Below are 56,691 nucleotides of genomic sequence, written 5' to 3'. Positions count from 1 at the left end.
GGCGCCTCGGCATGCACCGCAGCAATCGCCGCCTGCAAACAATACGGCCCGAACCGCCGCGTCGTCAGCGCACGCTCGACCAGAGCACAACCTTCAGCGATCAACTCGCTGTCCCACAATGTACGATCCTGATCGTCGAGCAAGACCAATTCGCCGTCCGGCGAAGTGCGCGCCGAGCGTCGCGATTCGTGCAACAGCATCATCGCCAACAGCCCCATCACTTCCGGCTCCGGCAACAACTCCATCAACAACCGTCCCAATCTGATCGCCTCGCGAGTCAAATCCTCACGGGTCACCTCCGCCCCGCCCGACGCCGAATACCCTTCGTTGAACACCAGATAAATCACCCGCAACACACTGTCGAGGCGTTCGGGCAATTCGCTCAGGCTCGGTACTTGATAGGGGATTTTTGCGTCACGGATCTTGGCTTTAGCGCGCACGATGCGTTGGGCAATCGCCGCCGGTGCCGAGAGAAACGCGCGGGCGATTTCCTCGGTGGTCAGGTCGCAGACTTCGCGCAAGGTCAGCGGCACTTGCGCATCGGCCGCCAGTGCCGGGTGGCAGCAGGTGAAGATCAGCCGCAGGCGATCGTCTTCCACGTCTTCGCCACTCCAGTCCGCCTGTTCCAGTTCTTCCAGCTGCGCCAACAACAAGGGCTGTGAAGCTTTGAAGCGTGCACGTCGACGCAACACGTCAATCGCCTTGAACCGCCCGGTGGACACCAGCCAGGTGCGCGGATTGTCCGGCACGCCGTCGCGTTGCCAACGCTCGACCGCGACGAAGAACGCCTCATGCAAGGCCTCTTCGGCGAGGTCGAAATCACCCAGCAAGCGAATCAGCGTCGCCAGAATCCGCCGCGAGTCTTCGCGATAGACCTGCTCGACCCGCGCCCGAACCTCAGACATTCAACTGCCGCACCGGGCGCACTTCAACGCTGCCAACCCGCGCCGCCGGAATGTTGCCGGCGACCTGAATCGCTTCGTTGAGATCCTTGGCGTCGATCAGGTAGAAGCCGGCCAGTTGCTCCTTGGTTTCGGCGAACGGGCCGTCGGTGATCGACAGTTTGCCGTTGCGCATACGCACCGTGGTGGCGGTCTGCACCGACTCCAGCGCCTCGGCGGCAACCATTCGCCCGCTGCCTTGAATCGACTCGGCATAAGCCCAGCACTCGGCGTCTTCCGGGCTGTCGGGCGATAAATGCAGCAGGCGCTCATCGCTGTAGACCAGGCATAAATACTTCATGGCGTTCTCCTGAATCGGACGGATCAACTATGGCTGAAGATCAGGGCGTCACATCGAACAGCGTCGCGCCGCTCATCGGATCGAACGGTGCCGACCAGTGTTCGTGGACGATTTTCCACGTGCCGCCGACCTGCCGATAGCAGGCGGTGACGCGCATCCAGCAGCTCTGGGTTTCGCCCTTGTCATTGGTGCCGCCGCAATTGGCGACCCAGTGGGCGAAAGCGATGTTGTCGGCGCTCTCGATAACGATTTCGTGGAACTCGAAAATGTGCGGGCCGGGGCACATTTCCATGCATTCGACCCAGTGCGCGCGGTAGGCGGGTTTGCCCTTGAATTGCAGGGCTTTGATCGCATCGAAGGAGACGATGTCGTCGGCGTACAACGCCATGACTTTCTCCACGTCCTTGGTCATGACGGCTTCGCGGTAGGTGTTGATCAGGGTCTGGATTTCAGCTTGTTCGCTCATGGTGTTCTCCGTGGTTTTTGTTGTGAAGACACCTTTAGTCGTTCGGCAAACAAGCAGATCGACAGTCGAAACAAAAAATTTCCACTGAGGCCAAAATCGCTAGAATCCGAGACTTATCTTTGTAGGAAAAAGGAAATTCCCGTGTCAGCCCAACTCGTGCCGTACGACAACCTGAACGCCTTGCAGCGTCAGCAAGTCGAGGCGATTGAAATCCATGCCGAGCAGATCAAGTTTTCCGGCGACATTCATGGTGCCTTGCACACGCTGCTGTCGAAACCCGGCCCCGGGGTGAAAGGTTTTGCGCTGTTGGCAGATGACGTGCCGGTGGCGTTTCTGCTGCTCAAACGCCCGCCAGTGTTGCCGGACTGGGCCAATGAACACAGCGCCACGTTGCATGCGTTGCAGGTCGATCGCCGCGCGCAGGGCAAGGGTTACGGCAAGGCCTGTCTGCAAGCGCTGCCCGAGGTTGCGCGTCAGGCGTGGCCGGAGATCAAAGGGCTGGAATTGTCGGTGGACGCTGACAATGATGCGGCGATCGCGCTGTACGCCAAGCACGGCTACGTCGACAGCGGTGAAGCGTACAAGGGCCGGATCGGTTACGAACGGCGCATGGGCCTGGTTTTCTAAGTCATCGAGGGATGCACGATGATCGATTCAATCGAAGCGCTGGAAGCGATTTACGGACTGCCCCACGAGCGGGCGGTGCGCAAGCAGATCGGTTTTCTCAACGAGGATTATCAGGCGATGGTGCGGGTTTCGCCGCTGGTGATTGTCAGCTCGGTGGGCGCCGATGGCCTCGACAATTCACCGCGTGGCGACAAGGCCGGGTTTGTGCGGATTATTGATGAGCGCACCTTGGCCCTGCCGGATCGCCCGGGCAACAACCGCATCGATACCTTGCGCAATGTGCTGCAGGATTCGCGGGTGTCGCTGCTGTTCATCATTCCGGGAATTGGCGAGACGTTGCGGGTCAATGGCACGGCGACGATCAGCGCAGATCCGCAACTGCTGGAAAGCTTTGCGGTGAATGGCAAACCGGCGAAAACGGTGTTGCTGGTGACGGTGGAGGCGGCGTTTTTTCATTGCTCAAAAGCCTTCGTCCGCTCGGATGCATGGAATCCTGAAACGCATCTGCCACGCTCGGCCCTGCCCTCTGCCGGCGCCTTCCACAAGCGCCTGAACGATGGCGAGTTCGATGCCGACACCTATGACCGTGAAGCCCCAAAACGGGTCACCGACACTCTCTACTGACACAACGCGGTCCATTGTAGGAGTGAGCCTGCTCGCGATAGCGGTGTGACAGTTAAATTAATGTTGACTGACACTCCGCTATCGCGAGCAGGCTCACTCCTACAGGTTTTGATCAGTGTTGGGTTATAGGGTCAGGATCATCTCGTGCCACGCCATGCCGCCGTGATCGGACTCCGACGGCTTGATATAGGCAAAGCCAAACCCGGCATACAGCGGGATGTGTATTTCTTTGCACATCAAATGAATCGTCGCTTTATCCATCCCGCGCATACGCTCGATGAACTCGCCCATCAAACGCTTGGCCAAGCCCTGCCCCTGATAATCCGGGTGCACCACCACCGACATGATCACCACGTTCGGCCCTTTCGGGTCATGGCCGATCAGTTCCTTGAACGCCTCGTCCGACATCTGCACGTCGAACGCCGCACCGGAATTGACGAAACCAGCGACCACGCCATCCACCTCCGCGACGATAAAACCTTCCGGCCAAGTAGCAATGCGCGTAGCGATCTTCTCGCGAGTGGCCGCTTCGTCACCTTCATAGGCGACGGTTTCGATGGCGTAGCAGCGGTCCAGATCGGCGGCGGTGACGTTGCGGATGACGGTGTTCATGGCGGCTCGGAAATCAGCAGAAGAAAGTGCCGAAAGCATAAAGGAATAAGGTCTGCATATCGATGCGCACGGGCAGCGTAAAGCCTGCGTATAAGCGCTTTTCTTCGTGCAGGCGGCGGGCTATTTCTGAGGTGTGTCTTTGACTACCTTCGGGGGAAACCGCTTATGAACAGCGTTGAAATCGGCCTGTCGCTGGTGTTGGGCATCAGTACGTTCGGCTTTATCACCTTGGGCATCGACCTGTTGCGGGCGCGACGGTTCGGCAAAGGCAAGCGGGGTTGAAAACCATGAGGCGGATCACTGATCCGCCGCAGGTTTGTCGGCTCAGGCCTTGGTATCGACCGGCACGCAGATTTCCAGCTTGCCGGTGTGCAGCTTCGGATTGAAATCGGCGCTGTAGCGCTCCAGCTCCGGGGCGTTGAGCTCCACGTAATGAGAGGTCGGCAACCAGGTCTTGTAGATGTATTGCAGGGTTTGCGGCAATTGTTCGAGCGGTCCCTTGTGCTCGAACACTGCGTACTGGCGAGGCAGTACTTCGACCCATTGGTAGACCTTCTGGTCGAGGTCATCGAGCTTGCTGATTTCCACTCCGGCGATGTAATCGAAGCCGCCCTTGCCGTCGAAATTGCTGCAGACGCCGTAAGTCACTTCGTTCTTTTGCCCCTGAATCTTTCCCAGGTGCGGCAAGAACTTTTCCCACAGTGCCGGGATGTCTTTTGCTGTGTCTTGGGTAAATCGACCGCGAAAGCCTGCAATCAGCAGAAAGTGTCCATGTTCGAAGCGAGGTTCAGCCACTTCGACGCGTGTTTGCTCATCCATGACTCGACTCCTGGAACAAAAAAGGGATTCGGCTGGGAGTATAGAAAGCCAAACTCAATTCGCACGCTTACAGCGTGTGCAACTGCTCGACGGCGCCCGAACCGACAAACTCGTTATAGCCGGATACGATCACGTAAACTGCGAAATAGCAGAAGATCGCTGCAGATGCCAAGTAGGAATAGCGCAATAGCTTGTCGCCCAGCAGCTTGCCACCGTGGCTCGCGGCGAAGCATAAACCCGCCGACCAAAGCAGCCCGGCGCAGAGGAAACCGCCAAGGAACAGCGCCGAACTCAAAGGGCCGCCGCCACCGGAACGCGCGATCAAGGTGCCGCCGACCGCTGCAAACCAGAGAATCGCGCTTGGCGATGACATCGCGAGAAAAATCCCCCGGAAGAACTCCTTGCGATGGGAGTTCTGCCCTACCTCGGCGGTCGCGGCCAGTTGCGCTTCGTGATGAATCGCCGAGTAGATCATCTTCGCCGCAAAGTAGATCAGCAGCGCCGAACCACCGATCCACAGCACCCAGCGCACGCTTTCGTACTGCAGCAAAACCGTCATCCCGGCCAGCGCCAGCACCGCGTAGATCAGGTCGCCGACGCAAGTGCCGAGGCCCAGCGCAAAGCCCTGAAAGTAACCGCGCTGCATCGCCAACGTGATCATTGCGATGTTGGCCACGCCGATATCCAGGCACAGCGAAAGGCTCAGCAAGAAGCCGCTGGTGAATTCCATCTACCGATTTCCTTGGGACAAAATTGTTTACAAACGGGCTGGACAGTATGCCATCACTGACCTTATCTTCCGCCACAGGTCACCGCAGTGACCAGCGTCGCTCGGACGGTTCCGGGCGCTTACGTTATCCGAGGCAACAATGGCTGAACAAGGTTCGCCGCGCCGCTTTGCGCGCATAGATCGACTCCCCCCTTACGTTTTCAACATCACCGCCGAGCTGAAGATGGCCGCGCGTCGTCGTGGTGAAGACATCATCGACTTGAGCATGGGCAACCCCGACGGGGCTACGCCGCCGCACATTGTCGAAAAACTCGTACAAGTTGCCCAACGCGAAGACACCCACGGCTACTCCACATCCAAGGGCATTCCGCGCCTGCGCCGGGCGATTTCCAACTGGTACAAGCAGCGCTACGAGGTCGATATCGACCCGGAAAGCGAAGCCATTGTCACCATCGGTTCCAAGGAGGGCCTGGCGCACTTGATGCTGGCGACCCTCGATCAGGGCGACACCGTGCTGGTGCCAAACCCGAGCTACCCGATTCACATCTACGGTGCGGTGATTGCCGGCGCCCAGGTGCGTTCGGTGCCGCTGGTGCCGGGCGTGGACTTCTTCGACGAACTGGAACGGGCCATTCGCGGTTCGATTCCGAAGCCGAAAATGATGATCCTCGGTTTCCCGTCGAACCCGACTGCACAGTGTGTGGAACTGGATTTCTTCGAACGGGTGATCGCCCTCGCCAAGCAGTACGACGTGCTGGTGATTCACGATCTGGCATACGCCGACATCGTCTACGACGGCTGGAAAGCGCCATCGATCATGCAGGTGCCGGGCGCCAAGGACATCGCGGTGGAGTTTTTCACCCTGTCGAAGAGCTACAACATGGCCGGCTGGCGCATCGGTTTCATGGTCGGTAATCCGGAACTGGTCAACGCCCTCGCACGGATCAAGAGCTACCACGACTACGGCACCTTCACCCCGCTGCAAGTGGCGGCGATTGCCGCCCTGGAAGGTGATCAGCAGTGTGTGCGCGACATCGCCGAGCAGTATCGTCAGCGTCGTAATGTGCTGGTCAAAGGTCTGCATGAACTGGGCTGGATGGTCGAAAATCCGAAGGCGTCGATGTATGTCTGGGCGAAGATTCCTGAGGCGTATGCGCATCTGGGTTCGCTGGAGTTCGCCAAAAAACTGCTGGCCGAGGCCAAGGTCTGTGTTTCGCCAGGGGTGGGATTTGGCGAGTATGGCGACGATCATGTGCGCTTCGCGCTGATCGAAAACCAGGATCGGATTCGCCAGGCTGTGCGCGGGATTCGCGGGATGTTCCGGGCGGATGGATTAGTCGCAAAAACTGGCGGCTAACGCAAAACCTGTAGGAGTGAGCCTGCTCGCGATAGCGGTGTGTCAGTCACCGTAAATGGCACTGACACACCGCTATCGCGAGCAGGCTCACTCCTACAAGGGAATGTGTCCGGCCTCGAAATTTCACCCACAAAAAAACCGCATCGCTGCGGTTTTTTTGTGTCTGCAAGAAGCGCTTACACGAACAGCGACAACAGCAGGATAAAGCCCAACGCAACCACCGAGAGGATGGTTTCCATCGCCGTCCAGGTCTTGAACGTCTCGGCCACGGTCATGTTGAAGTACTGCTTCACCAGCCAGAAACCGGCGTCATTCACGTGCGACAGAATCAACGAACCGGCACCGGTAGCCAGTACCAGCAGCTCACGGTTAACGCCCGGAATCATCCCCACCACCGGCACCACAATGCCCGCGCCAGTGATGGTCGCCACAGTCGCCGAACCGGTCGCGATACGGATCACCGCTGCCACCAGCCACGCCAGCAGGATCGGCGAGATCTGTGCGCTGACCGCCATGTGGCCGATCACATCGCCCACACCGCTGGTCACCAGCATCTGCTTGAAGCCACCACCAGCACCGATGATCAGAATGATCGCGGCGGTTGGCGCCAGGCTCGCGTCGAGCCACTTGAGCATCTGCTGGGAACCGATGCCCTGCTTGTGGCCGAAGGTGTACAGCGACAGCAGCAATGCCAGCAGCAGTGCCGAGATCGGGTGACCGATCATGTCCATCCAGGTGCGGAAGAAGTGACCGTCCGGCAGCGCGACGTCAGCGAAGGTTTTCAGCAGCATCAGGAACACTGGCAGCAGCACGGTGATCAGGGTGATGCTGAAGCTCGGCAGCGTGGTCGAGTCGTCATTTTCGCGGGCTAGTTGATCGACCAGTTCCTGATTCGGGTGACCCGGAATGTGCTTGGCGATGAACGTACCGAAGATCGGGCCGGCAATGATGGCGGTCGGCAGCGCAACGATCAGACCATAAAGAATGGTCTTGCCGATGTCAGCGCCGAACACACCGATGGCCAGCAGCGGACCCGGGTGCGGTGGCACCAGACCGTGCACAGCGGACAGGCCGGCGAGCAGCGGGATACCGATCTTGATGATCGACACACCGGTGCGACGCGCAACGATGAACACCAGCGGAATCAGCAATACGAAGCCGATTTCGAAGAACAGCGGAATGCCCACCAGGAACGCGGCGAACATCATTGCCCACTGGACTTTGTCTTTACCGAACGCACGGATCAGGGTCTGGGCGATCTGATCCGCCCCGCCCGACTCGGCCATCATTTTGCCGAGCATGGTGCCCAGCGCGAGGATGATGCCGACGAAACCGAGCACGCCACCGAAGCCGTCCTGGAACGCTTTGATGATGGTGCCGATCGGCATGCCCGACGTCAGGCCGAGGAACGCGGCGGCGATGGTCAGGGAAATGAACGGGTGAATCTTGAATTTGGTGATCAGGATAATCAGGCCGATTACCGTGACCACTGCATCGAGCAGCAGGAACGTCTCATGGGACATGCCAAACATTGGGGGTGTCTCCTGGATTGTTGTTGTTATTAAAGCGGGTTAAACAGAAGTCGGGAGGACAGCGCTATCTCTTTCAACACACTCATACCGCCTGCTTCAGACCGTGGGCCTGCCACCAGACATGAGCCTGGGACGCCAGTTCTTCAACGCTGTGGATCGAAGCGTTCAGGGCCAGGGTCAACGGCTCGCCCTTCGGCGATTCGAGGGTGGCGAACTGGCTTTCGATCAACGTGGCCGGCATGAAGTGGCCCGGACGATGGGACACACGCTCAGCGGCAACTTCAGGGGTCAATTCAAGAAACACGAAGCCCAGGCCCGGCAAGGCACTGCGCAACACTTCGCGATAACTGTGTTTAAGGGCCGAGCAGGTCAGCACCGGGCGTTTGCCCGACGCATCGACGCGACGCAGTTCATCGCACAGGCTGTCGAGCCAGCCGGCGCGGTCGTCGTCGTTCAGGGGGATCCCCGCGCTCATCTTGTCGATGTTCGCGGCCGGATGGAAAGTATCGCCTTCAATGGCAGTGGCGCCGCTCAATTGGCACAGGGCCTCGCTGACGCACGTCTTGCCGCAACCGGCAACGCCCATGATGACCAGGGCGGTGATGGGATGACTCATATAACACCTCAGCGCGCAGACAGCGCTACCTTTGCTAGCTATGACTCTAGTGCACAGGCAGAAGTTGCCGACGCCTTCTTGTCGTTTTTTTGGGTTGCAGCAGGTTTGTTCCCAACACCAAAAAGCGAAGATCAGGCAGGACCTCGCTTACGCATTTACAGCTGCATCAGGACAGCGCTACCTTAGTGCCTTGATTTTTGTTTGGCAAGCCGTCGATGACCACCCCTAAAAACGATAAAAATACCCGCACCACCGGCCGTCCCACCCTGAATGAAGTTGCCCGCCTGGCCGGTGTCAGCCCGATTACCGCCTCCCGCGCCTTGCGTGGGGTCAGCACGGTCGCCACCGAACTGGTGGAAAAAGTCCAGAAAGCTGCGCTTGAACTCAACTATGTAGTCAATCCTGCTGCCCGGGCGTTGGCCTCGGCGCAGAGCCATTCGGTCGTCGTGTTAGTGCCTTCGCTGTCCAATCTGTTGTTCATCGACACCCTGGAAGCCATTCATCGGGTACTCACACCCAAGGGTTTTGAAGTGCTGATCGGCAACTTCCACTACTCGCGCGATGAAGAAGAAAACCTGCTGCGCAACTACATGGCTTATCAGCCGCGCGGTTTCTTGTTGACCGGGTTTGATCGCACGGAAAGTTCGCGGCGGATGATCGAGGCGAGCAATATCCCGTGCGTGTACATGATGGAACTGGACAGCGCCGCCGGGGTAAATTGCGTCGGCTTCTCGCAGCTCAGTGCCGGTGAAACGGCGGCCGAGCATTTGCTCTCTCGTGGGCGCAAGCGTCTGGCTTACATTGGCGCGCAGCTTGATCAGCGCACGTTGTTGCGCGGTGAAGGTTTCCGCAAAGCACTGCAGAAGGCCGGCCGTTATGACCCGGATCTGGAAGTGCTGACGCCTCGCTCTTCATCGGTGGGCTTGGGCGGCGAGTTGTTTTTGCAGTTGCTGGCGGCGCATCCGGATGTTGATGCGATCTTCTTTGGTAACGACGACCTGGCGCAGGGAGCGTTGCTGGAAGCATTGCGCAGCGGCATCAAGATTCCCGAACAAGTGGCGATTCTCGGTTTCAACGACTTGCCGATGTCCGAGCACATGGTGCCGCGCCTGAGCAGCATCAACACCCCGCGAGAAGCGATTGGTCGGCGAGCGGCAGAGCAGATGCTGACGTTGATGGCCGGTAACAGCGTGGCGCGCCCGGTTGAAGACATGGGCTTCGAACTGAAGATTCGCGAAAGTACCTGAAACTGTCGCAATCCCCTGTAGGAGCTGTCGAAGGCTGCGATCTTTTGATTTTGCTCTTGAAAACAAGATCAAAAGATCGCTGCCTTCGGCAGCTCACAGTTTTATGTGGTGCTCACAAATGCTGAGTTGAAACACAACCCTTGTAGGAGTGAGCCTGCTCGCGATAGCGGTGTGTCAGGCGATGCATGTGTTGAATGACACTCCGCTATCGCGAGCAGGCTCACTCCTACAGGGGATCTGCGCAATGTTCAGTGGCTGAGCAGGTCGACGAGGGCCAGTGCGCCTTTCTGTAGTGGCTGGCTTTTGAGCCACACCGCATGCACCGGCATCACCAGACCGTTTTCGATGTTGCGGAAATTCAGCCGTTTCAGCCGTCCGTTGTCCAACCGTGCCTGCACCACCGACAACGGAAAATTACCCCAACCCAATCCCGCCTCAACCATCTCCATCGCCGTCTCAAGACTGTCGGTGCGCCAATACGACTCCGCCACCAACGGCCGCGTTTCACTGATCGGCAAGTCGCGACTGGCAACGATGATCTGCCGCACATGCACCAGGTCTTCGAGAAACACATCCTGCCCCTGCAACAGCGGACTGTCCGCCGCCAGCGTCGCGATCATCCGTTCGCTGCCGACAAACTGAAAGCGCTCCAGCACATTCATGCTCAACCCGGCGAACGCCAGACACACGCTGACGCGGCCGCTGTGCAGCATTGCCAGCACGTCATCCTGCGGCGCGGTCAGCACTTCGATATCGAGCAATGGATGGCGCTCGGCGATCACTTTGATCGCCGCCAGCAAACGACCTCGGTCGATGTCCGCAACCACGCCAATCGACAATTTGCTCTCCAGCCCAAGCGACAGCTCCACGGCATGCACTTGCAACTGTTTAAGCTGCTCGGCAATCAGCCGCGCGTGCGGCACCAGTGACAGCGCCATCGCCGTGGGCTGCGGTTCGCGATGGCTGCGGTCGAACAGCAGATAACCGAGTTCGGCCTCGAGGTTGCCAATACCCATACTGACGGCGGAGGGCACCCGACCTAATGCACGCGCCGCCGCCGAAAACGAGCCACGCTCGATCACGGCAAGAAACAGCTCGATGCTGTCGCTGTTGAAATTCACATCAAACACCTATCAATAGAACTGAAAGTAGCTGACTTTTTCTGTCAGCCCTATTGAAGCTATCTTTCGCCGCCTTCGCCAGTCCCACTGGCCAACAAACGGCAAGAAAGAGGCAAATCCCCCATGCAAGGCGTTAAACGCAAACTGGTCTATGTGTCGCTCTACGAAGTGATCGGCATGACCTTCTCCGCCCTCGGTCTGGCGTTGTTGTCCGGCACGTCGCCGGGCAGCACCGGGCCGCTGGCGGTGATCATCACCACCATCGCCGTCACCTGGAACTTCATTTACACCTCGCTGTTCGAGCACTGGGAAAGTCGCCAGCAATCGCGCACCCGCACAGTCAAACGACGCATTGCGCACGCCGTCGGTTTTCAACTGACGTTGATCGTGTTCCTGATTCCGTTGATTGCCTGGTGGATGAACATCAGCCTGGTGCAGGCGTTTCTGCTGGATCTGGCGTTGATCATTTTCATTCCGTGCTACACGTTTGCCTTCAACTGGCTATTCGACAGGATCTTCGGGCTGCCAGCCTCGGCGCTACCGGATTCGGCGGCTGCGGCATAAATCGTTAATTTGTAAGCAGGTATTGCTAGAAATCAGCGGATTAGCTGATTAAATCAACGATATTCACAATACGTTAACTCCGATAGCAGGCTAAGCTTTTCCATTAATAAAAAAAAAGGATCAGCCTATGACTGCTCACGCCCCTGCTCCCGCCGCCGCGCAACGCGACGGCATCGACCCGATCCGCGCCGCTCAGGTGTCCGCCCGCATCGATCGCCTTCCGGCGGTCGCGACGATTTGGCGCTTGGTGGCGCTGCTGTCGATCGGTGGTTTTTTCGAACTCTACGACCTGTTCCAGACCGCCTACATCAGCCCCGGGCTGATTCGCGATGGCATCTTTGCCACCGGTAATCAGGGTGTGTTCGGTTTCTCCGATCAAGCGGCGTTTGCCTCGGCAACATTCCTCGGCCTGTTCCTCGGCGCCAGCCTGCTGAGCCCGTTGGCGGACCGCTTCGGTCGTCGCGCGATCTTCACCTTCGCCCTGGTCTGGTACACGGTGGCGACGGTGTTAATGGGGATTCAGAGTTCGGCACCGGGCATCATCTGCATGCGCTTTCTGGTCGGCATCGGCCTGGGCATCGAGCTAGTGACCATCGACGCCTACCTCTCGGAGCTGGTACCCAAACGCATGCGCAGTTCGGCGTTTGCCTTCGCGTTTTTCGTGCAGTTCCTCTCGGTGCCGGCGGTGGCACTGATGTCGTGGTGGCTAGTGCCGCAAGCGCCGTTCGGGGTATCCGGCTGGCGTTGGGTGGTGTTGGCCAGCGCGGTGTTTGCGCTGTTTATCTGGTGGCTGCGCAAACGTCTGCCGGAATCGCCGCGCTGGCTCGCGCAGCAAGGCCGCTTTGAGGAAGCCAACCGGATTCTCGATGGCATTGAAGCACGATGCGAGAAGGATCACGGCAAGCCACTGGACGTGCCCGAAACGGTCCCGGTCGATGTCGAAGGCAAGGGTCGCTTCGCGGATATCTGGCAGCCACCGTATCGCCGTCGCGCGTTGATGCTGATCGTATTCCACATCTTTCAGGCGATCGGCTTCTTCGGTTTCGGCAATTGGTTGCCGGCGCTGCTGTCCGGCCAAGGTGTCAGCGTCACCCATAGTTTGATGTATGCGTTCATCATCACACTCGCCTACCCGCTTGGGCCGCTGCTGTTCGTGAAGTTCGCCAACCGTTTCGAGAACAAATGGCAGATCGTCGGCTCGGCCCTCGGCGCAATGACCTTCGGCACCTTGTTCGCTCTGCAGACCAGTGCCTTCGGGCTGATCTTCTGCGGGGTGATGATCACGTTCTGCAACGCCTGGCTGAGCTTCAGCTATCACTCGTACCAGAGCGAACTGTTTCCGACCAACATTCGCGCCCGCGCCGTCGGCTTCTGTTATTCCTTCAGTCGTTTGTCGACGGTGTTCAGCAGTTTGCTGATCGGGATGTTCCTGGATAATTTCGGCACGCCGGGAGTGTTGGCATTCATCGTCAGCAGCATGCTGATCGTGATGCTGACCATCGGCTGGTTCGGCCCGCGCACACGCAATCTGGCACTGGAGAATATTGCGCATCGCTGACGGCGCAGCGGTCATCCTCTGCCGCTTATCGGCAAGGGATGACCGCTACGAAGACCTGATCAATGATCAATCCGTTGAAATAAAAGGATTTATTCAGAAGGCACAGTAATTGCTCTGCTAAGCCAGTCAGCAATTACCTACAGGTCTGCACATCATGTTGATCAGTGCCAAACAACAGCAAATCATTCACCTGCCCAAAGCGCTGAATGAAGATGCCACCACCACGGCAGCCGCCGGTCTGCAAGGTGGCCTGCACGGCGCCATGCTGCAAACCCTGCAAAACCAGACCCAGGCGCAAACCGCTGAAGCCACTGCCAAGGTGCAGGACTCGGCCACGCAGATCGCCACCCAGCAAGTCAGCGAAGCCTCGCGCATCAGCGACAACGTCGACGAAGCTTTCGCCAAAACGCGCGTGGGCCTGCAATCGACCGATGCCACCAGCGCCTCGGCAAAATCCGCCACCGACGAATTCAAGGACTACATGAGCAAGACGCCGGAACAGCGTCTGCGCGACAGTATCCTGCAGTCGATGGGGCTGACCGAAGATGACATCAAAGCCATGCCGCCGGAGAAACAACTGGCCGTCGGCAAGGAGATCGCCGAGCGTTTGCAGGACAAGATGAAGTTGGCGCAGGCTGAGAAAGACAACGATGTGAAGGACAGCGACAAGCAGGCGGACAAGTTTCTTGCTGCGCTCTGATTTCCAGGTCGCCTGAAATCAAATGTGGGAGCGAGCCCGCTCGCGAAGGCGGTGAACCAATCAACGTGGATGTTGAATGTTCCATCGCCTTCGCGAGCAGGCTCGCTCCCACAATGTTTTGGTTGATCGGCGTCAGTTCAGTTGCAGGGTTTCATTGAACTGGCTGATCGCATCCACCACATGCCGCGATCCTTGCTGGATCTCCAGAATCACCTCCCCCGCCTCATTCGCCAACTCAACCCCGATCCCGGTACGGCTCAAACTCGACTGCATGCTCGACACCGCACTCAACGACAGGTCATGGTTCTTGCGCACCACCTCGACAATTTCCAGCGTCGCCTGACTGGTCCGCGCCGCGAGGCTACGCACCTCATCCGCGACCACCGCAAAGCCACGCCCATGTTCACCGGCCCGCGCCGCTTCAATTGCAGCGTTAAGTGCCAACAAGTTGGTCTGATCGGCAATCCCGCGAATGGTCTGCACGATGGTGCCGATGATGTCCGATTGTTTGCTGACCGCATCAATACTGGACGCAGCTTCGTTGAGGTCGCGGGAAATGTCCTGAATGATCTGCACCGTTTGCTGCACGACCTGTGAGCCTTTTTGCGCGCAGGCGTCATTTTGTACCGAAGTGCTGTGGGCCGATTCGGCAGCGTTCTGCAACGTAGTCATCTGATGGGTGATGTCGCTGGCGAATTTCACCACTTTGTACAGGCGGCCCTTAGCGTCGAACAGTGGGTTGTACGACGCTTCCAGATAGACCATGTGCCCGGACTTGTTCTTGCGCTCGAAACGATGCGAGTGATATTCGCCGCGATTGAGCGAGGCCCAGAATGCCTTGTATTGCGAGGACTCGGCTTCGGCGCGATGGCAGAACAGGCTGTGATGATGGCCGACGATTTCGTTGAGCGAGTACTGCATGGTCTTGAGGAAGTTGTCGTTGGCGGTAATGACATTGCCTTCCGGGGTGAACTCGATCACCGCCATCGAGCGACCAATCGCGGCCAGCATGCTTTCTTCTTCGTGTTCCTTGTTGATCCGCGCGGTGATGTCCGCCGCCACTTTGATCACACTTCTGACTTGCTTGTCCGGGCCATATACCGGCATGTAACTGGCTTCGAGCCAGACTTCCCTGCCGGCCTTGTTCAAACGCAGGAAAGTCCCGCTGATCGGTTCACCACGGGCCAGGTCACGCCACAGCTTTGCGTATTCCTCACTGCGGTAGAACACCTCTTCACAAAACACCCGATGATGTTTACCACGCACTTCATCGGCGCTGTAGCCCATGGTCTTGCAGAAGTTTTCGTTGGCATCCAGAACAATGCCGTCAGGGGTGAACTCGATCATTGCCATCGAACGGCTGATCGCTTCCAGCTTGGCGTTGGCCTCGGTCAAGGCGCAGCTGAATCGCTCGATCTGCTGCAGGTCAGCCTTGTGATGTAGGTTGAACATGGTTGTATCACCTTCCGCGCGGACTTTTGATTTGATGAAAGTTCAGTTCTTTCAAGATCCACCACTACGTTCCACAGAACAGGCACACGCATTCCTCCACGGGAGGAAGTTGTCAGGTGATAAATGATGATCAATCGGAGAGTCCATGCAGCGACGCTCTAATCAAGACATCCTTCTCTTGATAGCCCGCACGCGGGCCAGCCCTAACGCGTTGAAGAACTTCCATGTAAGCGACGCTCCTTGTTGGTTCAGTGTCGGTGCCTTGGGTTGCGCACTCTGGCAGCATGAATTCACGGACCAACGATGTGTTTCAGCCATGTTTTGACATGACGGTCGACATAGTTAGTTACGAGAAGCATAGCCAGTGCAAAGACCTGCGCAAGGCCATTAGTCGGCCAGTATCTGGCACTTTTTGCACAAGAAACGGTTCAGCGCGGGGAGAATCGTCGGCGAGGCGGACGCTTTCGCGAGCAGGCTCGCTCCCACCTTTGGAACGCATTCCCCCTGTGGGAGCGAGCCTGCTCGCGAAGGCAAAAGTTATAGCGCTACAAAAACGACAGAAACGACTTACAAACTTCCAGTCACCTTGGTCGCCACCTCCGCAGGCACCCAAGGCTTCCAGACCTGCGGCTGATCACGCAAAAACGCTTCCGCCACCAACCTCGGCTGCAAACGTTTTTCACTCATCCCCGCCAAAGTCTGGTTCAACAGATCAATCGGCAAATCGACTTTCTCGAAGAACGCCACCAACTCCGGATACTGCGCCTTGAACGGCGCCGATACGCCAATCGCCAGGCTCGCCGGCATCGAGCGGGTGCCTTTGGGGTTTGGGTTATTGGCATCGGCCAACGTCTTCCAGGCCTCGGCATCGAACGGCGGTTCTTCCAGTTTCACCAGTTTGAATCGCCCCAGCAGCGGCGTCGGTGACCAGTAGTAGAACAACACCGGTTTACCGCGTTTGATCGACGATGCCACCTCGGCATCCAGTGCCGCGCCGGAACCGGTGCGGAAATTCACGAAGCTGTCGTTCAGCGCATAGGCCTTGAGCTTCTGGCTGTTGACGATCTCCGAGGTCCAACCGGTCGGGCTGTTAAGGAAGCGTCCGCGAGTTGGATCTTCCGGGTCGCGGAATACGTCTTTGTAGCGCGGCAGGTCCGCCACCGATTTCAACTCCGGCGCCAACGCTTTGATGCCCCGCTCGGGGTCGCCCTTGATCACATACTCCGGCACCCACCAGCCTTCGGTTGCGCCTTTGACCGTGTCGCCCAAACCGAACACCTTGCCTTCGGCGGCCGCTTTGACCCACGCTGGACTGCGCCCGGCCCATTCTTCTCCGATCACCTGAATATCGTTTTTCGCCAGCGCGGCCTCAAGGCTGACCGTGCTGCCGGGCAAAGTGTCGGTCGAGTAGCCGTAGCCTTTTTCTACGATCAGACGCAGCACTTCGGTGATGAAACTGCCGCTTTCCCAAGTGATATCGCCGAAGTGGATCGGCGCGTTTTTTTCCGTCGCCGAAACAGCGCCGACACTCAGGCTCAACGCCAGCAACGAAGTGCCGAGCAGGGTTTTGATCGATCTCATGCGGACCTCTTGTCTTGCAGGGATTGGTTGGCGCTGTGGCGATCGCACAGCGCTTGGGAACGGTTCATGTACTCGCTGACCGACCGCTGGGAGATGCCCAGTTCGGCGGCGATTTGCGGGTAGGTCAGGCCGTCGATGCGCGCGAGTAGAAACGTCGTGCGGACTTTGTCGGGCAGGCGCTGCAAGCTGTGATCGAGGCAGTTGAGGGTTTGCGATAGCGTGACCAGGTCTTCAGGCGAGACGGCGTAATCGACATCGAGTTGCTGGCGATGACGACGCTCCAGATCACCGCGCCGCCAGCGTTGATAGAGCAGACGCTGGGCGATAGTCGTCAGCAAGGCGCGAGGTTCGCGGATGGCCCTCAGTGCCGGGGCTTCAAGCAATTGGGCGAAGGTTTCGGCGGCGATGTCTTCGCTGCCGGCCGCGTCGTGCAGATGACCGCGCAGATAAGCACAGAGCCAGCGATAGTGGGCGCGAAACAGACTCGATGGGAAAGCTCGGCGCCGGACATAGGGGCTCCTTGATGAGGGGTCGCTGAATGTCCGGTGTTCCGGTGGCGCGATCGTAGCAAGGCGCCTTATTCTTTAAAAATACTTATATTTCATTTTTATATTCTATTCTGAAATATAAAAACAAAAGATCGCAGCCTTCGGCAGCTCCTACACTGATCCCCTGTAGGAGCTGCCGGAGGCTGCGATCTTTAGCGCAAGCGGCCATAGCCAAGTTCTTCAGCCTCGCGCTGATAATCGAGCAGGATTTGATAATCGCGCTCACTGGCCGCAATCACCTCAGGCAATCCCAAGGTCTGTGCGACATCAGGGAGTTCGCGCAAGGTTTCATTCATTACCTGTCGGAGCTGCTCGACCTGCTCATCCGTAGCGCTACCTACCGTAATGAACGGCAAGGTCGGACTCCACGCACTGCGCGCTATCACCCGCAAGGCACTGACTTCTTCCGGCGCATGTTGCGCCAGATAGGCGCAGGTGACGCTGTCGATGGCAGCAAGATCGGCGCGGTTTTCGCGCAACCAGCGCAGGCTCTCGCGATGGCCACCGCTGATGCCGACCGAGGCAAAGAATTGTCCGTCCTGATTCAGTGGCGCCAAGCGCTGACGCAGCAGGTTCATGCCACTGTTGGAGTCCTCACTGTTGATCACCCCGCGCCTGTCGCGGAACTCCGCCAAGGTTTTGCGTGGGTCATGAACCCGGTTAAGGATCAGGCTGCAATGATTGCCAGCGCTGGCGTCGGGCAGTTCGTAGCGTGGGCGGCCGACGATGCGCACTTGTCCGCGCAATGCAGTCATCAGCGGGTAACCGCAGGTCTGCGTGAGCAGCAGATCGGGGGATAACCAGAGTTCTCGCAGTGACAGGCCTTCAGCACTCAGGCGAGTGTGGCCAAGTTGCTCGAGAATGCGCGCAATCCAGCGCTCATTCGCCGCGCGGATTGGCTCGGGGGCGATGTACATCAGGAGTTCGGCGTGGTGTTGGGTCATACATTTTTCCCGGTAAACACAAATCCAATGTAGGAGTGAGCCTGCTCGCGATAGCGGTGCATCAGTGACATCTTCAGTGCCTGACACACCGCTATCGCGAGCAGGCTCACTCCTACAGGGGTTGCGGTGTTCTTGGGTCAGTGGTAAGGATGCTCTGGACTGTCGATCGGCTTGAAGCCATTGCGTCGCCAGAACTCGCCATACCCTTGGACCAGAAACCCGCCACTGCGCGCAATCCATTGCTCGCGATGCATCCGGTAAACCGTGGGCAAGTCGTACCACGCAAGCTTGGGCAAGTCGTGATGCACCAGATGAAAATTCAGATTCAGGAACAACCAGCGCCACGGCCAACCCGCTTCGTTCAACACCGTGCGCTGCTCAGGCTGCGCGTGTGGGCGATGTTCATAATAGGAGCGGATCATCGCGATCGACAGCGCCGGCACGCTGATCAGCAGCAGGTAATGCCAGACCGGCAGCGCGCTGAAACGGGCGATGAACCACAGCATCAGTAACGTGAACAGGCCGTGGGTCAGCCACATCAACCAGGCTTGGCGTTCGCCATTCTTCAGCCGGAGCAACTCTTCTTTGGCCAGCGCCATCAGCGCCAGCGGTGCGCCGATCACGAAGCGTCCGAGCACGGTTTTGTTCAACCAGTGCAGGCAGCGTTCGAACAGCGAACTGCCCTGCCAGCCGGCGCGGGTGAGGTAACGGCTTTCCGGATCGACGCCGGGCACGGTCAGATCCTCATCGCGGTGATGCAGCAAATGGCTGTCGCGATACAGCGTGTACGGATACCACACGGCAAAAGGCGCATAGCCAAGGATCTTGTTGAAGCGCACCCAGCGTGTCGGATGGCCGTGCAGCAACTCGTGCTGCACCGACAGCCACAACACCACCAGCGGGATCAGCAACAGCGTGCTCAAGGCACGGCCCAGCCAGTGACTGTTGAGCACAATGGCGAACCAGCCAGCATAGACGCCGATCAGCAACAGCCAGGTCGGCCACTCGGTACGGGCGGTGACGCGTTGGCGCAGGGTTTCGATCTGCTTACGATGGGCGGCGTCGAAGTAATGGGACATGGCATTGCTCGGAACGGGATTCATCCCCTTCTGTGCAACGACGCGGTGCAATCTTGCAGATTATTTTTGGATGCAGGCGGGAGCCCGAGAACCGGGCTCCGGAAAGGCGTTATCAGTGACCGAAGATGTCGACCTTTTTGGCTTTCTTCTCTGCGCGTTTTTCAATCGCGGTCTTGGCCGGTTTCTTCTTCGCGGCTTTCTTTGAATCCATACCTTTGGACATGATGCCTACTCCACTCACAGGGGATGTGAGGTCAGGTATACACCTATCCAGAGCCGTGCGTTCTTTTATAATCGGCGCTTTGCCCACCGACAGTCCGATCCCATGCCCGACACCCGATACAGCCTGCTCGACGAGTCGCTTTGGCCGTTGATGAACAAGTTTTACCGCAGCCACCAGTCCTCTATGAAAGCCGTTCGCGATGCGCAATTGTGGGTCGCGCGGCGCGGAGAGATTGTGGGCGCGTTGTGCTTGCGGCCGGTGTCCGGCGGGCAATGGTTGACCGGGCTGTTTGTGGATCCGGGGTGTCGTGAACAGGGCGTTGCCGCACAGCTGATCGCAGCGGCAGTGCAGGATGTGAGCGAGCCGGTGTGGCTGTTCTGTCATCCGGATTTGCGTGAGTTTTACGAGAGACGCGGGTTCACGTTCGACCCGGCGCTGCCCCAGGCGATGGCGGAGCGCTTGAGCCGGTATGCGCGGAGCAAGCCGATGATTGCGATGGAACTGAGACCGTCAATCTGATGCAAAACCCTGTAGGAGTGAGCCTGCTCGCGATAGCGGTATGTCAGTGACATTTTCGGTGACTGACATACCGCTATCGCGAGCAGGCTCACTCCTACAAGGGGATTGTGGTGTTCTCGGGGATTAGTCGTCTGCTGCGGGATCGAGGTCGGGGAACATCACTTCGGTAAAACCGAACTTGCTGAAATCGGTGATGCGCGACGGGTACAGCCGGCCGATCAGGTGATCACATTCGTGCTGCACAACGCGTGCGTGAAAACCTGAAGCGATGCGCACAACCGGTTCGCCCTTCGGATCAAACCCTTCGTAGCGAATCTGCTGATAACGATCCACGGCACCGCGCAAACCCGGGACCGACAGACAGCCTTCAAAGCCCTCTTCCGTCAGCGGACTCAGCGGGGTGATCAACGGATTGATCAGGATCGTCTGCGGCACCGCTTCAGCGTCCGGATAACGCTCGCTGTGCTCGAAACCAAAGATCACCAATTGCAGATCGACACCGATCTGCGGCGCAGCCAGGCCAACGCCACCGACGCTTTCCATGGTCTGGAACATATCGTCGATCAGTTGCCACAGCTCAGGGCTGTCGAACATTTCCGCCGGCACGGGCGGAGCGATGCGCAGCAGGCGCTCGTCGCCCATTTTCAGAATTTCACGAATCATGATCAGACTTCGTCAGTGTCCGGCTTGAGCGAATGATCGCGGCCCAGGCCCGAGACGTGTTGTTTGGGATGTTCATCGAGTTCGCCGGGGACTTTCTCACCCGCATCCTTGCCCTCGCTGGACATGTGCTCGATCACCGCGTTCATTTCCGCTCCCAGCAGCAACACCGCGGCGGAGATGTAGAAATACAGCAAGAGCACGATGATTGCGCCGATGCTGCCATACATCGCGTTGTAGTTGGCGAAGGTTTTTACGTAGAACGCGAAACCCAACGAAGCGATGATCCACACCACCACCGCCAATACCGAACCTGGGGTGATAAAGCGGAATTCCTGTTTGACGTCGGGCATCACGTAGTAGATCAGTGCCACGGCGACCATCATCAGAATCACGATCACCGGCCAGCGTGCGATGGTCCACACGGTGACGATGAAGTCTTCCAGTCCCACTTGCGCGGCGATCCAGCCCATCACCTGCGGCCCGAGCACCATCAGCGCGGCGGCCACCAGCAGCATGCCGGCGATGCCGACGGTGTAGACAATCGACAATGGGAAGCGCTTCCAGACCGGTCGGCCTTCGACCACGTCGTACGCCGCGTTCATCGCACTCATCATCAAGCGCACGCCTGCGGAGGCGGTGTACAGGGCGATAACGATACCGACGGAAAGCAGGCCGCCCTTGGACTGCTGCAACTGGTCAATCACCGGATTGACCTGCTCCAGCGCCTGCGGTGGCAGGACCAGTTCCGATTGCAGACGCAGCCAGGAAAAGAAGTCCGGCAAGTGCAGGAAACCGATCAGGGCGATCAGAAACAGAATGAACGGGAACAGCGAGAACAGCATCTGGTAGGCCAGTGCCGAAGCGTAGGTCGACATCTCGTCGTCGACGAATTCAGTGACTGTGCGCACCATCACCCGGTGCAGGGGCAGACCTTTCATGTCCGGAAAAATCATTCGCGTCTCCTTTCGCCGCAATACAGGTTGAAGTCGTGGCGACTCAGGGGCCGTTTTTTACATCACGTTAGCCTGTTTGGCGAACCTCGTCGGGTCGCAGCAGGCTTTTGACACAAAAACGGCCATCCTTGGATGGCCGCTCGTGTATTTCGTTCAAGGCTGAGTTACGCCTTGTCGACACCTTTTTTGACGGCGTCCTTGGCTGTGCCGACCGCTTGCTGGGCCTCACCTTTTTTCTCTTGAATCTTGCCTTCGGCCTGCAGCTTGGTGTTGTCAGTGGCTTTACCGACGCCTTGCTTGACGATGCCGACGGCTTCGTTGGCCATGCCTTTTACTTTATCGCCTGTGCTACTCATGGTGTTTCTCCTTGGTGCATTTAGGGGGAAAAGTCAGTACGTAATGATTGACTGGCCGGGTTTGCGCCAAGTTTCATTTATTTTCGGGGGTTCATTTCGTCGCGGCGTGCAGGTTGGGCTTTATGTTTGCTGCCCAACCCACGAGAATGCCCACCATATGGGCGCCACGCGCCAGGAACCGATCCCGCAGGAATGTTATGAAACTCGATAAAACGCAGGCCATCGCCCGACGCAACAAGGAACTGGGCGGCGCCGTGCTCGGCACCAACAACTGCCACTTCGCCGAACTGAACCGTAACCGCAACATCTGGTGGTTCGACCTGCCGGTGTCGCGTCTGGCCATCGGTCAGTACGAGTGGATTCACCTGCTGATGCACACCCCGGCCACCGATGAACTGCTGCACCTGAAAGTGCCGACGGTGTTTCTGCGTGAAAAGCTTGAAGGGCTGGTGATTCGCAATGAAGGCAAGCGTAAAGCGGCATTGAGCCTGGAATTGAGTGCGGACAAGGATTCGTATCTGCAGGACATGCGTCCGGCGGGGACTAACGTGAATTTTGCGCCGTTTCGTCAGTAGGATTTGTGCTGTCCCCTTTTCCCCTCACCCTAGCCCTCTCCCAAAGGGAGAGGGGACCGACTGAGTTGTTTGGGCGAGCTACGCCGACCTGAGATTCCGAGTTGAACTCAGATTCTAAACAGCCCCCCGATCGGCTCCCTTCCCCCTCGCCCCCCTGGGGGAGAGGGCTGGGGTGAGGGGGTAGGATTTACCGGACACTGCAAACTCCCTCGCATACACCAACAAAAAGCCCCGCATCTGCGGGGCTTGGTGTTTTTAAGCGGCGGACTTGGCCTTGATCTTCTTCAGCTCTTCATCACGCAACTCACGACGCAAAATCTTGCCGACGTTAGTGGTCGGCAGCGCATCGCGGAACTCCACCGTGCGCGGCACCTTGTAGCCAGTGACGTTGGCACGCATGTGATCCATCACTTGCTCTTTGGTCAGGGTGACGCCCGGCTTGGCGACGATGAAAATCTTGATCGCCTCGCCCGACTTCTCGTCCGGCACGCCGATGGCCGCGCACTGCAACACGCCCGGCAGAGTTGCCAGTACGTCTTCCAGTTCGTTCGGATAAACGTTGAAACCGGAGACCAGGATCATGTCTTTCTTGCGATCGACAATGCGCATGTAGCCGTCCGGCTGGATCAGCGCGATGTCACCGGTTTTCAACCAGCCTTCGCTGTCGAGCATTTCATCAGTAGCTTCCTGACGCTGCCAGTAGCCCTTCATCACTTGCGGGCCCTTGACGCACAGCTCGCCGATTTCACCCAGCGGCTGCTCGACACCGGCATCGTCGATGACTTTGCACAGGGTCGATGGCACCGGAATACCGATGGTGCCGATCTGGATGTGCTGGATCGGGTTGACCGTGGCCACCGGGCTGGTTTCGGTCATGCCGTAACCTTCGCAGATGGCGCAACCGGTAACCGCTTTCCAGCGCTCGGCAGCGGCCAGTTGCAGGGCCATGCCGCCGGACAAGGTGACTTTCAGCGCCGAGAAATCCAGCTTGCGGAACCCTTCGTTGTTGCACAGCGCCACGAACAGCGTGTTGAGGCCAACGAAACCGCTGAACTTCCACTTCGACAGTTCCTTGACCATCGCCGGCAGGTCGCGCGGGTTGCTGATCAGGATGTTGTGGTTGCCGATCAGCATCATCGCCATGCAATGAAAGGTGAACGCATAGATGTGGTACAGCGGTAGCGGCGTGATCAGGATCTCGCAACCTTCGTTGAGGTTGGAACCCATCAGCGCTTTGCACTGGAGCATGTTGGCGACGAGGTTGCGATGAGTCAGCATCGCGCCCTTGGCCACACCAGTGGTGCCGCCGGTGTATTGCAGCACCGCCACATCGCCGCTGTCGGGATTGGCTTCGGCCACCGGTTGGCCCTGGCCCTTGCTCAGCACGTCGTTGAACTTGACGGCTTTCGGCAGGTGATAGGCCGGGACCATTTTCTTCACGTACTTGATGACGCTATTGATCAGCAGGCGCTTGATCGGCGGTAGCAGGTCGGCAACTTCAGTGACGATGACGTGTTTGACGCCGGTTTTCGGCACCACGGCTTCGGCCAGGTGCGCCATGTTTGCCAGGCACACCAGCGCCTTGGCACCGGAGTCGTTGAATTGATGTTCCATTTCCCGCGCGGTGTACAGCGGGTTGGTGTTGACCACGATCAGCCCGGCGCGAATCGCACCGAAGACGGCCACCGGGTACTGCAGAACGTTGGGCAGTTGCACGGCGATTCGATCGCCGGGCTGCAAATCGGTATGCTGTTGCAGATACGCGGCAAACGCACCGGACAATTCATACAATTCACCGTAAGTGATTGTCTTGCCCAGGTTGCTGAAAGCCGGTTTGTTGGCGAAGCGTTGGCAGGATTGCTTCAACACTGCCTGAATGTTCGGATACTCGTCCGGATTGATGTCGGCAGCAATTCCAGCCGGGTATTTATCCTTCCAAAAGTCTTCGATCATGGAAGCCCACTCCTCAGCAACGCGAATTCTTCACCGCATTTGATGCGATTATTATTGGTGTGTGTTTGGTATTGGTGAATCTGGCTTTTATATAGGCCGAGAAGTCACAAAGCGCGCCGAGAGTAGCAGCTTTGCCAAGGGTCGACTAGAGCCAAAAGCAGCCCCTACAGTCACTATGATGACTCAAGACCATCTAGCAGTCATTTTAGAGCAAAAATCCTAGAACACCTTGAAAGCCCCGGTTTTCGGGGACTCAAAGCAAAAGATCGCAGCCTTCGGCAGCGCCTACAGGAAATGCATTCCAAGGTAGGAGCTGCCGATGGCTGCGATCTTTTTGCTTTTAACCGTCAGGCGATATCGCGCAACTCACGCCGCAGAATTTTCCCGACAGGCGTCATCGGTAATGACTCACGCAACACGATGTGTTTCGGCACCTTGTACGCGGTGAAATTCTCTTTGCAGTAGGCCTTGAGCTCTTCGAGACTGACCCCGGTTTCCCGCGCCACCACAAACAGCTTCACCGCCTCGCCCGAACGCTCGTCCGGCACCCCGATCACCGCGCAGTTGGCGACTTTCGGGTGCGCCATCACCACATCTTCGATCTCGTTCGGGTACACGTTGAAACCGGAGACGATGATCATGTCTTTCTTGCGATCGACGATGCGCACGAAACCGTCCGGATCGATCACCGCAATATCGCCGGATTTGAACCAGCCCTCGGCATCCAACACTTCAGCCGTGGCCTCAGGCTTGTGCCAATAGCCCTTCATGATCTGCGGGCCCTTGATGCACAACTCGCCGCGCTCGCCCATCGGCTGCTCGACGCCGTCATCGTTGATGACTTTGAGCAGCGTGCCCGGTACCGGCAAACCGACGGTGCCTAGACGCGACTGATCGCCGTACGGGTTGGTGCAGGCCACCGGCGAGGTTTCTGTGAGGCCGTAACCTTCAGTGATGCGGCACCCGGTCATCTGCTCCCAACGCTCGGCGGTGGCCTTGACCAGCGCGGTGCCGCCAGAGTTGGTGAGCTTCAGGCTGGAGAAATCGAGGGTCTTGAAATCCGCGTGTTCCATCAGCGCCACGAACAAAGTGTTCAGCCCCAGCAGCGCCGAGAACCGCCAGTTCTTCAGCTCTTTGATGAAGCCGGCAATGTCGCGCGGGTTGGTGATCAGCACGTTGTGGTTGCCGGAAACCATCATGCACATGCAGTTCGCCGTGAACGCATAGATGTGATACAGCGGCAGCGGCGCGATCATCACTTCCTGGCCTTCGCGCAGCAGCGGCTGGCCGTCCGGGCCGAGTTGGGCGAGACAGGCGCGCACTTGCTGCATGTTCGCCACCAGATTGCCATGAGTGAGCATCGCGCCTTTCGCCAGCCCGGTTGTGCCGCCGGTGTATTGCAGCACGGCGATGTCGTCGAGGCTGACCTTCAGCGGCTTGATGCCCAGACCTCGGCCCATGCGCAGCGCGCTCTTGAAGGAAATCGCCTGCGGCAGCGAATACGCCGGGACCATTTTCTTCACTTTGCTGACCACGGTGTTGACCAGCCAGCCCTTGGCGGCGGGCATCAGGTCGCCCATCTTCGCTTCGATCAGGTATTGAATGTCGGTGTCGGGCAGCACTTCTTGGACTTTCTGGCCGAACATGTTCAGGTACACCAGTGCCCGTGCGCCGGAGTCCTTGAACTGATGGCGCATCTCCCGCGCGGTATACAACGGGTTGGTGTTGACCACGATCAGCCCGGCGCGCAACGCACCGAACACGGCAATCGGGTAATGCAGGACGTTGGGCATCTGTACCGCAATGCGATCCCCCGGTACCAGATCGGTATGTGCTTGCAGGTAACCGGCGAAGGCAGCGCTCTGACGCTCAAGTTCGGCGTAGGTCAGGGTGATGCCCATATTGCTGAACGCCGGGCGATCAGCGAACTTCTTGCAGGAACGCTCGAACACCTCGATCACCGACTTGAACTCACCCATGTCGATGTCCAGCGGTACGCCGGCCGGGCGCTTGTCGTTCCAGAAATCAGGTTGCATTGTTCTTGTCCTCTTTACCTGAGCCGATGCGGGCCGCTTTCTGTCATTTCTGAAAAAGCGGAGCTTCACGGACACTAGCAGTTATGGCCATTGAGGCAAATATGGGCAAAGCCGTCATTGATCGTGTGAATCTTCCTGCCGTGGCGTGGGCTGATCAGACGCGCTATACAATGTTCCGACTCTGAGCAAAGGAATCGCCATGATCCACGACACCCTATGGCTGGACGCGAGTGACCGCAGCCGCCTGTTCGTCAATCAATGGCTGCCTACGGCGCCGTTGAAAGCGGTGATCCTGCTAGCCCACGGCATGGCTGAACACAGTGGTCGCTACGCGCGACTGGCCGACACGTTTTGCGACAAAGGATATGGCGTGTACGCCGCGGATTTACGCGGACATGGCAAAACCGCCAATCACGGAACCCTCGGCCACTTCGCCGATGACGACGGCTGGTGCAAAGTGCTCGGCGATCTGGCCAGTCTCAATCAGCACCTCGGCCAGCAGCACCCCGGCGTGCCGATCATCCTGCTGGGGCACAGCATGGGCAGCTATCTTGCCCAAGGCTATTTACTGCACCACAGCGCCAGTCTGCACGGGGCGATTCTCAGTGGTTCCAACTTTCAGCCTGTTGCGCTGTATCGCGCTGCGCGGCAAATCGCCCGTCTGGAAAAACTGCGTCAGGGTGGCAAGGGCCGCAGTGCGCTGATCGAATGGCTGTCGTTCGGCTCGTTCAATAACAAATTCAAACCGGCGCGCACACGCTTCGACTGGCTGAGTCGTGATCCCGCCGAAGTCGACCTGTACGCCAACGACCCGCTGTGTGGCTTTCGCTGCACCAATCAACTGTGGATCGACCTGCTCGGCGGCTTGCAGCAAATCAGCAAAGCGTCCAATCTCGCGCAGATCGATCCGGGCCTGCCGCTGCTGGTAATCGGCGGCGAATGTGATCCGGTGAGTGAAGGCAAGCGTCTGACAGATCTGGCCAATGCGTTGCGCACGGCCGGCAGCCAGCACCTGCAACTGAAGATCTACCCGCAGGCGCGGCACGAATTGTTCAACGAAACCAACCGCGACGAAGTGATCGCTGATGTGCTGGCCTGGATCGATCAGGCCCTGAGCCATCCACGCCCTCATCGCAGCGAATAATTTTTTGTGGATTCACTGAATCCGTCACAGGAATCGAGACCGATGACCCAGGTTACCAACATCCCTTACGAAGCCCTCGAAGTCGGCCAGACCGCCAGCTACAGCAAGACCGTCGAAGAGCGCGACATTCAACTGTTTGCCGCGATGTCGGGCGACCACAATCCGGTGCACCTGGACGCCGAGTTTGCCGCCGCGAGCATGTTCAAGGAGCGTATCGCTCACGGCATGTTCAGCGGTGCGCTGATCAGTGCTGCAGTAGCGTGCGAGTTGCCTGGGCCGGGCACTATTTATATCGGCCAGCAGATGAGTTTTCAGAAGCCGGTGAAGATCGGTGACACGCTGACAGTGCGTCTGGAAATTCTCGAGAAGTTGCCGAAATTTCGTGTGCGCATTGCCACTCGGGTGTTCAACCAGAAGGATGAGCTGGTGGTGGATGGCGAGGCTGAGATTCTGGCGCCGCGCAAGCAGCAGACGGTGACGTTGCCGACTTTGCCGGCGATCAGCATTGGGTGATTGATTGGCGGGGTGTCAGGTAAAGCTTTTCCCCCTCACCCCAGCCCTCTCCCCCATGGGGGCGAGGGGGAAAGGGAGCCGATCTCCGTGGTTTTCAGATCTTGAGTTCGACTGGATATTTCAGGTCGGCGTACCTCGACAGAACACCTGGATCAGTCCCCTCTCCCTCCGGGAGAGGGCTAGGGTGAGGGGCTCTTGCTTTGGCTTTCCCCCAGACATAAAAAAACGCCAGACTAGCTGGCGTTTTTTGTAACCGGCAAACGCTTACGAACGAGCACGAGCCTGGTTACGCAGGGCTTTCACCTGATCGTGGTTACGTTGCACACCGTGGTACTGGCGTTCAACCAGGTCACGAATACCTACCAGGTTATGCTTGTTGATCTTCTCGATGGCTTCACGATAGGCCTTCAGCGCATGGTCTTCACCACGCTCGGCTTCGTTCAGCACAGCCTCTTCGTCTTTGCCGGTGAACATGGCTTTGACGTCGACCCAACGACGGTGCAGGTCACCGCTGACGCTGGTAGAGGTTTCCGGATCGCCGCCCAACTTGCGAACTTCAGCCTGCAGTTCTGCTGCAGCGGTTGCGCAATCGGCGGATCGCGTTACAAACAGGGTTTTCAGTTCTGGATGTTTGATGTCTTCAGCACAAGTCTTGAACCCTTCCTGACCGTCTTTGCTGGTTTCAATCAGGTCATTGAGTACAGAGATGGCTTCTTTATTCATGTCGGTCATTTTTCAATTCCTCGCGATCGGTTGAAGATGCAAGGGATATTGCAGCGTGCGTGCCAGCTTTTTTATTTCTAATAAAATGTTTTAAATCAACAACTTAAATATAAGTGAACTATCTGTATCACGGTTATTTGCATGATCTGTCATTTGGCCTGCATGCAGAATGCCTGTATTTTCCTGATTGTTTTGAAGCCAGACGAAAACCCTGATGAATCCCGAAAAACTCGAACTTCTGATCACCCGCGAAATGCCCTTCGGCAAGTACAAGGGCCGGATCATTGCCGACCTGCCAGGGCCGTACCTGAACTGGTTTGCCCGAGAAGGTTTCCCGCACGGCGAACTCGGTGGCTTGCTCGCGCTGATGCAGGAGATCGACCATAACGGCCTCTCGGACTTGCTCGAACCGCTGCGCGCCAAACATGGCAAACCTGCCCCGCGCCACTGAAGCGCCCTCCTCTCTCAGAGTCAGCCGACCATGCCCGATAACACCCGACGCGCCCGTGACGAAGCCTTTTGGCAAACGTTCGCCGATCGTTACGACGTTCAACCCGGCCCCGTGAATCTGGAAAACGGTTACTTCGGGCGCATGTCGCGCACGGTGATCGAGGAGTACCAGCGCAATATCGAGCTGATCAATACGAGCAATTCGGTGTACGTGCGCCAGCGTTTCGAGCAGCACGACAACCTCGATATCCGCGCGCAACTGGCCGAGCTGATCGGCGTACATGCACAAAGCGTCGCGTTCACCCGCAACGCCACCGAAGGCTTGCAATCGCTGATCCGCAATTACAACCGCTTGCAGCCGGGCGATCAGGTGCTGATCAGTGATCTGGAATACGACACGGTCAAAGGCGCCATGCGCTGGCTGGCCAGACATCGCGGTGCAGAAGTGATCGAGATTGCCCACGCGCACCCGGCGAGCTACGACAGCCTGCTGGAGACTTACCGCGAAGCCTTCGTCGGTCATCCGAAGATCAAGCTGATGGCCCTGACTCACGTCACTCACCGCACCGGCCTGGTGATGCCCGTGCAAGCCATCGCTGCGCTCGCCAAAGAGCACGGCGTCGATGTCATCCTCGACGGCGCCCATGCGCTCGGTCAGATCGAGTTCGATCTTGAAGCACTGGGCATCTCTTTCGCCGGATTCAACTTGCACAAATGGATCGGCGCGCCACTCACCCTCGGCTTCCTCTATATCGCGCCGCAACGCTTGGCCGATATCGATCCGGATATGGGCGAAATGCATTACCCGGTGAATGACATCCGTGCGCGCACCTCGTACAGCACGCCCAACATTCCGGCGCTGATGACCTTGCCGCTGGTATTCGAGGAGCATCGTTCCCTCGGCGGTGCGCCGGCCAAAGGCGCTCGCGTCAATTATCTGCGCAATCTTTGGGTCAGCGCGGTGCGGCACTTGCCGGGCATCGAGGTAATGACGCCAGATGATCCACGGCTGTATTGCGGCATCACCTCGCTGCGTTTCACCCGCCACGATGATCAACAGGCGATGGCCGAGCGTCTGCTCAACGACTACAACCTGTTCACCGTGGTGCGCAACGGCGCAGCCAGCGGGCCGAGCATCCGCATTACACCGGGACTGACCACCACCGCTGCCGACATGCAGTTATTGGTGCGGGCGCTGAACGAACTGCGCTAAAACACCGCGCCTGTGGACTTCTCGTAGCCAGCAAGGCCGATCTGCGACGACACCGCAAAGGTGTCGACGCCGATCGTCAGGCTGCCGAAGTAGCCGTCCTCAAGACCTTCCCCGCCAATCGGTCGCAACACCAGTCGCGAAGCATCATCCCCCGCCGTTTCACAGCTACAGACATCCGGAAGATGCAGCCGTCCTGCCCAGGCCTCCTGATGTGACTGCGGGTGTTGATCATCACTAGCGATGCAAACGGTCATGGCGATGCACGAGGCCCCGCCAGAGTGCTGATCCGGGTAAATACTGGTAAACCGCACGATGCCTTGGCTGTCGGTCGACTGGGCGCCGCACAGACTGTCGGCGCCAATGTTCTGTTCGATCCGGACCTGGGCGCCAACCACTGGCTCACCGGTCATGGCGTCGACCAGGGCCAGACGCAAAACCAGGGGCAGGCCTTCGTTGCCGCCACTGATGTTGCGCACCTTGCCTTCGGTTTTGCGCCAATCGAAGCTGCCAGGGATATGAGTTTTCCGTTGCCGAAGAGGCTGATGGGGCAAGTCTGCTGATTGATGGTCGTCCATGAGGCGTTCTCTCTTCCGTAAGATGAACGCAGATTAGCGCCACGCAAACGCAGTTGTGCGGTAGCTATGTATCGCGTCGTAACGGTGTCGATGTAGGAGCTGCCGAAGGCTGCGATCTTTTGATGTTGGCGCTCAAGAGCAAGGTCAAAAGATCGCAGCCTCGTTTCACTCGACAGCTCCTACATAGCTTCTACATAGCAATTTTCAGGCAAAAAAAAACGGTGCACCGACCAAGCGCACCGTAAAGCCGTAGAACACACAACGAAGTGTCTGGTAACAATCAGTCCAGCAGCGCCAGCGCCTCGGCGGTACATTCCTGAATACGCGCCCAATCGCCGTTCTTGATCCACTCCGGATCAAGCATCCAGCTACCGCCCACGCACATGACATTTTTCAGCGCCATGTAGCTCTTGATGTTGGCCGGGCCGACGCCGCCAGTCGGGCAGAATTTCACTTCGCCGAACGGGCCGCCAAGGGCCTTGATTGCCGCCACGCCACCGCTGACTTCAGCCGGGAACAGCTTGAAGCGGCGATAACCCAGACCGTAGCCTTCCATGATGCCGGAGGCGTTGCTGATGCCCGGCAACAGCGGAATCGGGCTGTCGACGCTGGCTTCCAGCAGGTCACGGGTGATGCCCGGGGTGACGATGAATTGCGAGCCAGCGGCTTCGGCCGCCGCGAGCATGTTGCGATCGAGCACGGTGCCGGCACCGGTCATCAGTTCCGGACGCTGGTCGCGCAGGATCTGAATGGCCTTGAGGCCGAACTGCGAACGCAGGGTCACTTCCAGCGCGGTCAGACCACCGGCAGCCAGGGCGTCGGCCAATGGCAGCACGTCCTGTTCGCGAGCGATGGTGATCACCGGCAGGATCCGCGCCTTGGCGCAGAGGCTGTCGATCAGGGCAACTTTGTCCGCCATGGAAACGGTCGGGGATGGGGTTGTCATAGCGGCTGTTCCTTGGCTCATGGGCACCAGTAAATCTCTAACGTAGGTTGCAGAAACGCGCGCACCGGCATGGCGGCGACGTCGTCGGATGCCAGTGCGGCATTCAGGGTGGTCAGTTTCGACTGACCGGAAATCGACAGAATCTTGTGACGGGCCGAGGCCAGCAGCGCACGGCTCATGGTCAGACGCTGACGCGGCACGCTTGGCGCCAGCATCGGCCAGCAACGGCGTGTGCCATCAGCTTGCAGAGCTTCGGCAAGGTTCGGGCTGTCGGGGAACAGCGACGCGGTGTGGCCGTCATCTCCCATGCCCAGCACCAGCACGTCAATCGGCGGCAATTCGGCGAGCAAGCGGTCAGCCTGTTCAGCAGCCTGCTCGACGTTGGCCGCCGCGCTATACAGGCTGAGGAACTGCGCCTTGGCCGCCGGGCCTTTGAGCAAGTATTGCTTGAGCAAACCGGCATTGCTGTCAGCGTGTTCAACCGGTACCCAGCGCTCGTCGGCGAGGGTCACAACGACCTTCGACCAGTCCAGATCCTGCTTGGCCAGGTGCTGGAAAAACGCCACCGGGCTACGACCGCCCGACACCACCAGCACCGCGTTGCCGCGCGCTGCAATGGCTTCGCTCAGTTGCTTGGCAACGTTCAGCGCCTGACCTTCGGCCAACAGCACCGGGCTCTTGAATTCGTGAGCGTTCACGCCCGCAGGCAGTTGCACATCAGATATCGCCATACCACGACCTCCCGTCCCGCGTGATCAATGCAATGGAGCTCATCGGCCCCCACGACCCGGCCGCATACGGCTTGGGCGCGTCACCGGATTTTTTCCACCCGGCGATCAGCTGGTCACACCACTTCCACGCGGCTTCGATTTCATCTTTACGGACAAACAGGTTCTGATTGCCGTTCATCACTTCCAGCAACAACCGCTCGTAGGCATCGGGGATCCGCGCGCTACGCCAGGTGTCGGAGAAATTCAGTTGCAGCGGGCCGCTGCGCAGTTGCATGCCTTTGTCCAGGCCTTGCTCTTTGGTCATCACGCGCAAGGAAATACCTTCGTCCGGTTGCAGGCGGATGATCAGTTTGTTGCTGATCTGCAGGCGCTGCTCAGGGGCGAAGATGTAGTGCGACGGTTCCTTGAAATGGATGACGATTTGCGACAGTTTTTGCGGCATACGCTTGCCGGTACGCAGGTAGAACGGCACGCCGGCCCAGCGCCAGTTACGGATATCGGCACGCAAAGCGACGAAGGTTTCGGTATCGCTCTGGGTGTTGGAATTCGGTTCTTCGAGGTAGCCCGGTACGGATTTGCCTTCGCTGTGGCCGGCGATGTACTGGCCGCGCACCACCTGAGTGGTGAGGCCTTCCGGGCTGATCGGTGCCAGCGCCTTGAGCACTTTTACTTTCTCGTCACGGATGCTGTCGGCGGACAAATCGGCCGGCGGGTCCATGGCGATAAGGCAGAGCAACTGCAACAGGTGATTCTGGATCATGTCGCGCAGCTGGCCGGCCTTGTCGAAGTAGCCCCAGCGGCCTTCGATGCCAACCTTCTCGGCCACGGTGATTTCCACGTGGGAGATGTAATTCTGGTTCCACTGGGTTTCGAACAGGCTGTTGGCGAAACGCAGGGCGATCAGGTTCTGAACGGTTTCTTTGCCCAGATAGTGGTCGATGCGGTAGGTACGGTTCTCCGGGAAGAACTGCGCGACGGCGTCGTTGACCTTGCGCGAGGATTCGAGGTCGGAGCCGATCGGCTTTTCCAGCACCACGCGGGTATTTTCTGCCAGACCGACTTTCGCCAGGTTCTCGCAGATCGCGCCGTACACCGCGGCCGGCGTGGCGAAGTAGGCAATCATGCGTTGCGTGCTGCCGGCCAGTTCGGCCAGCGCCACATAATCTTCAGATCTGAGGAAGTCGACGTGCAGGTAGGTCAGGCGTGCGAGAAAACGCTCGGCGACGGCCTCGTCCAGCTCTTTGCCCACATAACGACGCAGTTCGGCGGCGATGAACGCCATGTGCTGCTGCTCGGAACCTTCTTCACGGGCCAACGCGATGATGCGCGTGTCCTCGTGCAGCAAGTCGGCGCCATCGAGATGATAAAGGGCAGGAAACAGCTTGCGCAGGGCCAGATCGCCAAGCGCGCCGAACAAGGCAAAGGTGCACGGTTCAACCGTAATCGAAGGCATGATGTTTGTTCTTTTATCAAGTTAAGCTACAAATACCTTTTTTCAAGGCATCACTCAAGGGAAAATGTAGTAATAACCACAACATTTTCGCAAAATACAGATTCCGAGTGGTGGTCGGTCGGAGCCATCAGTAGGATAGGCCACCGTTACGGGCCATATCAAAGGCCCAATTTGCATAGCCCGGCGCACCTTTGCGCAGGTGAATTAGGAATTCCATATGGACCGCGTGCGAAATTTACTGGAACAGATCCAGAGTCGCCTTGAAGACCTGAACAAGGCCGAACGCAAAGTCGCCGAGGTGATCCTGCTCAACCCGCAGCAGGCCACCCGCTTCAGCATCGCCGCCCTCGCCCAGGCCGCCTCGGTGAGCGAACCGACGGTCAACCGTTTCTGCCGTTCGTTCGGTGTCAGCGGCTACCCCGAGCTCAAGCTGCAACTGGCGCAGAGCCTGGCCAGTGGCGCGGCGTATGTCAGCCGCGCGGTCGAGGCCGACGACAATCCCGAGGCCTACACGCAGAAGATTTTCGGCAGTGCGATCGCCTCGCTGGACAGTGCTTGCCAGGCGCTCGATCCGAACCTGATCAGCCGCGCCGTCGACCTGTTGATTCAGGCGCGGCAGATCCACTTCTTCGGGCTTGGCGCTTCGGCACCGGTGGCGCTCGATGCGCAGCACAAGTTCTTCCGCTTCAACCTCGCCGTTACCGCGCACGCCGATGTGCTGATGCAGCGGATGATTGCCTCGGTGGCGCACACCGGTGAGTTGTTCGTGATCATTTCCTACACCGGCCGTACCCGTGAGCTGGTGGAAGTGGCGCGCATTGCTCGCGAGAACGGCGCTTCGGTGTTGGGTTTGACGGCGGAGAATTCGCCGCTGGCCAAGGCCAGTACCTTGAGCCTGAATATTCCGTTGCCGGAAGACACCGACATTTATATGCCGATGACTTCGCGGATCATTCAGTTGACCGTGCTGGATGTGTTGGCGACGGGGATGACGCTGCGTCGTGGCGTGGATTTCCAGCCGCATTTGCGCAAGATCAAAGAGAGCTTGAATGCGAGCCGGTATCCGGTTGGAGATGAATTCAACTAAAGATCAAAAGCCCTCACCCCAGCCCTCTCCCGGAGGGAGAGGGGGCCGACCGAGGTGTCTTGCGCTATACATCGACCTGAAATATCCAGTCGATTATGGATTCAGAACTGCACTTTCACGTCGGCGTAACTCTTCAGCATCCCGCAATCAGTCCCCTCTCCCTCCGGGAGAGGGTAGCGGTGTACTTGACACACTCAAGCCGCCGCCCACGCCTGCAAACTCAAATGCGCCTTCTCCCCCGGCGCCAGATGCAGACTGTCCGTCCCGCCCGCCGCCGCTTCAACACAGACAAACTCGGAAATCTCATCCCACGTCACGCCCAACAATGGCCGCGCACCCGGATGCCACACAACCGTGTCGGCACTGTCCCCGGTATCAATGCACAACTCACGCTGCCAGGCATGATCCTTGAGCTGCAATTCACCATCATGCTGGAACACTCGCTGACAGCCGCCATCCACCCGCAACTCGCCTTCCTGCTGGCAAACCTGGCGATTCAACTGGTCATAACCCTGCGCCCCTTCGAGCCCAGACAGCGCTATCTCGCCGACATCGCCAATACGCCAGTACGCGTGCAAAGCCTGGCTCAACTGGCACGGCATGTCGTCCTGATGCTCGGTGCTCAGGCGCAGTTCCATGCGTTCACCCAGATGCGCGTGCAGGTCAACCTGCCAGTCGCACAGCTGCAATTGCCAGTGCAGGCGCACGCCATCTTCGGCGCTGCTGCTGTCGAGCAACTTCCAGTCGAGCAAGCGCGCCCAACCATGCGATGGCCAGGCGTTTTCACTCGGATGACGACCATACCAAGGCCAGCACACCGGCACGCCACCGCGAATGGCACCCACGTGCGGCCACTTCGCCGCACACCACAACCACGGCTTTTGCCCGCGCGGCTGAAAGTGCAGCAACTGCGCGCCCTGACGACTGAACACCGCCTGACACAGCGGGTGATCGATCACCAACACGTCGCGCATCTGATAGCGCTCCCAGGCGAACACCGGTTGTTCACGCAGGGATTTGAAGAAGCGTTGTAGCGGATGCTCATGCATTTGCCACGGTTCCGAATTCATCTGTTACGGGGATTACTGCCCCTCAAAAAAAAGCGGACAGCCTTGGCTGTCCGCAAATATGCGCACATAGAGAGGAGCTTATCGCAGACGCGTTAGAACGTAGACTGAATTTTCAGGCCAGCGACCAATGCGTTGTCCACTTCATCCACACCACCCGGGTGAGTGATGTACTGCAGGTTCGGACGTACGGTCAGCCAGTTGGTGACGTGGAAGCCGTAGTTGATCTCGTAGTTGTATTCGGTTTCACGAATCGGCGAAAACACCGGATTGTCGTAGTCCGAAACACCGTTGGAAGCGTTCAGCAGCTCGGCGTTTTTCTTCACGTCATCGTTGACGTGGATACGCGCCGCGCCGATACCGACGTCATCCTTCGGACGCGCGTCGAACGGGCCTTTGTAGACAAACATCACCGACTGATAGTTGTCGATGAAGTTGGTGTCCTTGTCGTGGAACGTGGCGTTGGCCGCGATGTTCAGACCGCGAGAAGCATCACCGTTGTGGCTGGTGAGTTGCTGTTGCGCCACGAACCAGTAGCCGCTTTTGCTGCTGTGGGTTTTGTAGGCGTCGCCAGTGGTGGCGGCGTCGAAACCGTTGACGTCTTCACGAACGTCGTCGGCATCGGCCGTGCTCTTGTAGTAACCGACGCGGTATTCGCCCGGCAGGCTGTTGACCTTCGGCGACCAGACCAACTCAACCGGCAACACAGTACCTTTGGTGCCGCTGCCGCTGAGCTTGAAGCCGTTGCCGTGTTCCAGCTGCGACGGGTTCTGGTTGTACGCACCGATTTGCGCGTAGAGCTCGTCGTTGATGTTGTACTTCACACGGATCGCGGCCTGGCTGACGGGCCAGTTGTACCAGATGTTGGTCGCCCAGTTACCCACTTGGGAGCCGCAGAACGCGAGGTTCTGGAAGTCGCACGGGAAGGTGTTGAAGTCTTCGCCTTCACCGAAGTAACCGGCCTTGACGTCGAGTTTGTTGTCGAAGAACTGGTGCTGAATCCACAACTGGGTCAGACGCACCATGTGGCCACGACCGTAAACTTCTTGCGAGGAACTGAGGGTGCCGGCACGCGGATCGCCAACGCGGTCGTTGGAGATGTTGTAGCCGTTACGGTTGGTCAGCTGGATCTTCGCCTGGGTGTTATCCCAGCCCCATAGCTTTTGCAGATCGAGTGCCACGCCCAGACCGAACTGGTCAGCGTAACGCGCGGTCTTGTCGTCGTTGTAGCCACCGTTCAGGTTGCCACCGACTTCCCCAACGTAGTCGGCCTTGATGTCGATACCCTGCTCGATCAGCTTGGTACGCTCGCCCCCCCAGTCGCCGGTCATCCATTTCGAATCGGAACTGAAGGCATCCGCCGCCATGGCGTTACCGGCCAGCACCAAGGCCGCCGCAGCCGACACTTGGCAGATCAACCGGGCATTGACGTGTTTCTTTTTCATCCCTACATCCTCGTCTTTATTGTTATTAACTGTTTTTATCTAACGCGGTTTACATAAATTGCGATGCTCGACAGGCCGGGCACCGCGTGCTCCTTTGTAGGCCTTCGCCTGCTCGCGATAGCGGTGTGTCAGGTAACAACTACATCAACTGACAGGACGCAATCGCGAGCAGGCTCACTCCTACATTGATCTTCAGCGGCCTTTGAATTGCGCCACGTTCGCAGACCGCGCATCGGTCTGTGGTTGACCGGCAGTGCCGAGGCGCTCGCCGGTGTTGGCATCAAACAACAACACTTTCGACGGATCGAATTGCAGCGTCAGGCTTTCGCCCACCTGCGGTGCCACGTCCGGCGCCAGACGGCAGCAGACTTTGGTTTCATTGAGATTGACGAATACAAGGGTGTCCGGACCGGTTGGCTCGGTGACCTGCACTTCGGCACGAATGCTCGGCAGACCATTGCCCTCGCCGTTCGCCAAAACGATCTGTTCAGGGCGCAGACCAAGGATCACTTCGCGATCTTCCAGACCAGCATCCTGCATGCTCATCGGCAGCTCGCAACGCGCCTGGCCGCTGTCGAGCAGCGCCAGCAGACGGCCGTCCTTGCGTTGCAGACGCAGCGGGATGAAGTTCATCGGCGGCGAACCGATGAAGCTCGCCACAAAGAGGTTGGCCGGGTCGTTATAGATCTCTTTTGGCGTGCCGAACTGCTGAATGATGCCGTCCTTCATCACCGCCACCTTGTCGCCCAGGGTCATCGCTTCGATCTGGTCGTGGGTCACGTAGACCGTGGTGGTTTTCAGGCGCTGGTGCATCAGTTTCATTTCGGTGCGCATCTCGACGCGCAGTTTGGCGTCGAGGTTGGACAGCGGTTCGTCGAACAGATAGATCTTCGGCCGACGCGCCAGTGCACGGCCCATCGCCACACGCTGTTGCTGACCACCGGAAAGCTGACCCGGTTTGCGATTGAGCAAATGTTCGATCTGCAGCAGCTTGGCGACGCGCGCGACTTCTTCATCGATCGCAGCTTGAGGCATCTTGCGAATTTTCAGGCCGAATTCGATGTTCTCGCGCACGCTCATGGTCGGGTACAGCGCGTAGGACTGGAACACCATGGCGATGTCGCGATCTTTCGGGCTCATGCCGCTGACGTCTTGATCACCGATCATGATCGCGCCGCCGGTGATGGTTTCCAGACCGGCGATGCAGTTCATCAACGTCGATTTGCCGCAGCCCGACGGGCCAACGAGGATCAGGAATTCGCCTTCCTTGATCGACAGTTCGATGTTCTTCAGGGTGTCCGGCAGGCCGGCACCGTAGGTCTTGTTTACGTTGCGAAGTTCGAGCGTTGCCATGATTACCCCTTGACTGCGCCGGCCGTCAGCCCGCGCACGAAATACTTGCCTGCGACCACATAGACCAGCAGGGTCGGCAGGCCGGCGATCATCGCCGCTGCCATATCAACGTTGTATTCCTTGGCGCCAGTGCTGGTGTTGACCAGGTTGTTCAGCGCAACCGTGATAGGTTGCGAATCACCGCTGGAGAACACCACACCGAACAGGAAGTCGTTCCAGATCTGGGTGAACTGCCAGATCAGGCAGACCATGATGATCGGCGTCGACATCGGCAGAATGATCCGCCGGAAAATCGTGAAGAAACCTGCGCCATCCAGGCGTGCGGCTTTGACCAGCGCATCCGGAATGCTCACGTAGTAGTTCCGGAAGAACAGCGTGGTGAACGCCAGACCGTAAACCACGTGGATGAAGACCAGACCGGTGGTGGTGCTCGCCAGGCCCATTTTGCCGAGGGTGAACGAGGCAGGCAGCAGTACGGTCTGGAACGGCAGGAAGCAGCCGAACAACAGCAGGCCGAAGAACAACTGCGAACCACGGAAGCGCCAGAACGACAGCACATAACCGTTCAACGCACCGATGGCGGTGGAGATGATCACGGCCGGAACGGTGATCTTGATCGAGTTCCAGAAGTAACCGTCAACCGTGGCCCAGGCTTTGACCCAGCCGATGCCGCTGACCACGGTCGGCCAGCTCAGCAGGTTGCCGGTGCTGATGTCTTCCGGGGTCTTGAAGCTGGTCAGCAACATCACCACCAGCGGCACCAGATAAAGCAGTACGGCGAGGATCAGCACTGCGTAGATCGCGATGCGACTCAGGCTGATAGCAGGTTTGGCAGCGAGACTAGTCATTGCGCTTGGTCCTCAGCTCGGAATACAGGTAAGGCACGATGATCGCGAGGATCGCACCGAGCATCAGAATCGCACTGGCCGAGCCCATGCCCATCTGGCCGCGACTGAAGGTGAAGGAATACATGAACATCGCCGGCAGATCGGAGGAATAACCCGGACCACCGGCAGTCATCGCCGCGACCAGGTCGAAGCTCTTGATCGCGATGTGCGCCAGAATCATCACGGCACTGAAGAACACCGGACGCAGGCTTGGCAGCACCACTTTCCAGTAGATCGTCGGCATGCTCGCGCCATCGATCTGCGCGGCACGGATGATCGATTGATCAACGCCACGCAGGCCGGCGAGGAACATCGCCATGATGAAGCCCGAGGCTTGCCACACAGCAGCGATCACCAGGCAGTAGACCACGCGATCCGGGTCGATCAGCCAGTCGAGACGGAAGCCTTCCCAACCCCAGTCACGCAACAATTTGTCCAGGCCCATGCCCGGGTTGAGCAGCCACTTCCACGCAGTACCGGTGACGATCATCGAGAGCGCCATCGGGTACAGGTAAATGGTGCGGATAAAGCCTTCGCGACGGATGCGCTGGTCAAGGAACACCGCCAGCAACACGCCGATCACCAGAGTGATACCGATGAACATGCCGCCGAACACCGCGAGGTTTTTGCTCGCGACCCACCAGCGATCGTTGTCGAACAACCGCGCGTATTGCGCCAGACCGGCCCACTTGTAGTTGGGCAGGAACGTCGAGGTGGTGAACGACAGAATGAACGTCCACAGGATGTAGCCATAGAAGCCCACCAGCACGATGAACATGCTCGGCGCCAGCACCAGTTTGGGCAGCCAGCGTTGCAATGCATCGAACGGCGAGGCCTTGCTGAACACAGCAACAGAACTCATGGGGAAATCCATCATAAAAAGAGAAGAGCAGCTACAAGCTGCAAGCTGCAAGACCGCTAGAGCTCAAGCTTGTAGCTTGCGGCTCGCAGCTCGCAGCTTGCCGTTACGGCTTATTTGGACGACTTGATCGCTGCGCCAAGTTTCTTGGCGGTGTCGGCCGGGTCGGCTTTCGGGTCGTTGATGTAGTTGGTCACGACATCAAAGAACGCGCCTTGCACGGCCAGCGTGGTCGCCATGTTGTGCGCCATGCTCGGTTGCAGGCCGCCGGACTTGGCGTCAGCCAGGAAGTCCTTGGCAGCGGTCTGTGCGCAGGAATCGAAGCCCAGCGCTTCCATGTTGTTCAACATGTCGTTGCGCACCGGGATCGAGCCTTTGTTGATGCTGAAGACTTTCTGGAAGTTTTCACCCAGCACGACTTTGGCGATGTCCTGCTGACCGGCCGCAGTGCCTGCGTCCTTCTGCTTGAACACGGCCAGCGAGTCGATGTTGTAGGTGAACGCTTTGTCGGTGCCCGGGAAGGCTACGCACTCGTAGTCCTTGCCAGCGACTTTCTTGGCCGCGGTCCATTCGGACTTGGCCCAATCACCCATGATCTGCATGCCGGCCTTGCCGTTGATGACCTTGGCCGCTTCGAGGTTCCAGTCCTGACCTTTGCCGTCGGCGTCCATGTAGGTCGCGACTTTCTTCAGCTCGGTCAACGCCTTGACCATTTCCGGGCCGGTCAGCGCGGCGTTGTCCAGGTCAACCAGGGCTTTCTTGTAACCATCGACACCCATGACCGAAAGCACCACGGCTTCGAACACGGTGCTGTCCTGCCAAGGCTGACCGCCGTGAGCCAGCGGAATGAAGCCCGCAGCCTTGAGCTTGTCGCCAGCGGCGTAGAATTCTTCGAGGGTGGTCGGGTTCTTGGTGATACCGGCTTTCTTGAACACTTGCGGGTTGATCCACAGCCAGTTCACGCGGTGAATGTTCACCGGCACGGCCACGTAATCACCGTCGTATTTCACGGTATCGGAGACTTTCTTGTCGAGCAGGCTGTCCCACTTTTCCGACTTGGCGACGTCTTTCAAAACGTCAGTGTCGAGCAGACCGGTCGACGCCCATTCCTGGATGTCCGGGCCTTTGATCTGAGCGACGCCAGGCGGGTTGCCGGCGACTGCACGGCTTTTCAGCACGGTCATGGCAGTCGCACCGCCACCACCGGCGACAGCGCCGTCTTTCCAGGTGAAACCGTCTTTTTCAACTTGGGCCTTGAGCACATCAACAGCGGCTTTTTCGCCACCGGACGTCCACCAGTGCACGACTTCGACCGAACCTTTGGATTCGGCAGCGGAAACACTGAGAGGCAGAATTGCGAGCGGGAACAGGGAGGCGACAGAAATGACAGTAGCGAGGCGAGAAATCGCATTCATCTGAGATGTACCTTTCTTGTTGTTATGCATGCAAGTCTGGTGCTTGCGCTGCACAGGAGTTTAAACAGGACGTTTCCCTTCGCAGGTAACGAAGGGACGCGCGAATGTCACCACATGGTTACACAGGACTGCTCTGGGATAACTGTGCCAGCGCAGTCGCCATACTGGGTGACAAGGGTAGACGAGGGATCAGCACGGCCTGCCAGGCGTGATACAGATCGGGTTTGCCCGGCCAGATATCGGCACTTGGCAGGTTTTGCGGATTGAGTTCGTGGTGCCAGCTGCCGTCGCAGCGGTCGATGAAATTCATCTCGCAGAATTCCCAGAACAGCCGGTACCAGGTTTCGTATTGCGGATCGCCGGTGCGCTTTAGCAACGCGCTCGCAGCAGCGCTGGCTTCAGCGTGCGTCCAGTGCAGGCGATGGCGGACGACGGCCTTGTTGCTCCAGTCGAGGGTGTAGACGATGCCCGGCAGACCATCGACGTCCCAACCGTTGCGGCAGTTGTTCTCGAACAGTTTTTGCGCATCGGTGGCGAGCCAACCGGGCGTGAGCATGCCGGCCTGAACCCGCGCCGCTTCGAGGTGCAGCAACAGCCGCGCCCACTCGAAACCATGGCCCGGTGTGGTGCCGTAGGGGCGGAAACCGTCGGCAGGATTGTCGTGGTTGTATTCACGCAGCGGCTGCCAGTCGCGGTCGAAATGTTCGATGACCATGTAACCGTTGCCGGCAGCATGACCGTGGATCACCCGCTCGACGATGCGTTGCGCACGCACCAGCCAGCGCGGATCTTCAGTGACATCGGCCAGCGCGAGGAACGCCTCGGTCGCGTGCATGTTGCTGTTGGCGCCGCGATAGGCTTCTTCTTCGCTCCAATCGCGGTTGAAGAATTCGCGCATGGCGCCCTCTTCTTCGCTCCAGAAATACGTGTCGATGATGTCGATGGCGTCATCCAGCAACGCTTGGGCGCCGGGACGCTGTGCAACCACGGCGGAGCTGGCTGCCAGTGCGACAAAGGCATGCAGATAGGCGTTCTTGCCGGTGTTGTCATCGCGGTGTTCGGCAACGGCGAACCAGCCGCCGTGCAGTGCATCACGCAACGGCCCGCGCAGGGCGGCGATGCCGTGATCGACCAGATCGGCAAAACCCGGCAGGCCCTGAATATGGGCCATGGCGAAGCTGTGGGTCATGCGCGCGGTGTTCATGGTTTCGGCTTGCGCGTTCGCTGGCAGACGGCCGCGTTCATCGAGGTTGCCGAAGCCTTGTGGGAGTTTTGCTGCCTTGGCGAAATCCAGCAGACGCAGGCCTTCGGCGGCGAGCCATTGCTGGTGGGCAGGGGCGTTCAGCCAACTGCTGAAGCCGGGTTGGAAGAGATCCATGGGTGGCCTTTTTTGTTGTTATGACTGCGGGCAGTCTAAACAACGGGTCGGGGTGGGCTTGTAACGAAGGGGGCGGGGTTTGTCACCAGATCGTGACAAAGAGCGGCCCTCACCCCAGCCCTCTCCCGGAGGGAGAGGGGGCCGACCGAGTGGTGCTGGGTTATCCGCCGACCTGACACATCGAGTCGATTATGGATTCGCTACCGGACTTCCAGGTCGGCGTATCTCTGCAGCATCCCCCGGTCAGTCCCCTCTCCCTCTGGGAGAGGGCTAGGGTGAGGGAAAGCTTTTGACTCAATCCGCCGAACGCGGCAATTGCAGGGTCACCCGCAACCCACCCTCACGCAAATTCTGCAACGTCACCTCACCACCATGGCTGTGGGCAATATTGCGCGCGATGCCTAACCCAAGCCCATACCCCTGCTGCTGCCCCGCCAATCTGAAGTGCGGCTCAAACACCTGCTCCAGGCGCTGCTCCGGCACACCCGGCCCTTCATCATCAACGTGCAAGACAAACGCGCTGTCATCGTCATCGATATGCAAGTGCGCGTTCTGCCCATACTTCAAGGCGTTGTCGATCAGGTTGCCAATACAGCGCTTCAACGCCAAAGGCTTGCCCGGATACGCCGCCAGCGCGCGACCATGCTGCGTCACGCGACCGTTGCCGTTCGGCGCCAGGTACGGCTCGACCAGACAATCAAGCACATGGTTGAGATCCACCGGTTCAATGTTCTCGTGGATGTCAGTGTCTTTCACACACTGCAGCGCACCTTTGACCAACAGCTCCAACTCATCCAGATCGCGACCGAATTTGGCCTGCAGCTTCTCGTCTTCAAGCAATTCGACGCGCAAACGCAAACGCGTGATTGGCGTACGCAGGTCATGGGAGATCGCGCTGAACAACTGGCTGCGCTCGGTCAGGTAGCGGCTGATGCGCTCGCGCATGGTGTTGAAGGCGCGGCCCACTTCGACCACCTCACTGCCGCCGCCCTCGGCCACTGGCTCGACGTCAGCGCCCAGCGACAAATCCCGAGCAGAACGCGCCAGACGCTTGAGCGGGCGGCTCTGCCAGTGCACCAGCACGCCGATGAACAGCAGCAGGAATCCGCTGGTGAGAACGATGAACCACACCTGCTGCGAGGGCAGGCCTTGCTCTTCAAGACTGGTGTAAGGCTCCGGCAACAGCGAGGCGATGTACAGCCATTCGCCCGGGGCCATTTGAATCTGCGTGACCAAAACGGGTGGGTTCACCGGTTCCAGAGTCAGCGCGTAATGCGCCCACGAGCGCGGCAGCTCATCGAGTTTCAGTCCGGCATTGAAAATCCGCAAATCCTCGGGGCTGACAAAGGTCACCGAGATATCGGTGTCATGACCCAAGGTCTGGCGCAGCACTTCGTCGACCGCTTTCATCACCGCCGCTTTACGCGGCGTGACCGGCAGTACGTCCATGCCCAGCGGCTTGTCGTTGAGCGTCACGACGAAGCGGGTACCGCCCATGCTGCGCAATTGATCGAGCACCAAAGGGCGATAAGCCACCGGCAACGAGCGGAAGTAACTGACGCTGGCGGTCATCGAATGGGCGAGGCTGCGGGCGCTGGTGACCAGGCCTTCGAGCTGGGTGGCGCGCAATTGCGAGACCCAGATCACGCTCGACAATGTCTGCGCAAACAACACCGCCAGCAAAGTCAGCAGCAGCATCCGCCCGAGCAACGAACGCGGCACCGGCACCCGGGCGGCGAGCTTGCGCAGCGACTCAGTGACCATTGCCGGCAACCACATTGGCTGCCAATTGGTAACCGCTGCCGCGCACGGTGCGAATCAGCCGTGGCGGTTTCTCGGTGTCGCGCAGACGCTGGCGCAAACGGCTGACGGCCATGTCGACGATGCGATCGAGCGGCATCAGGTCGCGGCCCCGGGTGGCGTTGCCGATGGTGTCGCGGTCGAGGATTTCCTGCGGGTGATCGAGGAAGAGTTTCAGCAGGGCAAAGTCGGCGCCAGAAAGAATCACTTCCTCGCCATCGGTGTGAAACAGTCGATGACTGACCATGTCCAGCCGCCACTCGTCGAAGGCCAGTACGTCACTGCCGCTGCGCTCCTGACCGAATTGCGCACGACGCAGCAATGCCTTGATGCGTGCTTGCAGCTCGCGGGGGCTGAAGGGTTTACCGAGGTAATCGTCGGCGCCGAGTTCCAGACCGATCACGCGGTCGGCTTCGTCGGAACTGGCGGTAAGCATGATGATCGGCACCTGCGCCTGACGCGGATGCTGACGCACCCAACGGCAAAGGCTGAAGCCGTCTTCGTCGGGCAGCATGACATCGAGGATCACCAGATCGCTCGGCGCCTCGTTGAGGGCCTGACGGAAACTGGCACCGTCGGCGGTGGCCCGTACCTGAAACCCGGCGCGGGTCAGGTAGGTTTCCAGCAACTCGCGTATTTCCTGGTCGTCATCGACCAACAATATCGACTTGTTGACTGAGCTCACTTCGAAGGCATCCTTGTTGTTGGAATTGGGGCGGATTATGCCTTAAGCACTGATTTTACAAACACCACAAAACAACTGTAGGAGTGAGCCTGCTCGCGATAGCGGTTTGTCAGTCAACGAATGTGTTGAATCCAAGACAGCTATCGCGAGCAGGCTCACTCCTACAGTTTGATTGCATTTCAGGTCAGGATTGATTGGTCCAGGGCTACGCCAGCGCCGACAAGGCCGGAATACGGCGCTGTCACCAGCCACACCGGAATGCCTTTGAAGTAATCGCTCATGCACCCTTTGTCAGCAAAGCTGCGGGCAAAACCGCTTTCGAGGAAGAAATCGGCAAAGCGTGGAATTACACCACCAACGATATACACCCCGCCACGTCCGCCCGTGGTCAGCACGTTGTTGCCGGCGACACGGCCGAGCCAGCAGCAGAACTGCTCGAGCACTTCCAGTGCAATTGGATCACCCGCCAGCCCGGCCGCCGTAATCGCTTCCGGCGTATCAAGCGTTGGCTCATGCCCGTCCACTGCGCAGATCGCGCGATAGACTCGCGGCAAACCGCCGCCGCTCAACGCGGTTTCCGCGCTGACATGGCCGATCTCGTTGTGGATGTGCTGCCACAACTGGGTTTCACGCGGACTGCTCAGCGGCAGATCGACGTGACCGCCCTCGCCCGGCAATGCCGCAAAACGACCTTCACCGAGATCAAGCAAAGTACCGACGCCAAGACCTGTGCCCGGGCCGATCACCACCGCCGGACGCAATGGCTCCGGCGCACCCTCGCAGACCACGCGGAATTCGCCCGGCTGCAAACGGGTCATGCCCAACGCCATCGCCGAAAAGTCGTTGACCAGCAACAACTGCTCGACCTGCAAGGTTTTGCAGAACGCGGTGCGGCTCAGGCGCCAGTGGTTGTTGGTGAATTTGAATTCATCACCACTGACCGGGCCGGCCACCGACAGGCACACCGAACCGATCGAACCCGGCGCCAGACCGAGCCCGCTCAGGTAGAGGCTGATCGCCTCTTCCGGGCTGGCGTGGTCGGCCGTGGCCAGCACCTGAACCGCTTGCAGTTGCTGGTTTTTCCACAACGCAAACCGCGCGTTGGTGCCTCCGATGTCACCGACCAAAGCCAGTTTCAATTAAGCGTCTCCAGGGCAGAAGTGAAGGCGCTGGCGCCCTGCTCCGCCGAGCTGAAGGCCAAACGCATAAAGCCAAACAGTTCGCGACCGCTGCCGATGTTGTTGCCCAACAGGCCTTTGGCGGGTTCGCGCGCTGCAAATTCTGCGGCGTCGACCTTGAGTTCCAAGGTGCCTTTGACGCCATCGACGCGGATGATATCGCCCTCTTGCACCCGCGCCAAAGCGCCACCGACATAAGCCTCGGGGCTGACGTGAATCGCTGCGGGGATTTTCCCCGAAGCGCCGGACATCCGCCCGTCAGTCACCAGGGCGACTTTGAAGCCGCGATCCTGCAGCACGCCGAGGAACGGCGTCATCTTGTGCAGCTCCGGCATGCCGTTGGAACGCGGGCCCTGGAAGCGCATCACCGCGACAAAATCCTTTTCCAGCAGACCGGCCTTGAACGCGTCGGCCAGATCCTGCTGATCCTGGAACACCATGGCAGGGGCTTCGACGATCTGGTTTTCCAATGCGACGGCGGACACCTTCATCACACCGCGACCGAGGTTACCTTCCATCACGCGCAAACCACCCTCTGCCGAGAATGCGCGGGCGACCGGGCGCAGGATGTTTTCGTCGAGGCTGTCGACCGGGCCTTCGCGCCAGACCAGTTCGCCGTTATCAAGGAACGGTTCTTTGGTGTACTTGCTCAAGCCGTGGCCGAGCACAGTGTTGACGTCTTCGTGCAGCAGACCGGCGCCAAGCAGTTCGCGGATCAGGAACGACATACCGCCGGCGGCCTGGAAGTGGTTGATGTCGGCTTTGCCGTTCGGGTAGACGTGGCTCAGGGTTGGCACGACTTCGGAGAGGTCGGCCATGTCCTGCCAGGTCAATTGGATGCCCGCGGCCATGGCGATGGCCGGCATGTGCAGAGTGTGGTTGGTCGAACCGCCGGTGGCGTGCAGCGCCACAATCGAGTTGACCAGCGATTTCTCGTCGACGATTTCACCGATCGGCATGAAGTTGCCATTCTGTTTGGTCAGGCGCGTCACTTGATGCGCGGCTTCGCGGGTCAGCGCGTCACGCAGCGGCGTGTTCGGGTTAACGAAAGAGGCGCCCGGCAAGTGCAGGCCCATGACTTCCATCAGCAACTGGTTGGTGTTGGCGGTGCCGTAGAAGGTGCAGGTGCCCGGGCTGTGGTAGGACTTCATCTCCGATTCCAGCAGCTCTTCACGGGTGGCTTTGCCTTCGGCGTACTTCTGGCGCACGTCGGCTTTTTCCTTGTTGGAAATCCCCGAGACCATCGGCCCGCCCGGGACGAAAATCGTCGGCAGGTGACCGAAGCGCAGCGAGCCCATCATCAGGCCTGGGACGATCTTGTCGCAGATGCCGAGCATCAGCGCGCCGTCGAACATGTTGTGCGACAGCGCCACAGCGGTCGACATGGCGATCACTTCGCGGCTCGGCAGGCTCAGTTCCATGCCCGGCTCACCTTGGGTGACACCGTCGCACATCGCCGGAGTGCCGCCGGCAAACTGGCCGACCGAGCCGATTTCGCGCAGGGCGTTCTTGATCTGTTCCGGGAACACTTCATACGGCTGATGCGCCGAGAGCATGTCGTTATACGAAGAAACAATGGCGATGTTCGCCGAGTTCATCATCCGCAGGCTGTGCTTGTCTTCGCTGCCGCAACCGGCCACGCCGTGGGCGAAGTTGGCGCATTGCAGCTTGCCGCGCATCGGCCCGTCAGTGGCGGCGCCGCGAATCAGTGCAAGGTAAGCCTGACGCGTGGCGCGGCTGCGGGCGATAAGCCGTTCGGTGACCTCAAGGACGCGGGGATGCATGTGTAGAACTCCAGGCTAACGGATGTGGCGACCTGATTGTCTATGCTGATCAAACGCCGTTGTTATTGGAATGACAGACGGCTTTTTTGACCATTCGGACCAGTTGATTCAGGTCACTCGTTGTAGATAAAACAAAATATTGCCACTAAAAAGGCTTGTTTTCTATTTTTATGCGAATAATCTTGTAATTCCAACAACAAAACGACGGCGGCGCTGTTCCATGACTCTTCGAATCGCAATCAATGGTTTTGGCCGCATCGGCCGTAATGTCCTGCGCGCACTGTATACCCAAGGCTATCGACAGGATTTGCAGATCGTCGCCATCAACGATCTCGGCGACAGCTCGATCAATGCTCATCTGCTCAAATACGACACCGTTCACGGCACGTTCGACGCTCAGGTCGAGCATGACAATGAAAGTCTGACCGTCAACGGCGACCGCATTGCGGTCAGCGCCATTCGCAACCCGGCCGAGCTGCCATGGGCGGCGGAAAAGATTGATGTGGTGTTCGAATGCACCGGTCTCTTTACCGACCGCGCCAAAGCGGCCGCGCATATTACTGCCGGCGCACGCAAAGTGATCATCTCGGCCCCGGCAAAAGGCGCCGACGCCACCGTGGTTTATGGTGTGAACCACGACATTCTGCGCCAGTCGCACCAGATCATCTCCAACGCTTCGTGCACCACCAACTGCCTGGCACCGGTGGCACAAGTGCTGCACCGTGAGCTGGGGATCGAAAGTGGTCTGATGACTACAATTCATGCCTACACCAACGATCAGAACCTGACTGACGTCTATCACACCGACCCGTACCGCGCGCGTTCGGCCACGCAGAACATGATCCCAAGCAAGACCGGCGCCGCTGAAGCGGTAGGCCTGGTGCTCCCGGAACTGGCCGGCAAACTGACCGGCATGGCCGTGCGGGTGCCGGTGATCAATGTGTCGCTGGTGGACCTGACCGTGCAACTGAAAAAAGAAGCCAGCGCCGAGGAAGTCAACGCGCTGCTCAAGGCTGCGAGCCAGCATTCGAAGATATTGGGTTACAACACGTTGCCGCTGGTTTCCAGCGACTTCAACCACAATCCGTTGTCGTCGATCTTCGACGCCAACCACACCAAATCCAGCGGCAAACTGCTGAAGGTGCTGGCCTGGTATGACAACGAGTGGGGCTTCTCGAACCGCATGCTGGATAACTGCCTGGCGTTGTGTAACGCCGAATAACTCCCTGCTTTTTGTAGGAGTGAGCCTGCTCGCGATTGCTATCTGTCAGTCACAGATGTTGTGGCTGATCGACCGCTATCGCGAGCAGGCTCACTCCTACAGGGGTTTTGTGCTGTATTTGAAATCAGGGCTTGACCATTCAAACAGATGATAAGCATTATCATTCGCTTGAAATGGATCAGGTCCTCCCGTGAGTCAATCGCGCTTCAACCACGTCTTCCTCACCCAGCGCACGTCCTTGCTGCGCACGCTGGAACGGATGGTCAACAATCACAGCACCGCTGAAGACCTGTTGCAGGAGACCTACCTGCGCGTGACGCGGGCGTTGAGCGAGCGGGCCATCGATCACCTCGAACCTTTTGTCTTCCAGACCGCGCGCAATCTGGCGCTGGATCATCTGCGCGCGCGCAAGATCCACTCGCGAACCATGGTCGATGATGTGCCGCAAGATATCGTGCACAGCGTCGCCGCCCCCGCCAGCAGCGCCGAAGATGCCGCACACGCCGAACAGATGCTGGAGCGCCTGAATGTGAGCCTCAGTCAACTCAGCCCCCGCCAGCAGCAGATTTTCATCCTCAGCCGTTTGCACGGGAACAGTTATCAGGAAATCGCTGATGAGCTGAATGTTTCCCTCAGCACCGTGCAAAAAGAACTGAAGCTGATCATGACCATCTGCATCGGCGTCGCCGAACGTCTGAATGGCGACTGAGGCTGTAGGGCTTTTCTGTAAGTGCTCGGATCGCCTGCACGGATCATCGGGCTTTGTTACCCTTGCCCGACTTTTACGCTTCACTTGAAAAAACAGCCGTGCGCAGACACTGCCGAGGAAACACCGTGACGGACACCCACCGCTCGCCTTCGCCGGATTCGGTGCAGGACGCTGCAAACGCAATGGACCAGGCACTGGACTGGCTCATCGTGCTCGGCAGCCCGGACGAGGAACAGACCCGGCAATTTCACGCCTGGCTGGCGGCCGATCCGTTGAATGCCGAAGCGTTCGCCAAGGCCCAGGCGATCTGGGACGGCCCGCAAGTCGCCCAGTGCGCGCAAAGCCTGGCGGCCAAACCTGCGAAAGTCACCTTCCTCAAGCGTCTGCGCCCACACTGGAAACCGCTGGCGACTGCTGCGGTGCTGATCCTCGGATTGTTCAGTTTCAGTAATCTGCCGATGCGCATTCAGGCCGATCATCTGACCGTGGTGGGCGAGCGCCAGCGTCTGCAATTGGAGGACGGCTCGAAAGTCCTGCTCAATACCAACTCGGCATTCTCCAGCACCATCAACGATCAGCAGCGCGTTGCCCGGTTGTTTCAGGGCGAGGCGTTTTTCGAGATCGCCAGCGGCCGCAGTCAACCGCTGGAAATCGATGCCGGCCCGGTCACCGCCAGCGTGCGCGATACCGCTTTCGCCGTGCGTTATCTCGATGGCGTCGCGCAGGTCAATGTGCAACGTGGCGATGTCGATCTGCGCGCCACGCATAACGATGCTCGTGTGCGCCTGACTGCCGGTGAGAGCATCCGTATCGGTCCCAACGGCTTCGACCGCCCGGCCAAACTCGACGCCAACACGGATCTGGCGTGGGTGCAGGGCCGACTGGTGTTCGAGAACTGCCCGCTGAATCAGGTGCTGGCCGAATTGCGCCGCTACTACCCGGGCTGGATCATCAACAATAACGAACAGTTGGCGGACGTCGCCGTGACCGGCAATTACCGTCTCGACCAGCCGCTCGACGTGGTTCGCTCCCTCGCACACATCACCTCGGCGCGCCTGCAGGAATTCCCCGCGCTGGTGATCTTGAACTAAATGAGAATTATTTTTACTCGATAGCCAACGTCAGTACGTCTCGTTATAGCCAATGCAATTGATTCGCAACACGCGAAGCCAATCAGCCCCTATAAAGATTCGTGCGACACGGAGCGCTATCGATGTCCTCACGCCTTACCCGCCAGACTTCCTCCCCTTCTCGCGTATTGTCGCTGCTGACCGCTGCCATCCTGATGGCCGGTGCTGCACCGCTGATGGCTGCCACCGAGCAACCTTCGCGCAACATGGGCGATTACTCGTTCGCCATCGGTCAGCAGCCGCTGGTGTCGGCACTCAATGCCTTCACCGCCGTGACCGGTTGGCAGGTCGGTTTGCCGGCAGAACTGGGTCAGGGCGTGGCTTCGCCGGGCGTGCGTGGCTCGCTACCCCCGGAAAAAGCCCTGGAGCGCCTGTTGGTGGGGACCAACCTGAGCTTCCGCAAAATCAGCAACAACAACGTTGTGCTGGAAAAGCGCAACGCCAGCGGCACGCTCAATCTCGATCAGGTGACCATCAGCGCCACCCGTCAGGAGCAGTCGGTCAACAGCGTGCCGGCCACCGTCACCGTGCAGACCCGCCAGGACCTGGACCGCAACAACGTCAACACCATCAAGGATCTGGTGCGTTATGAGCCGGGCGTATCCGTCGGCGGCGCCGGCACCCGTGGCGGCATCAGCGGCTACAACATCCGCGGTATCGACGGCGACCGCATCCTGACGCAAGTCGACGGTGTGGAAGTCCCGGACGGTTTCTTCAACGGCCCGTACGCCAAGACTCAGCGCAATTACGTCGATCCGGAAATCGTCAAACGCGTGGAAATCCTCCGTGGTCCGGCCTCGGTGCTGTACGGCAGCAACGCCATTGGCGGCGCGGTCAGCTACTACACCCTCGATGCCGACGACATCATCAAGCCGGGCAAAGACGTCGGTGCGCGTCTGAAAACCGGTTACAGCTCGGCCGATGACAGCTGGTTGAAGTCCGCCACCGTGGCCGGCCGCGCCGAGCAGTTCGACGGTTTGCTGCATTACAGCCAGCGTGACGGTCACGAAACCGATTCCTATGGCAGCAACAATGGCACTGGCCTTGAGCGCACCGCCGCCAACCCGGAAGACGTCAGCGCCTACAACGTGCTGGCCAAGATCGGCTGGAACTACAACGAAGATTCGCGCCTGGGCCTGACCTACGAAAAGTACAAGGATGATCGCGACACCGATCAGAAAAGTGCTTACGGCGGCCCGTACTTCAACGGCGCCCCGACCATTCCGAACAGCGTGCTGCCCGGCGGCATGTACCAGTGGCGCACCGGCAACGACACCATCACCCGTGAACGTATCGGCATCGAGCACTCGTTCGCCCTCGACAGCCTGCTGGTCGACAACGTGAAGTGGAGCCTCAACCACCAGATCGCCAAGACCGACCAGAGCACCACCGAGTTCTACTACCCGATCACCCGTAAAGTGCTGCGCACCCGTGACACCATTTACGAAGAAAAGCAGTGGGTCTTCGATGCGCAACTGGACAAAGCCTTCGCCATCGGCGACACCGATCACGTGCTGACTTACGGCACCACCCTCAAGCAACAGAAAGTCACCGGCTCGCGCAGCGGCGACGGCACCTGCCTGGCCGTCGGTCGAGGCTGCACCGCCATCGGCGCAACCAGTACCGCTGACGTATTGGCCAAAGCCACCGACTTCCCGGACCCGACCATCAACACCTACAGCGTGTTCGCTCAGGATCAGATCAGCTGGAACAACTGGACCTTCCTGCCGGGCGTGCGCTACGACTACACCCAGCTCAAGCCGCACATCACTCAGGAATTCCTCAACACCGTGGCCGCCGACGGCCAAGGCACGGTCAGCGACAAGAACAAGACCTGGCACAAAGTTTCGCCCAAGTTCGGCCTGACCTACGCCCTGACCGAGAATTACACCTGGTACGGTCAGTACGCCGAAGGTTTCCGCACCCCGACCGCGAAAGCCCTGTACGGCCGCTTCGAAAACACCACCACCGGTTACAGCGTGGCGCCGAACCCGGACCTCGAACCGGAGAAAAGCAAAAGCTATGAAACCGGTCTGCGCGGCAATTTCGAACAAGGTTCGTTCGACGTCGCGGTGTTCTACAACAAGTACCGCGATTTCATTAACGAAGATGCTGTGACCCCGGGCCGCAACGAGCTGACCTTCCAGTCGGCCAACATCAAGCACGCCACCATCAAGGGTGCGGAAGTCAAAGGTCGCCTGAACCTGGATGCGTTTGGCGCGCCGCAAGGCCTCTATACCCAGGGCTCGATCGCCTACGCCTACGGTCGCAACAACGACAACGGCGAACCGATCAACAGCGTCAACCCGCTGACCGGCGTGTTCGGACTGGGTTACGACCAGGACAACTACGGCGGCCTGCTGAGCTGGACCGTGGTGAAGAAAAAGGATCGCGTCGACGACAGCAACTTCAAGTCGCCGGATGGCGTCAGCAGTCAGTTCAAGACGCCGGGCTTCGGCATTCTGGATCTGGCCGGTTATTACAAAGTCACCGACGACGTCACCGTCAGCGGCGGCATCTACAACCTGACCGACAAGAAATACTGGCTGTGGGATGACGTGCGCGGTTACGACAGCGTCGGCGAAGCTTCGGTGACGCAACCGGCCAACCTCGATCGCCTGACCCAACCGGGCCGCAACTTTGCGATCAATCTGATCTGGGACATTTGATCCAACCAACCTCACGGCGCTTGTTCACACACCGCGCCGTGAGGTTTTTTTACGCTTGCACGTCTTCTTGTTCGTCTCGTTATCAAGCGCCTCTTTTATCAAGGACATGTCATGACCACTTCGGAAAAAGCCCTGCGTTCACAACGCCTGAACCAGATCACCCACGAGCCGCACAGCAAGCTCGACGCCCTGGTCAAAGCCCACGCGCCGTTCGAGACCCGCGCCAATTTCGCCCGTTTTGTCGTCGCGCAGTACCTGTTCCAGTCGGAACTGGTCGATCTGTATAACGACGCCGAACTGACCGCCATGGTCCCGGATCTGCCGGCCCGTTGCCGCGCCGAAGCGGCCAAGGCTGACCTCGCCGACCTCGACACCGAAGTGCCGGCACCCGTAGCCGGCGCGGTGAAGAATCCGAGCAAGGCTCGCGCGCTGGGCTGGATCTTTGTCTCCGAAGGTTCGAAGCTCGGTGCTGCGTTCCTGATCAAACGCGCGGTGGCGCTGGAGCTGAGCGAAACCTTTGGTGCCCGTCACCTCGGTGAGCCTGAAGGTGGCCGTGCCGAAGGCTGGAAAAGCTTCGTGCGTACCCTCGATTCGCTGCAGTTCAGTGCTGAAGAAGAAGCTGAAGTCGAGCAAGGCGCGATCGATGCGTTCAACCGCTTTACCGTGCTGCTGGAACAGGCTTACGCCACCGAAGCCGAACCTGCCTGACACAACACACATCCCCTGTAGGAGTGAGCCTGCTCGCGATGGCGTCCTGTCATTCAATATGAATGTCGACTGATACACCGCTATCGCGAGCAGGCTCACTCCTACAGGGGAACTGCGTAAGCCTGTAAGATCTCCACTCCGCTTCAGAAGCCACCGCGTAGCCCATGCCGCAACCCGCCTCCTCGAAACTCGCCCGTGTGCTGTTCGGCCTGCTGGCCTACGTCAGCCTTGGCATCGGCCTGATCGCCATTGTCGTGCCCGGCCTGCCGACTACCGAGTTCATCCTTCTTGCCGCCTGGGCCGCGACCCGCAGCTCGCCGCGCCTGAGTGCCTGGCTGGAAAACCATCGGCTGTTCGGGCCGATCCTCAGTAACTGGCGCAACGGCAAGATCATCGCGCGCAAGGCCAAGGTCAGCGCCACGGTAAGCATGTTGCTGTGCGCCACGTTGATGCTGGTGATGCTCGATCACGGCTGGCCGGTTTATCTGGCGATTGCCGGGATGAGCGTGGGCAATCTGTGGATCTGGTCGCGCCCGGAATCCATCCGGGTCTGCACTGACCCGTCTTCGCACTGAAACATCCCTGTAATTAATCGCTTTTTCAGCACTTTCCCCTGCGCAAACGTTTAGCGCTGACCGTCCGTCGGCACACGCCTCATGACCTCTGCTTCCACGCCGATGAGCATTGAATGGCGCTGAATGGATTTGGCGAACCGGATAGTTCATATCCGCCTGCCACCCGTATATTCATTCGCGAGATCGCCCCATGTTCGACGCTCTGTCCATTCGCCTGAAAATCGTTCTGCTCTCCGGTCTGTGCCTGCTCGGTGTGGTTGCGCTGATCGTCGGCATGAACATCTACCAGACCAAC

The 56,691-nt window shown here is 58.9% G+C and carries 53 protein-coding genes and 4 pseudogenes (2 of these 57 running past the window's edge); 21 read left to right on the top strand and 36 right to left on the bottom strand.

The features are described 5' to 3' along the window. The 3 genes in view from ACOYXE_RS00555 to ACOYXE_RS00545 are tightly spaced (at most 40 nt apart) and all read right to left on the bottom strand, a layout consistent with a single transcriptional unit that may run on beyond the window. On the bottom strand, positions 1 to 905 hold the 5' portion of the coding sequence (locus ACOYXE_RS00555; RefSeq protein ID WP_405123030.1) for an RNA polymerase sigma factor. The gene continues 337 nt to the left of window position 1, outside the view; the window shows 905 of its 1,242 coding nt (coding positions 1–905); the start codon lies at positions 903 to 905; its stop codon lies beyond the left edge, outside the window. Beyond that, positions 898 to 1,242, bottom strand: coding sequence for a YciI family protein (locus tag ACOYXE_RS00550; protein ID WP_405123029.1), 345 nt, complete (start codon positions 1,240 to 1,242; stop codon positions 898 to 900). Before ACOYXE_RS00550 ends, ACOYXE_RS00555 begins: the two co-directional genes overlap by 8 nt. 40 nt (positions 1,243 to 1,282) lie before the next feature. Continuing rightward, complete coding sequence (locus ACOYXE_RS00545) at positions 1,283 to 1,708, bottom strand: YybH family protein (protein ID WP_460927309.1); 426 nt, start codon at positions 1,706 to 1,708, stop codon at positions 1,283 to 1,285. A gap of 141 nt (positions 1,709 to 1,849) precedes the next feature. On the opposite strand from ACOYXE_RS00545, the gene ACOYXE_RS00540 reads away from it, so the two are divergent. Further along, complete coding sequence (locus tag ACOYXE_RS00540; protein WP_405123027.1) at positions 1,850 to 2,335, top strand: GNAT family N-acetyltransferase; 486 nt, start codon at positions 1,850 to 1,852, stop codon at positions 2,333 to 2,335. Positions 2,336 to 2,353: 18 nt separating this feature from the next. Then, on the top strand, positions 2,354 to 2,959 hold the full coding sequence (locus tag ACOYXE_RS00535; RefSeq protein ID WP_405123026.1) for a pyridoxamine 5'-phosphate oxidase family protein: 606 nt from the start codon (positions 2,354 to 2,356) through the stop codon (positions 2,957 to 2,959). A gap of 123 nt (positions 2,960 to 3,082) precedes the next feature. Here ACOYXE_RS00535 and ACOYXE_RS00530 read toward each other — a convergent pair whose 3' ends face one another. The 3 genes from ACOYXE_RS00530 to ACOYXE_RS00520 form a co-directional block, all read right to left on the bottom strand. Continuing rightward, positions 3,083 to 3,571: a GNAT family N-acetyltransferase gene (locus ACOYXE_RS00530; RefSeq protein ID WP_160059130.1), complete on the bottom strand. Its 489-nt coding sequence runs from the start codon at positions 3,569 to 3,571 to the stop codon at positions 3,083 to 3,085. Between the two features lie 324 nt (positions 3,572 to 3,895). Beyond that, the gene (locus ACOYXE_RS00525) at positions 3,896 to 4,390 is read right to left on the bottom strand and encodes a GyrI-like domain-containing protein (RefSeq protein ID WP_095121252.1); all 495 of its coding nucleotides are present in this window, start codon (positions 4,388 to 4,390) and stop codon (positions 3,896 to 3,898) included. Between the two features lie 67 nt (positions 4,391 to 4,457). Then, positions 4,458 to 5,120, bottom strand: coding sequence for a LysE family translocator (locus ACOYXE_RS00520; protein WP_160059132.1), 663 nt, complete (start codon positions 5,118 to 5,120; stop codon positions 4,458 to 4,460). Positions 5,121 to 5,259: 139 nt separating this feature from the next. On the opposite strand from ACOYXE_RS00520, the gene alaC reads away from it, so the two are divergent. Next, the gene (alaC, locus tag ACOYXE_RS00515) at positions 5,260 to 6,477 is read left to right on the top strand and encodes an alanine transaminase (RefSeq protein ID WP_093099119.1); all 1,218 of its coding nucleotides are present in this window, start codon (positions 5,260 to 5,262) and stop codon (positions 6,475 to 6,477) included. Between the two features lie 176 nt (positions 6,478 to 6,653). Here alaC and ACOYXE_RS00510 read toward each other — a convergent pair whose 3' ends face one another. Both ACOYXE_RS00510 and ACOYXE_RS00505 read right to left on the bottom strand, forming a co-directional pair. Further along, a complete protein-coding gene (locus tag ACOYXE_RS00510) occupies positions 6,654 to 8,009 on the bottom strand; it encodes a GntP family permease (protein ID WP_008082018.1) in 1,356 nt (451 codons plus the stop codon). Positions 8,010 to 8,091: 82 nt separating this feature from the next. After that, complete coding sequence (locus tag ACOYXE_RS00505; RefSeq protein ID WP_160059133.1) at positions 8,092 to 8,625, bottom strand: gluconokinase; 534 nt, start codon at positions 8,623 to 8,625, stop codon at positions 8,092 to 8,094. Between the two features lie 215 nt (positions 8,626 to 8,840). Between ACOYXE_RS00505 and gntR the strand changes: the two genes are divergently transcribed. Next, complete coding sequence (gene gntR / locus ACOYXE_RS00500; RefSeq protein ID WP_405123023.1) at positions 8,841 to 9,872, top strand: HTH-type transcriptional regulator GntR; 1,032 nt, start codon at positions 8,841 to 8,843, stop codon at positions 9,870 to 9,872. A gap of 248 nt (positions 9,873 to 10,120) precedes the next feature. On the opposite strand, the gene ACOYXE_RS00495 is transcribed toward gntR, so the two are convergent. Continuing rightward, positions 10,121 to 10,993: a LysR family transcriptional regulator gene (locus ACOYXE_RS00495; RefSeq protein ID WP_160059135.1), complete on the bottom strand. Its 873-nt coding sequence runs from the start codon at positions 10,991 to 10,993 to the stop codon at positions 10,121 to 10,123. Positions 10,994 to 11,116: 123 nt separating this feature from the next. On the opposite strand from ACOYXE_RS00495, the gene ACOYXE_RS00490 reads away from it, so the two are divergent. The 3 genes from ACOYXE_RS00490 (at position 11,117) to ACOYXE_RS00480 (ending at position 13,815) form a co-directional block, all read left to right on the top strand. Further along, positions 11,117 to 11,557 (top strand): PACE efflux transporter, encoded by a 441-nt coding sequence (locus ACOYXE_RS00490; RefSeq protein ID WP_034153370.1) that lies wholly within the window; start codon positions 11,117 to 11,119, stop codon positions 11,555 to 11,557. Positions 11,558 to 11,684: 127 nt separating this feature from the next. Continuing rightward, entirely contained in the window at positions 11,685 to 13,115 is a 1,431-nt protein-coding gene (locus tag ACOYXE_RS00485) for an MFS transporter (protein ID WP_405123022.1), read from the top strand. Positions 13,116 to 13,269: 154 nt separating this feature from the next. Beyond that, a complete protein-coding gene (locus ACOYXE_RS00480; protein WP_160060129.1) occupies positions 13,270 to 13,815 on the top strand; it encodes a hypothetical protein in 546 nt (181 codons plus the stop codon). 132 nt (positions 13,816 to 13,947) lie between these two features. Here ACOYXE_RS00480 and ACOYXE_RS00475 read toward each other — a convergent pair. The 6 genes and pseudogenes from ACOYXE_RS00475 to ACOYXE_RS00450 form a co-directional block, all read right to left on the bottom strand. Then, positions 13,948 to 14,370 (bottom strand): annotated as a pseudogene (locus ACOYXE_RS00475) (methyl-accepting chemotaxis protein); the annotation flags it as partial. Positions 14,371 to 14,538: 168 nt separating this feature from the next. Next, positions 14,539 to 15,162 (bottom strand): annotated as a pseudogene (locus ACOYXE_RS00470) (PAS domain-containing protein); the annotation flags it as partial. Between the two features lie 672 nt (positions 15,163 to 15,834). Then, a complete protein-coding gene (locus ACOYXE_RS00465; RefSeq protein WP_160059139.1) occupies positions 15,835 to 16,848 on the bottom strand; it encodes an ABC transporter substrate-binding protein in 1,014 nt (337 codons plus the stop codon). Beyond that, positions 16,845 to 17,359: pseudogene (locus ACOYXE_RS00460) on the bottom strand (sigma-70 family RNA polymerase sigma factor). The gene ACOYXE_RS00465 and the pseudogene ACOYXE_RS00460 overlap by 4 nt, the downstream one beginning before the upstream one ends. A 189-nt stretch (positions 17,360 to 17,548) precedes the next feature. Beyond that, positions 17,549 to 18,340 carry a phosphate/phosphite/phosphonate ABC transporter substrate-binding protein gene (locus ACOYXE_RS00455; protein WP_405123020.1) on the bottom strand — a complete coding sequence of 264 codons (792 nt, stop codon included), beginning with the start codon at positions 18,338 to 18,340 and terminating at the stop codon, positions 17,549 to 17,551. Positions 18,341 to 18,477: 137 nt separating this feature from the next. After that, positions 18,478 to 19,419, bottom strand: coding sequence for a fatty acid desaturase (locus ACOYXE_RS00450; RefSeq protein WP_160059142.1), 942 nt, complete (start codon positions 19,417 to 19,419; stop codon positions 18,478 to 18,480). A 325-nt stretch (positions 19,420 to 19,744) separates the two neighbouring features. On the opposite strand from ACOYXE_RS00450, the gene ACOYXE_RS00445 reads away from it, so the two are divergent. Next, the gene (locus ACOYXE_RS00445) at positions 19,745 to 20,161 is read left to right on the top strand and encodes a GNAT family N-acetyltransferase (protein ID WP_160059143.1); all 417 of its coding nucleotides are present in this window, start codon (positions 19,745 to 19,747) and stop codon (positions 20,159 to 20,161) included. 123 nt (positions 20,162 to 20,284) lie between these two features. Here ACOYXE_RS00445 and def read toward each other — a convergent pair whose 3' ends face one another. The 3 genes from def to ACOYXE_RS00430 form a co-directional block, all read right to left on the bottom strand. After that, on the bottom strand, positions 20,285 to 20,824 hold the full coding sequence (def, locus tag ACOYXE_RS00440) for a peptide deformylase (protein ID WP_405123019.1): 540 nt from the start codon (positions 20,822 to 20,824) through the stop codon (positions 20,285 to 20,287). Between the two features lie 2 nt (positions 20,825 to 20,826). Beyond that, a complete protein-coding gene (locus ACOYXE_RS00435; protein WP_077574243.1) occupies positions 20,827 to 21,777 on the bottom strand; it encodes a YihY/virulence factor BrkB family protein in 951 nt (316 codons plus the stop codon). Positions 21,778 to 21,941: 164 nt separating this feature from the next. Beyond that, complete coding sequence (locus ACOYXE_RS00430) at positions 21,942 to 22,133, bottom strand: CsbD family protein (RefSeq protein ID WP_460927300.1); 192 nt, start codon at positions 22,131 to 22,133, stop codon at positions 21,942 to 21,944. Positions 22,134 to 22,330: 197 nt separating this feature from the next. On the opposite strand from ACOYXE_RS00430, the gene ACOYXE_RS00425 reads away from it, so the two are divergent. Beyond that, entirely contained in the window at positions 22,331 to 22,708 is a 378-nt protein-coding gene (locus ACOYXE_RS00425) for a hypothetical protein (protein WP_007917843.1), read from the top strand. Positions 22,709 to 22,963: 255 nt separating this feature from the next. Here ACOYXE_RS00425 and fadD1 read toward each other — a convergent pair whose 3' ends face one another. Further along, positions 22,964 to 24,661: a long-chain-fatty-acid--CoA ligase FadD1 gene (fadD1, locus tag ACOYXE_RS00420; protein ID WP_405123018.1), complete on the bottom strand. Its 1,698-nt coding sequence runs from the start codon at positions 24,659 to 24,661 to the stop codon at positions 22,964 to 22,966. Positions 24,662 to 25,008: 347 nt separating this feature from the next. After that, positions 25,009 to 26,697, bottom strand: a complete 1,689-nt coding sequence (fadD2, locus tag ACOYXE_RS00415; RefSeq protein WP_460927297.1) for a long-chain-fatty-acid--CoA ligase FadD2 — start codon at positions 26,695 to 26,697, stop codon at positions 25,009 to 25,011. 199 nt (positions 26,698 to 26,896) lie between these two features. On the opposite strand from fadD2, the gene ACOYXE_RS00410 reads away from it, so the two are divergent. Both ACOYXE_RS00410 and ACOYXE_RS00405 read left to right on the top strand, forming a co-directional pair. Continuing rightward, positions 26,897 to 27,841, top strand: a complete 945-nt coding sequence (locus tag ACOYXE_RS00410) for an alpha/beta hydrolase (protein WP_160059148.1) — start codon at positions 26,897 to 26,899, stop codon at positions 27,839 to 27,841. A gap of 42 nt (positions 27,842 to 27,883) precedes the next feature. After that, positions 27,884 to 28,354, top strand: a complete 471-nt coding sequence (locus ACOYXE_RS00405; RefSeq protein WP_160059149.1) for a MaoC family dehydratase — start codon at positions 27,884 to 27,886, stop codon at positions 28,352 to 28,354. Positions 28,355 to 28,618: 264 nt separating this feature from the next. Here ACOYXE_RS00405 and ACOYXE_RS00400 read toward each other — a convergent pair whose 3' ends face one another. Continuing rightward, a complete protein-coding gene (locus ACOYXE_RS00400) occupies positions 28,619 to 29,086 on the bottom strand; it encodes a ferritin-like domain-containing protein (protein WP_034153383.1) in 468 nt (155 codons plus the stop codon). A gap of 205 nt (positions 29,087 to 29,291) precedes the next feature. On the opposite strand from ACOYXE_RS00400, the gene ACOYXE_RS00395 reads away from it, so the two are divergent. After that, positions 29,292 to 29,528 carry a DUF3820 family protein gene (locus tag ACOYXE_RS00395; protein ID WP_003227425.1) on the top strand — a complete coding sequence of 79 codons (237 nt, stop codon included), beginning with the start codon at positions 29,292 to 29,294 and terminating at the stop codon, positions 29,526 to 29,528. A 30-nt stretch (positions 29,529 to 29,558) separates the two neighbouring features. Beyond that, entirely contained in the window at positions 29,559 to 30,740 is a 1,182-nt protein-coding gene (locus ACOYXE_RS00390; protein WP_160059150.1) for an aminotransferase class V-fold PLP-dependent enzyme, read from the top strand. Here the strand turns inward: ACOYXE_RS00390 and ACOYXE_RS00385 are convergent. The 4 genes from ACOYXE_RS00385 to zwf all read right to left on the bottom strand — a co-directional run bounded on the left by ACOYXE_RS00385 (position 30,737) and on the right by zwf (position 34,445). Beyond that, positions 30,737 to 31,315, bottom strand: coding sequence for a peptidase associated/transthyretin-like domain-containing protein (locus tag ACOYXE_RS00385; protein WP_160059151.1), 579 nt, complete (start codon positions 31,313 to 31,315; stop codon positions 30,737 to 30,739). The genes ACOYXE_RS00390 and ACOYXE_RS00385 overlap by 4 nt on opposite strands. 280 nt (positions 31,316 to 31,595) lie before the next feature. After that, positions 31,596 to 32,261, bottom strand: coding sequence for a bifunctional 4-hydroxy-2-oxoglutarate aldolase/2-dehydro-3-deoxy-phosphogluconate aldolase (locus ACOYXE_RS00380; RefSeq protein WP_008082815.1), 666 nt, complete (start codon positions 32,259 to 32,261; stop codon positions 31,596 to 31,598). Between the two features lie 17 nt (positions 32,262 to 32,278). Continuing rightward, complete coding sequence (pgl, locus tag ACOYXE_RS00375; protein WP_160059152.1) at positions 32,279 to 32,992, bottom strand: 6-phosphogluconolactonase; 714 nt, start codon at positions 32,990 to 32,992, stop codon at positions 32,279 to 32,281. Next, positions 32,979 to 34,445 carry a glucose-6-phosphate dehydrogenase gene (gene zwf, locus ACOYXE_RS00370; RefSeq protein ID WP_007917863.1) on the bottom strand — a complete coding sequence of 489 codons (1,467 nt, stop codon included), beginning with the start codon at positions 34,443 to 34,445 and terminating at the stop codon, positions 32,979 to 32,981. Before zwf ends, pgl begins: the two co-directional genes overlap by 14 nt. Before the next feature lie 226 nt (positions 34,446 to 34,671). Here zwf and ACOYXE_RS00365 point away from each other — a divergent pair, with 226 nt between their 5' ends. Beyond that, the gene (locus ACOYXE_RS00365) at positions 34,672 to 35,532 is read left to right on the top strand and encodes a MurR/RpiR family transcriptional regulator (RefSeq protein WP_171057240.1); all 861 of its coding nucleotides are present in this window, start codon (positions 34,672 to 34,674) and stop codon (positions 35,530 to 35,532) included. 194 nt (positions 35,533 to 35,726) lie between these two features. Here the strand turns inward: ACOYXE_RS00365 and ACOYXE_RS00360 are convergent, their stop codons facing one another. From ACOYXE_RS00360 to edd, 11 genes are all read right to left on the bottom strand, one after another. Further along, on the bottom strand, positions 35,727 to 36,581 hold the full coding sequence (locus ACOYXE_RS00360; RefSeq protein WP_007917868.1) for a D-hexose-6-phosphate mutarotase: 855 nt from the start codon (positions 36,579 to 36,581) through the stop codon (positions 35,727 to 35,729). 113 nt (positions 36,582 to 36,694) lie between these two features. Continuing rightward, positions 36,695 to 38,044 carry a carbohydrate porin gene (locus tag ACOYXE_RS00355; protein WP_007917870.1) on the bottom strand — a complete coding sequence of 450 codons (1,350 nt, stop codon included), beginning with the start codon at positions 38,042 to 38,044 and terminating at the stop codon, positions 36,695 to 36,697. Positions 38,045 to 38,236: 192 nt separating this feature from the next. Then, entirely contained in the window at positions 38,237 to 39,397 is a 1,161-nt protein-coding gene (locus ACOYXE_RS00350) for an ABC transporter ATP-binding protein (protein WP_422607883.1), read from the bottom strand. A 2-nt stretch (positions 39,398 to 39,399) separates the two neighbouring features. After that, positions 39,400 to 40,245, bottom strand: coding sequence for a carbohydrate ABC transporter permease (locus tag ACOYXE_RS00345; RefSeq protein ID WP_007917872.1), 846 nt, complete (start codon positions 40,243 to 40,245; stop codon positions 39,400 to 39,402). Continuing rightward, positions 40,238 to 41,146 carry a carbohydrate ABC transporter permease gene (locus ACOYXE_RS00340; RefSeq protein ID WP_095048188.1) on the bottom strand — a complete coding sequence of 303 codons (909 nt, stop codon included), beginning with the start codon at positions 41,144 to 41,146 and terminating at the stop codon, positions 40,238 to 40,240. Before ACOYXE_RS00340 ends, ACOYXE_RS00345 begins: the two co-directional genes overlap by 8 nt. Before the next feature lie 110 nt (positions 41,147 to 41,256). Continuing rightward, positions 41,257 to 42,558, bottom strand: a complete 1,302-nt coding sequence (locus ACOYXE_RS00335; protein WP_460927290.1) for an ABC transporter substrate-binding protein — start codon at positions 42,556 to 42,558, stop codon at positions 41,257 to 41,259. 118 nt (positions 42,559 to 42,676) lie between these two features. After that, entirely contained in the window at positions 42,677 to 43,936 is a 1,260-nt protein-coding gene (locus tag ACOYXE_RS00330; RefSeq protein WP_460927289.1) for a D-mannose isomerase, read from the bottom strand. Between the two features lie 294 nt (positions 43,937 to 44,230). Further along, positions 44,231 to 45,700, bottom strand: a complete 1,470-nt coding sequence (locus tag ACOYXE_RS00325) for an ATP-binding protein (RefSeq protein ID WP_160059156.1) — start codon at positions 45,698 to 45,700, stop codon at positions 44,231 to 44,233. Further along, complete coding sequence (locus ACOYXE_RS00320; RefSeq protein ID WP_003227460.1) at positions 45,690 to 46,421, bottom strand: response regulator; 732 nt, start codon at positions 46,419 to 46,421, stop codon at positions 45,690 to 45,692. The genes ACOYXE_RS00325 and ACOYXE_RS00320 overlap by 11 nt, the downstream gene beginning before the upstream one ends. A 179-nt stretch (positions 46,422 to 46,600) precedes the next feature. Continuing rightward, positions 46,601 to 47,560: a glucokinase gene (locus tag ACOYXE_RS00315; RefSeq protein WP_460927286.1), complete on the bottom strand. Its 960-nt coding sequence runs from the start codon at positions 47,558 to 47,560 to the stop codon at positions 46,601 to 46,603. After that, positions 47,557 to 49,383, bottom strand: a complete 1,827-nt coding sequence (gene edd / locus ACOYXE_RS00310) for a phosphogluconate dehydratase (protein ID WP_007917882.1) — start codon at positions 49,381 to 49,383, stop codon at positions 47,557 to 47,559. Before edd ends, ACOYXE_RS00315 begins: the two co-directional genes overlap by 4 nt. Before the next feature lie 220 nt (positions 49,384 to 49,603). On the opposite strand from edd, the gene gap reads away from it, so the two are divergent. The 7 genes and pseudogenes from gap to ACOYXE_RS00275 form a co-directional block, all read left to right on the top strand. Beyond that, entirely contained in the window at positions 49,604 to 50,605 is a 1,002-nt protein-coding gene (gene gap / locus ACOYXE_RS00305) for a type I glyceraldehyde-3-phosphate dehydrogenase (RefSeq protein ID WP_077574258.1), read from the top strand. A 190-nt stretch (positions 50,606 to 50,795) separates the two neighbouring features. After that, a complete protein-coding gene (locus ACOYXE_RS00300; RefSeq protein WP_405123011.1) occupies positions 50,796 to 51,314 on the top strand; it encodes an RNA polymerase sigma factor in 519 nt (172 codons plus the stop codon). Between the two features lie 125 nt (positions 51,315 to 51,439). After that, positions 51,440 to 52,405: a FecR family protein gene (locus ACOYXE_RS00295; RefSeq protein ID WP_160059158.1), complete on the top strand. Its 966-nt coding sequence runs from the start codon at positions 51,440 to 51,442 to the stop codon at positions 52,403 to 52,405. Positions 52,406 to 52,527: 122 nt separating this feature from the next. Continuing rightward, entirely contained in the window at positions 52,528 to 55,113 is a 2,586-nt protein-coding gene (locus tag ACOYXE_RS00290) for a TonB-dependent receptor (RefSeq protein WP_460927283.1), read from the top strand. A 111-nt stretch (positions 55,114 to 55,224) separates the two neighbouring features. Continuing rightward, the gene (locus ACOYXE_RS00285) at positions 55,225 to 55,821 is read left to right on the top strand and encodes a biliverdin-producing heme oxygenase (RefSeq protein ID WP_160059160.1); all 597 of its coding nucleotides are present in this window, start codon (positions 55,225 to 55,227) and stop codon (positions 55,819 to 55,821) included. A 164-nt stretch (positions 55,822 to 55,985) separates the two neighbouring features. Next, positions 55,986 to 56,396, top strand: a complete 411-nt coding sequence (locus ACOYXE_RS00280; protein ID WP_460927281.1) for a YbaN family protein — start codon at positions 55,986 to 55,988, stop codon at positions 56,394 to 56,396. Between the two features lie 190 nt (positions 56,397 to 56,586). Continuing rightward, positions 56,587 to 56,691, top strand: a pseudogene (locus ACOYXE_RS00275) (methyl-accepting chemotaxis protein); its annotated part runs 1,128 nt beyond the window's last position; the annotation flags it as partial.

The sequence above is a fragment of the Pseudomonas sp. MC6 genome (genome assembly GCF_054790575.1).
The sequence above is the reverse complement of the archived record's forward strand: the minus strand, read 5'-3'. Positions and strand labels throughout refer to the sequence as shown.

Excerpts from the sequence above, each read along its gene's own strand:
- ACOYXE_RS00360 (WP_007917868.1), bottom strand. The coding sequence starts at position 36,581 with ATGCATGAGCATCCGCTACAACGCTTCTTCAAATCCCTGCGTGAACAA.
- ACOYXE_RS00505 (WP_160059133.1), bottom strand. The coding sequence starts at position 8,625 with ATGAGTCATCCCATCACCGCCCTGGTCATCATGGGCGTTGCCGGTTGC.
- ACOYXE_RS00345 (WP_007917872.1), bottom strand. The coding sequence starts at position 40,245 with ATGACTAGTCTCGCTGCCAAACCTGCTATCAGCCTGAGTCGCATCGCG.
- ACOYXE_RS00550 (WP_405123029.1), bottom strand. The coding sequence starts at position 1,242 with ATGAAGTATTTATGCCTGGTCTACAGCGATGAGCGCCTGCTGCATTTA.
- ACOYXE_RS00325 (WP_160059156.1), bottom strand. The coding sequence starts at position 45,700 with ATGGTCACTGAGTCGCTGCGCAAGCTCGCCGCCCGGGTGCCGGTGCCG.
- ACOYXE_RS00510 (WP_008082018.1), bottom strand. The coding sequence starts at position 8,009 with ATGTTTGGCATGTCCCATGAGACGTTCCTGCTGCTCGATGCAGTGGTC.
- fadD2 (WP_460927297.1), bottom strand. The coding sequence starts at position 26,697 with ATGCAACCTGATTTCTGGAACGACAAGCGCCCGGCCGGCGTACCGCTG.
- ACOYXE_RS00450 (WP_160059142.1), bottom strand. The coding sequence starts at position 19,419 with ATGTCCCATTACTTCGACGCCGCCCATCGTAAGCAGATCGAAACCCTG.
- ACOYXE_RS00435 (WP_077574243.1), bottom strand. The coding sequence starts at position 21,777 with ATGATTTTTCCGGACATGAAAGGTCTGCCCCTGCACCGGGTGATGGTG.
- ACOYXE_RS00485 (WP_405123022.1), top strand. The coding sequence starts at position 11,685 with ATGACTGCTCACGCCCCTGCTCCCGCCGCCGCGCAACGCGACGGCATC.
- ACOYXE_RS00425 (WP_007917843.1), top strand. The coding sequence starts at position 22,331 with ATGAAACTCGATAAAACGCAGGCCATCGCCCGACGCAACAAGGAACTG.
- ACOYXE_RS00530 (WP_160059130.1), bottom strand. The coding sequence starts at position 3,571 with ATGAACACCGTCATCCGCAACGTCACCGCCGCCGATCTGGACCGCTGC.
- zwf (WP_007917863.1), bottom strand. The coding sequence starts at position 34,445 with ATGCCTTCGATTACGGTTGAACCGTGCACCTTTGCCTTGTTCGGCGCG.
- ACOYXE_RS00545 (WP_460927309.1), bottom strand. The coding sequence starts at position 1,708 with ATGAGCGAACAAGCTGAAATCCAGACCCTGATCAACACCTACCGCGAA.
- alaC (WP_093099119.1), top strand. The coding sequence starts at position 5,260 with ATGGCTGAACAAGGTTCGCCGCGCCGCTTTGCGCGCATAGATCGACTC.
- gap (WP_077574258.1), top strand. The coding sequence starts at position 49,604 with ATGACTCTTCGAATCGCAATCAATGGTTTTGGCCGCATCGGCCGTAAT.
- gntR (WP_405123023.1), top strand. The coding sequence starts at position 8,841 with ATGACCACCCCTAAAAACGATAAAAATACCCGCACCACCGGCCGTCCC.
- ACOYXE_RS00390 (WP_160059150.1), top strand. The coding sequence starts at position 29,559 with ATGCCCGATAACACCCGACGCGCCCGTGACGAAGCCTTTTGGCAAACG.
- ACOYXE_RS00290 (WP_460927283.1), top strand. The coding sequence starts at position 52,528 with ATGTCCTCACGCCTTACCCGCCAGACTTCCTCCCCTTCTCGCGTATTG.
- def (WP_405123019.1), bottom strand. The coding sequence starts at position 20,824 with ATGATTCGTGAAATTCTGAAAATGGGCGACGAGCGCCTGCTGCGCATC.
- ACOYXE_RS00330 (WP_460927289.1), bottom strand. The coding sequence starts at position 43,936 with ATGGATCTCTTCCAACCCGGCTTCAGCAGTTGGCTGAACGCCCCTGCC.
- ACOYXE_RS00385 (WP_160059151.1), bottom strand. The coding sequence starts at position 31,315 with ATGGACGACCATCAATCAGCAGACTTGCCCCATCAGCCTCTTCGGCAA.
- ACOYXE_RS00400 (WP_034153383.1), bottom strand. The coding sequence starts at position 29,086 with ATGACCGACATGAATAAAGAAGCCATCTCTGTACTCAATGACCTGATT.
- ACOYXE_RS00535 (WP_405123026.1), top strand. The coding sequence starts at position 2,354 with ATGATCGATTCAATCGAAGCGCTGGAAGCGATTTACGGACTGCCCCAC.
- ACOYXE_RS00465 (WP_160059139.1), bottom strand. The coding sequence starts at position 16,848 with ATGAGATCGATCAAAACCCTGCTCGGCACTTCGTTGCTGGCGTTGAGC.
- ACOYXE_RS00430 (WP_460927300.1), bottom strand. The coding sequence starts at position 22,133 with ATGAGTAGCACAGGCGATAAAGTAAAAGGCATGGCCAACGAAGCCGTC.
- ACOYXE_RS00340 (WP_095048188.1), bottom strand. The coding sequence starts at position 41,146 with ATGAGTTCTGTTGCTGTGTTCAGCAAGGCCTCGCCGTTCGATGCATTG.
- edd (WP_007917882.1), bottom strand. The coding sequence starts at position 49,383 with ATGCATCCCCGCGTCCTTGAGGTCACCGAACGGCTTATCGCCCGCAGC.
- ACOYXE_RS00285 (WP_160059160.1), top strand. The coding sequence starts at position 55,225 with ATGACCACTTCGGAAAAAGCCCTGCGTTCACAACGCCTGAACCAGATC.
- ACOYXE_RS00335 (WP_460927290.1), bottom strand. The coding sequence starts at position 42,558 with ATGAATGCGATTTCTCGCCTCGCTACTGTCATTTCTGTCGCCTCCCTG.
- ACOYXE_RS00280 (WP_460927281.1), top strand. The coding sequence starts at position 55,986 with ATGCCGCAACCCGCCTCCTCGAAACTCGCCCGTGTGCTGTTCGGCCTG.
- ACOYXE_RS00355 (WP_007917870.1), bottom strand. The coding sequence starts at position 38,044 with ATGAAAAAGAAACACGTCAATGCCCGGTTGATCTGCCAAGTGTCGGCT.
- ACOYXE_RS00395 (WP_003227425.1), top strand. The coding sequence starts at position 29,292 with ATGAATCCCGAAAAACTCGAACTTCTGATCACCCGCGAAATGCCCTTC.
- ACOYXE_RS00380 (WP_008082815.1), bottom strand. The coding sequence starts at position 32,261 with ATGACAACCCCATCCCCGACCGTTTCCATGGCGGACAAAGTTGCCCTG.
- ACOYXE_RS00525 (WP_095121252.1), bottom strand. The coding sequence starts at position 4,390 with ATGGATGAGCAAACACGCGTCGAAGTGGCTGAACCTCGCTTCGAACAT.
- ACOYXE_RS00455 (WP_405123020.1), bottom strand. The coding sequence starts at position 18,340 with ATGACCCAACACCACGCCGAACTCCTGATGTACATCGCCCCCGAGCCA.
- ACOYXE_RS00480 (WP_160060129.1), top strand. The coding sequence starts at position 13,270 with ATGTTGATCAGTGCCAAACAACAGCAAATCATTCACCTGCCCAAAGCG.
- fadD1 (WP_405123018.1), bottom strand. The coding sequence starts at position 24,661 with ATGATCGAAGACTTTTGGAAGGATAAATACCCGGCTGGAATTGCTGCC.
- pgl (WP_160059152.1), bottom strand. The coding sequence starts at position 32,992 with ATGGCGATATCTGATGTGCAACTGCCTGCGGGCGTGAACGCTCACGAA.
- ACOYXE_RS00520 (WP_160059132.1), bottom strand. The coding sequence starts at position 5,120 with ATGGAATTCACCAGCGGCTTCTTGCTGAGCCTTTCGCTGTGCCTGGAT.
- ACOYXE_RS00350 (WP_422607883.1), bottom strand. The coding sequence starts at position 39,397 with ATGGCAACGCTCGAACTTCGCAACGTAAACAAGACCTACGGTGCCGGC.
- ACOYXE_RS00405 (WP_160059149.1), top strand. The coding sequence starts at position 27,884 with ATGACCCAGGTTACCAACATCCCTTACGAAGCCCTCGAAGTCGGCCAG.
- ACOYXE_RS00490 (WP_034153370.1), top strand. The coding sequence starts at position 11,117 with ATGCAAGGCGTTAAACGCAAACTGGTCTATGTGTCGCTCTACGAAGTG.
- ACOYXE_RS00410 (WP_160059148.1), top strand. The coding sequence starts at position 26,897 with ATGATCCACGACACCCTATGGCTGGACGCGAGTGACCGCAGCCGCCTG.
- ACOYXE_RS00445 (WP_160059143.1), top strand. The coding sequence starts at position 19,745 with ATGCCCGACACCCGATACAGCCTGCTCGACGAGTCGCTTTGGCCGTTG.